The organism is Rhodopseudomonas boonkerdii (genome assembly GCF_021184025.1).
Classification (GTDB): Bacteria; Pseudomonadota; Alphaproteobacteria; order Rhizobiales; family Xanthobacteraceae; genus Tardiphaga; species Tardiphaga boonkerdii.
Map to the genome: position 1 here is coordinate 5092643 of NZ_CP036537.1, position 56399 is coordinate 5149041.

At 62.4% G+C, this 56399-nt stretch carries 55 protein-coding genes and 2 pseudogenes (1 of these 57 cut by a window edge); 34 read left to right on the forward strand and 23 right to left on the reverse strand.

All coding sequences use genetic code 11. The features are described 5' to 3' along the window. Window positions 1-257 precede the first annotated feature (257 nt). From mepA to modC, 6 genes are all read left to right on the forward strand, one after another. Window positions 258-1187 carry a penicillin-insensitive murein endopeptidase gene (gene mepA / locus E0H22_RS23375; RefSeq protein WP_233023335.1) on the forward strand — a complete coding sequence of 310 codons (930 nt, stop codon included), beginning with the start codon at window positions 258-260 and terminating at the stop codon, window positions 1185-1187. A 19-nt stretch (window positions 1188-1206) separates the two neighbouring features. Further along, window positions 1207-1416, forward strand: a complete 210-nt coding sequence (locus tag E0H22_RS23380) for a TOBE domain-containing protein (protein ID WP_233023336.1) — start codon at window positions 1207-1209, stop codon at window positions 1414-1416. Between the two features lie 2 nt (window positions 1417-1418). Next, on the forward strand, window positions 1419-1916 hold the full coding sequence (locus E0H22_RS23385) for a hypothetical protein (RefSeq protein WP_233023337.1): 498 nt from the start codon (window positions 1419-1421) through the stop codon (window positions 1914-1916). A 173-nt stretch (window positions 1917-2089) separates the two neighbouring features. Then, a complete protein-coding gene (gene modA / locus E0H22_RS23390) occupies window positions 2090-2875 on the forward strand; it encodes a molybdate ABC transporter substrate-binding protein (protein WP_233023338.1) in 786 nt (261 codons plus the stop codon). A 104-nt stretch (window positions 2876-2979) separates the two neighbouring features. Next, window positions 2980-3675, forward strand: a complete 696-nt coding sequence (modB, locus tag E0H22_RS23395) for a molybdate ABC transporter permease subunit (protein WP_233026512.1) — start codon at window positions 2980-2982, stop codon at window positions 3673-3675. A gap of 1 nt (window position 3676) precedes the next feature. Beyond that, window positions 3677-4357 carry a molybdenum ABC transporter ATP-binding protein gene (gene modC / locus E0H22_RS23400; RefSeq protein WP_233023339.1) on the forward strand — a complete coding sequence of 227 codons (681 nt, stop codon included), beginning with the start codon at window positions 3677-3679 and terminating at the stop codon, window positions 4355-4357. Window positions 4358-4497: 140 nt separating this feature from the next. Here modC and E0H22_RS23405 read toward each other — a convergent pair whose 3' ends face one another. Continuing rightward, window positions 4498-6294 (reverse strand): potassium/proton antiporter, encoded by a 1797-nt coding sequence (locus tag E0H22_RS23405; protein ID WP_233023340.1) that lies wholly within the window; start codon window positions 6292-6294, stop codon window positions 4498-4500. Window positions 6295-6512: 218 nt separating this feature from the next. Between E0H22_RS23405 and E0H22_RS23410 the strand changes: the two genes are divergently transcribed. From E0H22_RS23410 to E0H22_RS23425, 4 genes and pseudogenes are all read left to right on the forward strand, one after another. Then, window positions 6513-7835, forward strand: a complete 1323-nt coding sequence (locus E0H22_RS23410; protein WP_233023341.1) for a mechanosensitive ion channel family protein — start codon at window positions 6513-6515, stop codon at window positions 7833-7835. Between the two features lie 4 nt (window positions 7836-7839). Beyond that, window positions 7840-8553, forward strand: coding sequence for a DNA/RNA nuclease SfsA (sfsA, locus tag E0H22_RS23415; protein WP_233023342.1), 714 nt, complete (start codon window positions 7840-7842; stop codon window positions 8551-8553). Window positions 8554-8672: 119 nt separating this feature from the next. Then, window positions 8673-9497 (forward strand): type I methionyl aminopeptidase, encoded by an 825-nt coding sequence (map, locus tag E0H22_RS23420; RefSeq protein ID WP_233023343.1) that lies wholly within the window; start codon window positions 8673-8675, stop codon window positions 9495-9497. Between the two features lie 295 nt (window positions 9498-9792). Then, window positions 9793-10029: pseudogene (locus E0H22_RS23425) on the forward strand (RadC family protein); the annotation flags it as partial. A gap of 14 nt (window positions 10030-10043) precedes the next feature. On the opposite strand, the gene E0H22_RS23430 reads toward E0H22_RS23425, so the two are convergent. Further along, the gene (locus tag E0H22_RS23430; RefSeq protein WP_233023344.1) at window positions 10044-10865 is read right to left on the reverse strand and encodes a DUF1365 domain-containing protein; all 822 of its coding nucleotides are present in this window, start codon (window positions 10863-10865) and stop codon (window positions 10044-10046) included. After that, the gene (locus E0H22_RS23435) at window positions 10865-12214 is read right to left on the reverse strand and encodes an NAD(P)/FAD-dependent oxidoreductase (protein WP_233026514.1); all 1350 of its coding nucleotides are present in this window, start codon (window positions 12212-12214) and stop codon (window positions 10865-10867) included. The genes E0H22_RS23430 and E0H22_RS23435 overlap by 1 nt, the downstream gene beginning before the upstream one ends. Before the next feature lie 159 nt (window positions 12215-12373). Here E0H22_RS23435 and E0H22_RS23440 point away from each other — a divergent pair, with 159 nt between their 5' ends. The 4 genes from E0H22_RS23440 (at window position 12374) to E0H22_RS23455 (ending at window position 15598) form a co-directional block, all read left to right on the forward strand. Then, the gene (locus tag E0H22_RS23440; protein WP_347340812.1) at window positions 12374-13027 is read left to right on the forward strand and encodes a sigma-70 family RNA polymerase sigma factor; all 654 of its coding nucleotides are present in this window, start codon (window positions 12374-12376) and stop codon (window positions 13025-13027) included. Next, window positions 13024-13680 carry a ChrR family anti-sigma-E factor gene (locus E0H22_RS23445; RefSeq protein WP_233023345.1) on the forward strand — a complete coding sequence of 219 codons (657 nt, stop codon included), beginning with the start codon at window positions 13024-13026 and terminating at the stop codon, window positions 13678-13680. The genes E0H22_RS23440 and E0H22_RS23445 overlap by 4 nt, the downstream gene beginning before the upstream one ends. Window positions 13681-13748: 68 nt before the next feature. Then, the gene (locus E0H22_RS23450; RefSeq protein ID WP_233023346.1) at window positions 13749-14576 is read left to right on the forward strand and encodes a DUF1295 domain-containing protein; all 828 of its coding nucleotides are present in this window, start codon (window positions 13749-13751) and stop codon (window positions 14574-14576) included. Further along, window positions 14573-15598, forward strand: a complete 1026-nt coding sequence (locus tag E0H22_RS23455; RefSeq protein ID WP_233023347.1) for an SAM-dependent methyltransferase — start codon at window positions 14573-14575, stop codon at window positions 15596-15598. Before E0H22_RS23450 ends, E0H22_RS23455 begins: the two co-directional genes overlap by 4 nt. A 558-nt stretch (window positions 15599-16156) precedes the next feature. Here E0H22_RS23455 and E0H22_RS23460 read toward each other — a convergent pair. After that, the gene (locus E0H22_RS23460) at window positions 16157-16567 is read right to left on the reverse strand and encodes a DUF2177 family protein (protein WP_233026518.1); all 411 of its coding nucleotides are present in this window, start codon (window positions 16565-16567) and stop codon (window positions 16157-16159) included. Window positions 16568-17081: 514 nt separating this feature from the next. Between E0H22_RS23460 and radC the strand changes: the two genes are divergently transcribed. The 7 genes and pseudogenes from radC to E0H22_RS23495 all read left to right on the forward strand — a co-directional run. Next, window positions 17082-17795, forward strand: a complete 714-nt coding sequence (gene radC / locus E0H22_RS23465) for a RadC family protein (protein WP_233023348.1) — start codon at window positions 17082-17084, stop codon at window positions 17793-17795. Window positions 17796-18417: 622 nt separating this feature from the next. After that, window positions 18418-19626: an alcohol dehydrogenase catalytic domain-containing protein gene (locus E0H22_RS23470; RefSeq protein WP_233026519.1), complete on the forward strand. Its 1209-nt coding sequence runs from the start codon at window positions 18418-18420 to the stop codon at window positions 19624-19626. A gap of 130 nt (window positions 19627-19756) precedes the next feature. After that, on the forward strand, window positions 19757-20317 hold the full coding sequence (locus E0H22_RS23475; RefSeq protein WP_347340813.1) for a type 1 glutamine amidotransferase domain-containing protein: 561 nt from the start codon (window positions 19757-19759) through the stop codon (window positions 20315-20317). 19 nt (window positions 20318-20336) lie between these two features. After that, on the forward strand, window positions 20337-21188 hold the full coding sequence (locus tag E0H22_RS23480; RefSeq protein WP_233023350.1) for an aldo/keto reductase: 852 nt from the start codon (window positions 20337-20339) through the stop codon (window positions 21186-21188). A gap of 58 nt (window positions 21189-21246) precedes the next feature. Beyond that, window positions 21247-21564, forward strand: a complete 318-nt coding sequence (locus tag E0H22_RS23485) for a putative quinol monooxygenase (protein WP_233023351.1) — start codon at window positions 21247-21249, stop codon at window positions 21562-21564. 634 nt (window positions 21565-22198) lie between these two features. After that, window positions 22199-22915, forward strand: coding sequence for a helix-turn-helix domain-containing protein (locus tag E0H22_RS23490; RefSeq protein WP_233023352.1), 717 nt, complete (start codon window positions 22199-22201; stop codon window positions 22913-22915). Between the two features lie 226 nt (window positions 22916-23141). Beyond that, a pseudogene (locus E0H22_RS23495) lies at window positions 23142-23306 on the forward strand (JAB domain-containing protein); the annotation flags it as partial. Window positions 23307-23316: 10 nt separating this feature from the next. Here E0H22_RS23495 and E0H22_RS23500 read toward each other — a convergent pair. Genes E0H22_RS23500 through E0H22_RS23520 form a run of 5 tightly spaced genes read right to left on the reverse strand, consistent with a single transcriptional unit; the run spans window position 23317 to window position 27632 of the window. After that, window positions 23317-23997: a protease inhibitor Inh/omp19 family protein gene (locus E0H22_RS23500; RefSeq protein WP_430715295.1), complete on the reverse strand. Its 681-nt coding sequence runs from the start codon at window positions 23995-23997 to the stop codon at window positions 23317-23319. A gap of 22 nt (window positions 23998-24019) precedes the next feature. Next, window positions 24020-25003 (reverse strand): 2-hydroxyacid dehydrogenase, encoded by a 984-nt coding sequence (locus E0H22_RS23505; protein ID WP_233023353.1) that lies wholly within the window; start codon window positions 25001-25003, stop codon window positions 24020-24022. After that, window positions 25003-25827, reverse strand: coding sequence for an ABC transporter permease (locus E0H22_RS23510; RefSeq protein WP_233023354.1), 825 nt, complete (start codon window positions 25825-25827; stop codon window positions 25003-25005). Before E0H22_RS23510 ends, E0H22_RS23505 begins: the two co-directional genes overlap by 1 nt. After that, entirely contained in the window at window positions 25824-26609 is a 786-nt protein-coding gene (locus E0H22_RS23515; protein WP_233023355.1) for an ABC transporter ATP-binding protein, read from the reverse strand. The genes E0H22_RS23510 and E0H22_RS23515 overlap by 4 nt, the downstream gene beginning before the upstream one ends. A 3-nt stretch (window positions 26610-26612) precedes the next feature. Continuing rightward, entirely contained in the window at window positions 26613-27632 is a 1020-nt protein-coding gene (locus E0H22_RS23520; protein ID WP_233023356.1) for an ABC transporter substrate-binding protein, read from the reverse strand. 102 nt (window positions 27633-27734) lie between these two features. Between E0H22_RS23520 and E0H22_RS23525 the strand changes: the two genes are divergently transcribed. From E0H22_RS23525 to E0H22_RS23535, 3 genes are all read left to right on the forward strand, one after another. After that, window positions 27735-28556, forward strand: a complete 822-nt coding sequence (locus E0H22_RS23525) for a creatininase family protein (RefSeq protein ID WP_233023357.1) — start codon at window positions 27735-27737, stop codon at window positions 28554-28556. A gap of 238 nt (window positions 28557-28794) precedes the next feature. Beyond that, window positions 28795-29064 carry a hypothetical protein gene (locus E0H22_RS23530; RefSeq protein ID WP_233023358.1) on the forward strand — a complete coding sequence of 90 codons (270 nt, stop codon included), beginning with the start codon at window positions 28795-28797 and terminating at the stop codon, window positions 29062-29064. 294 nt (window positions 29065-29358) lie between these two features. Beyond that, window positions 29359-31350 carry a carbohydrate porin gene (locus E0H22_RS23535; RefSeq protein WP_430715182.1) on the forward strand — a complete coding sequence of 664 codons (1992 nt, stop codon included), beginning with the start codon at window positions 29359-29361 and terminating at the stop codon, window positions 31348-31350. 138 nt (window positions 31351-31488) lie between these two features. Here the strand turns inward: E0H22_RS23535 and E0H22_RS23540 are convergent, their stop codons facing one another. Continuing rightward, a complete protein-coding gene (locus E0H22_RS23540; RefSeq protein ID WP_233023359.1) occupies window positions 31489-33117 on the reverse strand; it encodes an FMN-binding glutamate synthase family protein in 1629 nt (542 codons plus the stop codon). Between the two features lie 293 nt (window positions 33118-33410). Further along, window positions 33411-34184, reverse strand: coding sequence for a ferredoxin--NADP reductase (locus tag E0H22_RS23545; protein WP_233023360.1), 774 nt, complete (start codon window positions 34182-34184; stop codon window positions 33411-33413). A 364-nt stretch (window positions 34185-34548) separates the two neighbouring features. Here E0H22_RS23545 and E0H22_RS23550 point away from each other — a divergent pair, with 364 nt between their 5' ends. Together E0H22_RS23550 and E0H22_RS23555 are read left to right on the forward strand one after the other, a co-directional pair. Further along, window positions 34549-35556 (forward strand): ATP-grasp domain-containing protein, encoded by a 1008-nt coding sequence (locus E0H22_RS23550; protein WP_233023361.1) that lies wholly within the window; start codon window positions 34549-34551, stop codon window positions 35554-35556. Beyond that, window positions 35549-36871, forward strand: a complete 1323-nt coding sequence (locus E0H22_RS23555) for a bifunctional folylpolyglutamate synthase/dihydrofolate synthase (protein WP_233023362.1) — start codon at window positions 35549-35551, stop codon at window positions 36869-36871. The genes E0H22_RS23550 and E0H22_RS23555 overlap by 8 nt, the downstream gene beginning before the upstream one ends. A 5-nt stretch (window positions 36872-36876) precedes the next feature. On the opposite strand, the gene E0H22_RS23560 is transcribed toward E0H22_RS23555, so the two are convergent. Both E0H22_RS23560 and E0H22_RS23565 read right to left on the reverse strand, forming a co-directional pair. Next, a complete protein-coding gene (locus tag E0H22_RS23560; protein ID WP_233023363.1) occupies window positions 36877-37797 on the reverse strand; it encodes an amino acid ABC transporter substrate-binding protein in 921 nt (306 codons plus the stop codon). Between the two features lie 8 nt (window positions 37798-37805). Continuing rightward, on the reverse strand, window positions 37806-39089 hold the full coding sequence (locus E0H22_RS23565) for a dicarboxylate/amino acid:cation symporter (RefSeq protein WP_233023364.1): 1284 nt from the start codon (window positions 39087-39089) through the stop codon (window positions 37806-37808). A gap of 221 nt (window positions 39090-39310) precedes the next feature. On the opposite strand from E0H22_RS23565, the gene E0H22_RS23570 reads away from it, so the two are divergent. Beyond that, window positions 39311-40312: an NADP-dependent oxidoreductase gene (locus E0H22_RS23570; RefSeq protein ID WP_233023365.1), complete on the forward strand. Its 1002-nt coding sequence runs from the start codon at window positions 39311-39313 to the stop codon at window positions 40310-40312. A gap of 69 nt (window positions 40313-40381) precedes the next feature. Here E0H22_RS23570 and E0H22_RS23575 read toward each other — a convergent pair whose 3' ends face one another. From E0H22_RS23575 to argH, 4 genes are all read right to left on the reverse strand, one after another. Beyond that, on the reverse strand, window positions 40382-42904 hold the full coding sequence (locus E0H22_RS23575) for a TIGR02302 family protein (protein WP_233026522.1): 2523 nt from the start codon (window positions 42902-42904) through the stop codon (window positions 40382-40384). A gap of 269 nt (window positions 42905-43173) precedes the next feature. Beyond that, entirely contained in the window at window positions 43174-44439 is a 1266-nt protein-coding gene (lysA, locus tag E0H22_RS23580) for a diaminopimelate decarboxylase (protein WP_233023366.1), read from the reverse strand. Between the two features lie 6 nt (window positions 44440-44445). Then, window positions 44446-44724 (reverse strand): LPS translocon maturation chaperone LptM, encoded by a 279-nt coding sequence (gene lptM / locus E0H22_RS23585; protein ID WP_233023367.1) that lies wholly within the window; start codon window positions 44722-44724, stop codon window positions 44446-44448. Window positions 44725-44823: 99 nt separating this feature from the next. Then, window positions 44824-46263, reverse strand: a complete 1440-nt coding sequence (gene argH / locus E0H22_RS23590) for an argininosuccinate lyase (protein ID WP_233023368.1) — start codon at window positions 46261-46263, stop codon at window positions 44824-44826. A 116-nt stretch (window positions 46264-46379) separates the two neighbouring features. On the opposite strand from argH, the gene tlpA reads away from it, so the two are divergent. Beyond that, a complete protein-coding gene (tlpA, locus tag E0H22_RS23595) occupies window positions 46380-47087 on the forward strand; it encodes a thiol:disulfide interchange protein TlpA (RefSeq protein ID WP_233023369.1) in 708 nt (235 codons plus the stop codon). 221 nt (window positions 47088-47308) lie between these two features. Then, a complete protein-coding gene (locus E0H22_RS23600; protein WP_233023370.1) occupies window positions 47309-47668 on the forward strand; it encodes a DUF1428 domain-containing protein in 360 nt (119 codons plus the stop codon). Window positions 47669-47724: 56 nt separating this feature from the next. On the opposite strand, the gene E0H22_RS23605 is transcribed toward E0H22_RS23600, so the two are convergent. Further along, window positions 47725-48936 carry an MFS transporter gene (locus E0H22_RS23605; protein WP_233023371.1) on the reverse strand — a complete coding sequence of 404 codons (1212 nt, stop codon included), beginning with the start codon at window positions 48934-48936 and terminating at the stop codon, window positions 47725-47727. 68 nt (window positions 48937-49004) lie between these two features. Between E0H22_RS23605 and E0H22_RS23610 the strand changes: the two genes are divergently transcribed. After that, window positions 49005-49991, forward strand: a complete 987-nt coding sequence (locus E0H22_RS23610) for an AraC family transcriptional regulator (protein ID WP_233023372.1) — start codon at window positions 49005-49007, stop codon at window positions 49989-49991. Here E0H22_RS23610 and E0H22_RS23615 read toward each other — a convergent pair. Then, on the reverse strand, window positions 49988-50179 hold the full coding sequence (locus E0H22_RS23615; RefSeq protein ID WP_233023373.1) for a putative motility protein: 192 nt from the start codon (window positions 50177-50179) through the stop codon (window positions 49988-49990). The genes E0H22_RS23610 and E0H22_RS23615 overlap by 4 nt on opposite strands. 58 nt (window positions 50180-50237) lie before the next feature. Further along, the gene (locus E0H22_RS23620; RefSeq protein WP_233023374.1) at window positions 50238-51089 is read right to left on the reverse strand and encodes a LysR family transcriptional regulator; all 852 of its coding nucleotides are present in this window, start codon (window positions 51087-51089) and stop codon (window positions 50238-50240) included. Between the two features lie 109 nt (window positions 51090-51198). Here E0H22_RS23620 and E0H22_RS23625 point away from each other — a divergent pair, with 109 nt between their 5' ends. From E0H22_RS23625 to E0H22_RS25980, 3 genes are read left to right on the forward strand one after another with little or no spacing between them, the layout of a single operon-like run. Beyond that, a complete protein-coding gene (locus E0H22_RS23625) occupies window positions 51199-51582 on the forward strand; it encodes a tautomerase family protein (protein ID WP_233023375.1) in 384 nt (127 codons plus the stop codon). Between the two features lie 5 nt (window positions 51583-51587). Then, a complete protein-coding gene (locus E0H22_RS23630; RefSeq protein ID WP_233023376.1) occupies window positions 51588-52784 on the forward strand; it encodes an aminotransferase class I/II-fold pyridoxal phosphate-dependent enzyme in 1197 nt (398 codons plus the stop codon). Beyond that, window positions 52781-52912 carry a hypothetical protein gene (locus E0H22_RS25980; protein WP_283818758.1) on the forward strand — a complete coding sequence of 44 codons (132 nt, stop codon included), beginning with the start codon at window positions 52781-52783 and terminating at the stop codon, window positions 52910-52912. The genes E0H22_RS23630 and E0H22_RS25980 overlap by 4 nt, the downstream gene beginning before the upstream one ends. Before the next feature lie 12 nt (window positions 52913-52924). Here E0H22_RS25980 and ftrA read toward each other — a convergent pair whose 3' ends face one another. Continuing rightward, window positions 52925-53896 carry a transcriptional regulator FtrA gene (gene ftrA / locus E0H22_RS23635; RefSeq protein ID WP_233023377.1) on the reverse strand — a complete coding sequence of 324 codons (972 nt, stop codon included), beginning with the start codon at window positions 53894-53896 and terminating at the stop codon, window positions 52925-52927. An 81-nt stretch (window positions 53897-53977) separates the two neighbouring features. Here ftrA and E0H22_RS23640 point away from each other — a divergent pair, with 81 nt between their 5' ends. Then, window positions 53978-54370 (forward strand): rhodanese-like domain-containing protein, encoded by a 393-nt coding sequence (locus E0H22_RS23640; protein WP_233023378.1) that lies wholly within the window; start codon window positions 53978-53980, stop codon window positions 54368-54370. A 110-nt stretch (window positions 54371-54480) separates the two neighbouring features. Here E0H22_RS23640 and E0H22_RS23645 read toward each other — a convergent pair whose 3' ends face one another. After that, window positions 54481-55362 (reverse strand): 3-hydroxybutyryl-CoA dehydrogenase, encoded by an 882-nt coding sequence (locus E0H22_RS23645; RefSeq protein ID WP_233023379.1) that lies wholly within the window; start codon window positions 55360-55362, stop codon window positions 54481-54483. Window positions 55363-55486: 124 nt separating this feature from the next. Beyond that, window positions 55487-56399, reverse strand: the 3' portion of a protein-coding gene (locus tag E0H22_RS23650; RefSeq protein ID WP_233023380.1) for an electron transfer flavoprotein subunit alpha/FixB family protein. The gene runs 23 nt beyond the window's last position; 913 of the gene's 936 nt are visible here — the last part of the coding sequence; its start codon lies off the right edge, out of view; it ends in the stop codon at window positions 55487-55489.

The window sequence follows — 56399 nt, forward strand, 5'->3', positions numbered from 1 at the left end:
CACACACAACGGGCATGCACGGACGCAGAGCACTAATAAGGCGTTAAATCCCATGTCGAATGCGTTTCAATCTGAAGCATCGGCGGGAAAATGATCGGTATCGCGGCTTTAGCCACCTTCTGACATGCAAATGAAGCCCGACGCAAAAATTTCCGCCACACGCGCGGAAGGTGAACGCGCCGTAAACAGTAGGCGAGCTTGCGGGTGCGCCTTCGCCCAGGCGCTGACTTGTCGCTTGCCTGGGCTATAGTCCCGCCATGAGCCTGCGCCTGATTCTCAGCCTTGTTCTGCCACTCGCCCTGGTCTCCGCCCCCGCGCTGGCGCAGACCAAGGGCTCGGTCGATCCCAAGCCGCTGCCGCCGCTCGCCAATCCCCTTGATCCCGCCACCCCGGCCAAGGAACTGTTCGGCCGCAAGATGCTGCCGACCCGCTCGGCACCGCAGGTGATCGGCTTCTACGCCAAGGGTTGCATCGCCGGTGCCGAGGCGCTGCCGCTGAACGGCCCGACCTGGCAGGTGATGCGGCTGTCGCGCAATCGCAACTGGGCGCATCCGCAGTTGATCGAGCTCATCGAGCGCCTCTCGGCCAAGGCCAACAGGATCGCAGGCTGGCCGGGCATCCTGGTCGGCGACATGTCGCAACCGCGCGGCGGCCCGATGCTCACCGGCCATGCCAGCCATCAGATCGGCCTCGACGCCGACATCTGGCTGACGCCGATGCCGAACCGGCAGCTCTCGCGCAACGAGCGCGAGGAAATGTCAGCGGTGATGATGGTGCGCAAGGATCGCCTCGACATCGATCCAGGCACATGGACCCCGAGCCATCTGCCCGTGATCCGCGCGGCGGCGCAGGAACCCGCGGTGGAGCGCATCTTCGTCAATGCCGCCATCAAGAAGGCGCTGTGCCGCGAAGCCAAGGGCGACCGTAGCTGGCTGTCGAAAGTCCGGCCGATGTACGGTCACGATTATCACTTCCACATCCGCATCAAATGCCCTGCAGGCGCCACCGATTGCGAATCCCAGCCCCCGCCGCATGAAGGCGAGGGCTGCGCGGTCAGCGATCTCGCTTACTGGTTCAGCGATGCCGTGCTGCATCCCAAGCCGCCACCGGTCCCGCCGAAACCCAAGCCGCCGATGACGTTGGCGCAAATGCCGGATGCTTGCCGGCAGGTCTTGAACGCACCATAGTCCCCACAGGAAGCCGACCATGCGCATCAGTGCACGCAACCAGATCAAGGGTACCGTCCTCGACGTGACCAAGGGCGCCACCACCTCCCATGTGCGGGTCGATATCGGCGGCGGCCAGATCATGACCTCCTCGATCACGAACGAAGCTGTGGACGATCTAGCCCTCAAGGTCGGCGGCAAGGTCGTCGTGGTCGTGAAGGCCTCCGACGTCATGATCGCGGTAGATTGATCATGTATGCGCGTCTGATTGTCGCGCTTGTGCTGCTAAGCCCGGCGCCAACATGGGCCGCCGAGCCGAGCGGCTGCGACAAGTTCAAGTGGCCGGTCGACAAGGAGCGTGCCGCACTGACGTCACAAGACCGCCTCAAGGTTGCCTCAGGAAACGAACTCGCAATCCCCGCAAAAGCGGTGCTGGAGCTCAGGATTCCGACTGAGGCGAAGCTGCCTCGCACCCCCGAGCGCAAGCCGAAAGACGGCACATTTGCCGGCTTCGTGAAGTTCAAGGGCCCGCCCAAAGCCGGCGCTTATACAATCAGCCTGTCCTCCGGCGCCTGGGTCGACGTGATCCAGGACGGCGAACAACTCAAGCCGATGGAATTCAGCGGCGCTACCGATTGCGAGGGTATCCGCAAGACGGTGAAGTTCGATCTCTCCGGCGGTCCCTTCGCCGTGCAGATCTCCGGCGCAGCCGAGAACAGCATCAGCCTGGCCGTGCTGCCCGCCGAATAGCGCACGGGCACTTTACCGCTCAGATTACCGTGAGTATTGTTACCTTGCGATATTCCGGATGGACCGTAAGTCCCCCGGGATTGCCGGAACGGCGCTTCCGCCTGTCGCATCTCTCACCCTATCACGCCTGAGCCGCGCGCCATTTGCGCTGCGCTCACGCATGGAGCGCCACCATGAATCGCTTTGCCGGACTTTTCGCCGCTTTCTCAATCCTGCTCGGATCAAGTTTCACGCCTGCGCAAGCACAGGACAAGGCCCTGACCGTGTTTGCCGCCGCATCCATGAAGAACGCGCTGGACGAAGTGAACGCCGCCTACACCGCCAGGACCGGTGTCAAGGTCGCTTCCAGCTATGCCGCGAGTTCGGTTCTCGCCAAGCAGATCGAACAGGGGGCGCCGGCCGACATCTTCATCTCTGCCGACATGGAATGGATGGACTATGCGGTGGGCAAGAAGACCATCAATGAATCCACCCGCGCGAGCCTGCTCGGCAACAGCATCGTGCTGATCGCCGCCAAGGACTCCAAGCTCGGCGACGTCAAGATCGGCCAGGGCTTCGATCTCGCCAAGCTTGCCGGCGACGGCAAGATCGCCACCGGCGACGTGAAGTCCGTGCCGGTCGGCAAATATGCCAAGGCCGCGCTGGAGAAGCTCGGCAGCTGGACCGCAGCCGAGCCGAAATTTGCCATGGCAGAGAGCGTGCGCGCGGCGCTGACGCTGGTGTCGCGCGGCGAAGCGCCGATCGGCATCGTCTACTCCACGGACGCCAAGGTCGATCCCGGCGTGAAGGTGATCGGCACTTTCCCGGCTGAATCGCATCCGGCGGTCATCTATCCTGTTGCGGCCACAACCACCGCCAAGACCGAAGCCGCCGACTATCTCGCCTTCCTGAAGGGCTCGGCGTCGAAAGCCATCATGGAAAAATACGGCTTCACCTTCCTGGTCAGCCCGACGACCTGAGTTCAGCCGTTATTGCGAGGAGCGAAACGACGAAGCAATCCAGAATTCATGAGAGAAGAGCTGGATTGCTTCGCAACGCTCGCGATGACGGAGCAATGATGCAGATGTTCGACATTACGCCGGAAGAATGGACGGCCATCCTGCTTTCGATCAGGGTCGCCGTGATTGCGACCTTGATCTCGACCCCGCTCGGCATCGCCGTGGCGTGGTTGCTCGCGCGGCGTGATTTCTGGGGTAAGGCCTTCGTCGACGCCATGATCTATCTGCCGCTGGTGCTGCCACCTGTCGTCACAGGTTATCTATTGCTCGTGATGCTCGGTAAGCGCGGCGTGCTCGGCTCGTTTCTCGCTGAACATTTCGGAGTCGTCTTCGCCTTTCGCTGGACCGGGGCCGCCCTGGCTTGCGGCGTGATGTCATTTCCGCTGCTGGTACGCCCGATCCGGCTGTCCATCGAAGCGGTCGACCGCCGCCTGGAGCAGGCCGCCAGCACGCTCGGTGCCTCGCCGCTGAAAGTCTTCGTCACCGTGACGCTGCCGCTGGCATTACCGGGCGTTCTCGCCGGCATGGTGCTCGGTTTCGCCAAGGCGATCGGCGAATTCGGCGCGACCATCACGTTCGTCTCCAACATCCCAGGCGAAACCCAGACGATTTCCTCGGCGATCTACTCGCTGTTGCAGACGCCGGACGGCGATGCCGCCGCATCGAGGCTGGTTCTGATTTCGATCGGCATTGCCATCGTCGCGTTGTTCCTGTCCGAATGGTTCGCACGGCGGGCGACCAAACGACTGCACGGAAACTGACATGCTGCGCGTCGAAGTCTTCAAACAGCTGGGCAATTTCTCCCTCGACGTCGCCTTTACCAGCGAAGGCCGCGTCACCGGCCTGTTCGGCGCCTCCGGCGCAGGCAAGACCTCGCTGGTCAGCATGATCGCCGGTCTGGTGACGCCGGATCGAGGTCTCATCGCCGTCGACAAAGCGGTGCTCTACGACCGCAGCAGGTGCATCGACCTGCCCGTCTTTCGCCGCCGGATCGGTTATGTGTTTCAGGATGCGCGCTTGTTTCCGCATCTCAACGTCGCGCAGAATCTCGATTACGGCCGTCGCATGAATTTCCTCAACCGCGACGACGTCGACGAAAAGCGCATCACCGACATGCTCGACATCAGCCATCTGATGATGCGCCGCCCCGGCGGTCTCTCCGGCGGCGAACGCCAGCGCGTGGCGCTCGGCCGCGCTCTGCTGGCAAAGCCGCGACTGCTGCTGCTCGATGAACCGATGGGCGCGCTGGACGAAGCGCGCAAAGCGGAAATCATGCCCTATCTGATCCGCCTGCGTGACGAAGGCGATGTGCCGATGGTGCTGGTCAGCCACGATGCCGACGAGATGCGGCAACTGGCAAAGAATGTCGTGCTGCTCAAAGAGGGACGGGTCGCCGCCCATGGCGGCACGGATGTGCTGTCGCGCTGGGTGCCGGCGGCGTAGGCGAATGCGCTCCATCTGTCGTTACCCGCGAAAGCGGGTAACCCAGTAGACACAAGCATAAGTGCGTTTCTCATTCGACGTCGTTTACTGGATCGCCCGATCAAGTCGGACGATGACAGCGAGAAAGAGAGCGTCTTGCTTCACGCCCTCGACAATCCCGACAGGGTCCGCTTCAGCCTGCCACGAAACATCGCTGCCCGGCTCAAACGCGGCAACGGCTCAGGCTCATCCTCCGGCAGACGCAGGCCGACCACATTGACGCGGCCACCGCTGAGGCTGCGTGCCACGAGATCGATACTATCGATTGGCAAGGCCGAGCCGACTTTCGGCGCGTGATCGAGATGGATATCGAAATAATCAGCCAAGGTGAGCTGTGCCTGTGCCGGGTCGATGGCGATACCGTACACCGCCGCGAGATCGCCGAGCGTGGTTTCGCCAGGGACCATGAAATCGCCGAGCAGATGCGGATCGGGTGCAGCCACCGGCGGCATATCGACGAAGAAGCGATCCAGCGCCTCGGCCTTTTCCGGCGGTGCGAGAAGATAGAGATAGTCTCCGGCAGTCACCGGAGCTGCCTCCTCCGGCGTCAGGATGTGCTCGTCACGGATCACCAGTGTGGGCTTCGACCAGGACGGGATGAGTCCGCGCTTCAGGTAAAGACTCTTGGGCCGCACCGAATATCCGACGAGTTGCTGCTCGAGCTGACCGGGCAAATCCAGCTCCACGCGGCGTGGGCCGCGATCGGTGCGCGGCAGGGCGACATGTAGCAGACGCGCGGCGTAACCAAGCGTCCAGCCTTGCAACAGCAGCGAGATGATGACGACGACGAAGGCGACATCGAAATAAAGATGAGCCTTGGGCAGGCCGACCAGCATCGGGATCGAGGCCAGAAAGATCGCCACCGCGCCGCGCAGACCGACCCAGGAGACGAAGGCCTTCTCACGCCAATTGAAGCGAAACGGTTGCAGGCAGAGAAAGACGGCGAGCGGCCGCGCCACCACCATCAACACGACAGCAACGGCGATCGCCGGAAGGATGCTGCCCAGAAGCCGGTCCGGCGACACCAGCAGCCCCAGCATCACGAACATCACGATCTGCGCCAGCCAGGTGGCGGCGTCGAGAAAGGCGACCACCGAATTGTGCGCGCGGGTCGGCCGGTTACCGATCACCATGCCGGCGAGATAGACGGCAAGAAAGCCCGATGCGTGGGCGATCTGAGCCAGGCCGAAGATCACCAGCGCTGCCGTGCAGACAAACGGCGCATGCAGCCCCTGTGGCAACGCCACGCGGTTCATCGCCGTTACCACCAACACGCCACCGATCATGCCAATGACAGTGCCGAGTACGGATTCCTGCAGGAATTCCACCGCAACATGGCCGGCGGAGGCATCGCCGAGCGACAGCAGCTTCACCAGTGTCAGGGTGAGAAATACCGCGAACGGATCATTGGTACCGGATTCCACTTCCAGCGCGGCACCAACGCGCGGACGCAGGCGCAGACCCTGCGCATGCACCAGCAGGAAGACGGCCGCCGCATCGGTCGAGGCGATCACGGCGCCCGTCAGCAGACCTTCGATCCAGCCCATGCCGAGCGCATATTTGGCCACCGGTGCAGTGATTAGCGCCGTCAGCAATACGCCCACCGTTGCCAGCATCATGGACGGCGCCAGCACCGTCTGGATCGCCTTGAAATGCGTCTTCAACCCGCCATCGAACAGGATCAGCGCGAGCGATACCGAACCAACCACATAGGCCGTCTTCACGTCGTTGAACTGCAGGCCACCCGGCCCGGCCTCACCGGCCGCAATGCCGATGAAGAGGAAGAACAACAGCAGTGGCGCGCCGAAACGCAGCGCAAGCAAGCTCGACAGGATGCCGGCCATCACCAGAACGGCGCCGAGCAGGATCGCGATACTGACTGAATCGAGTGAGTCCATGTGGCTCCAGAGGCGGAAACGCTTGCAATTCCATGCTTATCGTCGCGCTTCCGTGACGCCAAACGATTTCTGCCCAAGGTTGAGCCGCAGGCATAATTGCTGCGATTTTGGTGGCATCACGGCAACGCCGGCAATGGCGCGGCCATAACGGCTGTGTGAATCTAGCCGGTGCTCGAATCAAATATCCACCGACACCGCCCCTCCGAGATGAGACCACGATGTTCGACCTGACCGACGCTCATACGGCCGTCCTCGAAACGGCGAAATCGCTGGGCACGGAGTTCGCCTCGCCATGGTTCTATCTGCAATGCGCCGTGTTGCTGGCTGCGGCCGGCATCGCCGCCGGCATCGGCGCGCTGGCGCGGTCGCGCATAGATCTGACATCGCTGGTGATGGGATGGCCGGCGCCGCTGCGCATGTTCATCCGCGTTCTGGTCGAAAGCATATCGACGGCGGCGTTTGCCGTCCTGACCATCGTGGCCCGCGAGGGCATGCTGGCCGCAACCCTGCCAGGCCGCAGCTACCTGCTCGCCGTCGCCGCCAAAATGGCTCTGGCCTGGCTGGTGATCCGGCTGGTGACGAGCATCATCCACAATCCACTCATCGTGCGTCTCGTGTCGATCTCCGCCTGGTTGGTGGCGGCACTCAGCATTCTCGGCCTGCTACAGCCCACCCTCACTTTCCTCGATGGTCCCGGAATCGAACTGGGCGGCCTCAGGCTAACCCCTTTGCTGGTCATCAAGCTGGCCGTGCTGCTCGCGGTGGCGCTGTGGGTGGCAAATATTATCAGTAATTTCCTCGAAGGACGGATCCGCCAATCGCACGATCTCACGCCATCGGTGCAGGTGCTGCTCACCAAGCTAGTCCGCCTGCTGATGATGGTATTCGCCGTCGCGCTGGTGATGGGTGCGGTCGGGATCAATCTCGCCGCACTCGCAGTGTTCTCCGGCGCGGTCGGCGTCGGCATCGGCTTCGGCCTGCAGAAAATCGTCTCCAATTTCATCAGCGGCGTGATCCTGCTCGCCGACAAATCGGTAAAGCCCGGCGATCTCGTCACCATCGGCGACAGCTCCGGACGCATCAGCGCGATGAATACGCGCTATATCTCGGTCGCCGCCGGTGACGGCCGCGAATTCCTGATTCCCAATGAGGACCTCATCACCAAGAAAGTGGTGAACTGGACCTATACGAACAAGGACACGCTGGTGAAGGTGAATTTCGGCACCAACTACGACGCCGATCCCCGCCTCGTCTGCAAGCTGGCCATCGCTTGTGCAGCCGCATCGCCCCGCGCCTCGACGGTGAAGCCGCCGAACTGCCTGCTCGGCGACTTCGCCGAAACGGGGATGCGGTTCTCGCTGACCTTCTGGATCGATTCGCCGGACGGCATGGACGCCGTCAAGAGCGAGGTGATGCAGGCGCTGTGGGACGCCTTCAAGCGTGAGGGCATTCGCGTTCCCTATCCGGTGCGCGAGATCAAGATCCGCGGCGGCGCGCTACCGGTGGAAACGATCACCGAGGCCGCACCCGAGCCGGAATGAGCCGATGAAGCTTCCCCAGGGCCTGGTGCCGGCGACGCTGATCCGCCGCTATAAGCGCTTCCTCGCCGATGTCGAACTGACGGATGGCAGCGCGATCACCGCGCATGTGGCCAATCCCGGAGCCATGACCGGCCTGCAGGCGCCGGGCGCAAAAGTCTGGCTATCGCTATCGCCGAGCAAGACGCGAAAACTGCCTCATTCGTGGGAGCTGGTGGAGGCTGATTTCGGCAATGGGCCGGAACTGGTCGGCGTAAACACCATCCACCCCAATGCCATTGTCGCCGAGGCACTGGCGGATGGCGCAATCCCGGAACTGGCGGGCTACGCCACGATCCGCCGCGAAGTGAAATACGGTGCGGCATCCCGTGTCGATTTCCTGCTGGAACATCCCGACCGGCCCCCCTGCTACCTCGAGGTCAAGAATGTCCATTTGATGCGAACAAGGGGTTTGGCCGAATTCCCGGATTCCGTCACCGCCCGCGGCGCGCGGCATCTGGAGGAACTCGCGGCCATGGTGGCGCTCGGCGCCCGCGCCGTGCTGCTGTTCGTCGTGCAGATCGGCTCGAGCCAGCGGGTCGCCGTCGCCCGCGACATCGATCCGACCTACGGCCGTGCCTTCGACAAGGCCCGCGCCGCCGGCGTCGAAGTACTGGCCTATAGGTGCAGGATCGATCACAGCAGCATCGTGCTTGCCGGAAAAGTGCCGATAGACCCGTAACTTGTCGGTATCGTGCCGACCAGCCATGAGACGCCTGAAGGGCAGCTTTGGCTTGCACTGAGCGTCCCGATCATTAGATTGGGGCCTATCATCCCATTGTCACAGAACCAGATTTCCCGATGAGCTATATCGACGCCACCGACACCGCCCTGCGCAAGACCGGGCAGATAAAGCTGCACGGCGCTTCCGCCTTTGCCGGCATGCGCAAGGCCGGGACGCTGGTCTCGGAATGTCTGGATGCGCTGACGGATCTGGTGAAGCCTGGCCTGATGACCTCGGCAATCGACGCTTTCGTGCGCGAATTCGCCTTCAGCCACGGCGCCTTTCCGGCGACCCTGATGTATCGCGGCTATCGCTTTTCGACATGCACCTCGATCAACCATGTGGTCTGCCACGGCATGCCGGAAGCGCGCGCGCTGAAGGAAGGCGACATCGTCAATATCGACGTTACCTTCATCGTCGATGGCTGGTACGGCGACTCAAGCCGCATGTACGGCGTCGGCCAGCTGCCGCGCAAGGCCGAGCGCCTGGTCGAAGTAACCTACGAGTCCATGATGCGCGGCATCGCGGCGGTGAAGCCCGGCGCCACCACCGGCGATATTGGCCATGCGATCCAGAGTTTTGTCGAACCGCAGGGCATGAGCGTGGTGCGTGACTTCTGTGGTCACGGTCTTGGCCGCCTGTTCCACGACGAGCCGAACATTATCCATGTCGGCCGCCCCGGCGAAGGCGTGAAGCTGAAGCCCGGCATGTTCTTCACCATCGAGCCGATGATCAATCTCGGCAAGCCGCATGTGAAGGTGCTGTCTGACGGCTGGACCGCGGTGACCCGTGACCGCTCGCTGTCAGCGCAATTCGAACATACGGTCGGCGTGACCGAAACCGGCGTCGAAGTGTTCACGCTGTCGAAGCGGCATAACGAAAAGGCGCCGGCAGCGACCTGATGACTCCGCCTCCATCCTGAGAGTCTGGCTCATAAAGTGGTCTGGGGCGCTTTTTGACTGCTTTTGCTCGGGACATCCCGCGTTCAACTCAGGATCTCGCTTCTCCGTCCCTCATCCCGAGGAGCAGCTGCCGGGCGCGTCTCGAAGGATGGCGGAAAGTACCGTGTGTCACGATCTCATGGTTCGAGACACGCGCAAGAGCGCGCTCCGCACCCTGAGGGGCGGAGAGAAATCACTTTTAAGTTGCAATTGCCCACTCCCACGGCATGCTGCGAATACGCATCAGAGAGTTCGCATGCCACCGTCTCCGAACGATCGCCTGCACGGCCTCTCCGAAACGCCGCATTATCACGGCCATCGCGAGCGCCTGCGTGACCGCTTCCGCGCCGTCGGCGCCGAGGCGCTGAGCGACTACGAACTGATGGAGCTGGTGCTGTTTCGCGCGCTGCCGCGACGGGACGTGAAACCGCTGGCGAATTCGCTCATCCAGGCCTTCGGTTCGTTCGCGGAAACCATCCACGCCCCCGACGCGCACGGACTTGGCTATTAGCAGACACTCGTCGTGTCCTTCACGGAGTGGCCACCGCCGGGTGCGATGTTGCGGCCGAGCGTGACCGTTCGGTCGGGCGGAGACGGGCGATCATGCAGGCGAATTCCCTTGAGCCGGATCAGCAACGCCTCCCAGTAAATGCCGGCGATCACCTTCAGAGTTAGCAGCGGATAGGCGCAAAAAGCGCGCGTAAGCGCCGCGTCGGTCAGATCCCGGCGGGTTGCGGCGAGTTTGGCGACGATCAGCGGTCCCTGTGCATCGCGGCCGATGACCGAAACCGCCAAATCCTTCTCCGGTGGCGTGACGGAAAAGGAATAGACCATGTCGATGCTCAGGAAAGGGGAGACATAAAATGATTTGCGGCTCTCCTGTCGGATCGGGAGGCGCGCGTCGGGGGCCACCGGAATGAGATAGTTGTGACGCTGACCGAAAGTGTTGTTGACCTCATAGAAGATCGCCGAAAGCGAGCTGTCCCGCTTGTAACAGAAATAGATGCTGAGCGGATTGAATGCGTATCCCAAAATGCGCGGCATGGTGAGCAATCGGATCGCGCCGCCGGCTTCGATGCCGGCTTCCCGCAAATGCCGTTCGATCCTGTCACGCGGCGACGCGGCCGCACCTATGCCGTGATCTCGATCATGGAAGCTGAACAGGTTGAAGCGATTGTGCGAGAACAGGCGCAGCCTGCCTGCCAGCTCATCGACTTCATCGAGATCGATAAGCAGGTAAAAGACGCTGTAGCGAAGCCGGTGCTGTTTCGGCCGCATACGATGATGCATGACCGAGCCGGCGTAGAGGGCCGAATGAAGGCCCGGCATCAGGCCGCCTCCATCTCATGCATGGCCGAAGCAGGCGCATGGATACGGATACGGGCGGACTCGCCGGCGACCGTCCATGGCCGCCTTGCGCGGCCGATGGCTTCCGCCACAGCCAGTCCCGCCTGCAATCCATCCTCGTGAAAGCCAGCGCCGAAATAGGCCCCGCAGAACCACGTGTCGCGCCTGCCTTGGAGCGACCAAAGCTCGTTCTGCGCTTCCATCGCCTCGGCATCAAACCGGGGATGCCTGTAGCGCAAGCGCCTAAGGGTCACATCGGGCGCGATCTCCCGATGGGGATTGAGCGTCACGAACAGTGGCCGTTCGCTCTCGATGTTCTGGAGGCGGTTCATCCAATAGGTCACGGCGAGCCTGCGGCGGTCATCGTCGTTTACGGTCATGTAGTTCCAACTGGACCAGACCCGGCGGCGACGCGGCATCAGCCGGGAATCCGAATGCAGGACGGCATCGTTGTCGATATAGCCAAAGGCACCGAGCAGGCGCCGTTCCTCGTCATCGGGCTCGGCAAGGATTTCGAGCGCCTGATCCGCGTGGGTTGCGATTACAACCCGATCAAAAACGCGGCGATGACCGTCAGGCCCGATGATCTCGACGCCATTCCCGGTGCGAACGATCGTCTTGACGGGGTGATTGGTAATCACTTCGGGTATGGCATCGGCTAGCACCCGCACATAGGATCGACTCCCACCGGTCACGGTTCGCCAGATTGGGCGTCCGGAGAGTTTCAGGAGGCCGTGTGTCTCGCAGAATCGGATGAATGAAGCCGCCGGATAGGCCCCGATCTGAGCGGCAGGCGTGGACCAGATGGCGGCCGCCATCGGATAAAGGTGATCGTTTCGGAATCCTTCGCCATAGCCGGCCGCGTCCAGATATTCATCGAGCGTCATCAAGCCCAAAGCCGCAGCGTTGCGCGGCGCCTCGCGATAGAAGCGCACAAGATCGCGCAGCATCCTCCAGAAGCGCGGGCTGATCGCGTTTCGGCCTTGCGCGAAGAGACCGAGCAGGCCAGTCCCTGAATATTCGAGCCTGCCGTCGTCGAGCGAAACGGCAAACGACATGTCGGACCGTTCGGTGGCAACGCCGATATGATCAAAAAGCGCGGTCAGGTTTGGGTAGGTGGCTTCATTGAAGACGATGAAACCGGTATCGACCGCGAGCCCCGCTGCATCGACGGTATGGCTGTGACCGCCGAGTCGGCCTTCGGCCTCATAAAGGACGACGCGATGTCTTTTTGATAGAAGCCAGGCAGCTGACAGGCCGGAGATGCCGCTTCCGACAACGGCGATGTCGAGCCTTGCGCCAGCGTCCGTCTCGCCATCAGGGCCGCTCATTCCACGCGTGACCGGTATCTTTTCCGTCAAAGGATTTCCCTCCGCGCGCCAAAAGGAATTCCTTTCGTGCGCCAAACTGCTGATATTTACGCAATCCAGCGCCCAATAGATCACTCGATGCAGTGATCCGCTTGCGGCGGCCAAGCGTATGAAGGGCAAATGAATGCTGAATATCGACATCTTGAAAGCGGACGCAGGCAGCAATCCCACCGGCCAGCTAGGCTCTTTCTTTTGAAAAAGGACTGGCAAAAGGAGGCGCTGCCTTGTCCCGAGGACCTGATTCGCCTGGTGGATGCCGTTGCGCGGACCCAGGACCGGAGTGCGTTCGCCCGGCTCTTCGCCCATTTCGCGCCGCGTGTGAAAAGTTTTCTTGTTCGGTCCGGCCTTGCCGATGGTGTCGCCGAGGAGGTGACTCAAGAGGTGATGGTCGCGGTGTGGCGCAAGGCGTCCGGTTTCGATCCCGGCCGCGCTGGCGTTGCGACATGGGTGTTTACTATTGCCCGTAACCGGCGGATAGACCGTCTACGCCGCACGCGCGCCCGCGAGGCGGATCACGTCGTGGACCCAAGCGACGAACCCGACATGCCGCCGTCAGGCGAGGCCATCGCGCTTACGGCGGAACGTGAGGAAGAGGTTCGGAAGGCGTTGAAAGTCCTTCCGGACGAACAGGCGACCGTCGTGAGGCTTTCATTCTTTGCCGAGAAGCCGCATCCTGAGATCGCTCGCGAACTCGGTATTCCACTTGGCACCGTGAAATCTCGTCTACGGCTTGCACTGAGCCGGCTGCGCACCTTGCTGGATGGCGATAGATGACGATCAGCCATCACCCTAGCGACGAAACGCTTCTGCGCCTTGCCGCCGGCACGTTGGGCGCGGGACCCGCGCTGGTCGTATCCGTCCATCTCGAAGGATGTTCCGTTTGTCGTGATCGTCTCGCTCGATTCGAGGCCGTCGGGGGCGCGATCCTGAACGGGATGGCGCCGGCACCGCTTGCGCCTGACCTGTTCGCACGCACCCTGAAACGGCTTGAGGCTGACCGCCCCTCCCGTTCGAATCGAAGGGAAGCGCTCAGGAGAAGGCCGCCGGTGCTGGGGATCGAACTTCCCCGGGCGATACAAGGCTGTGAAATCGGTCCGTGGAGATGGCTCGGGCCGGGCTTCAGGTGGAGCAAGGTCAAGATTCCCGGCAGCCCGGGCGCCAAGGTCATGCTGCTCAAGGGCAAGGCAGGACTTCGCCTACCCGCCCATGGGCATAGCGGTACGGAGTTCACCCAGATCCTGACCGGATCGCTGTCGGATGCGCGGGGGCGATATGTTCCGGGCGATCTCGACGAGGCCGGCGATGACGTCGACCACAGGCCCGTCGTGGGACAGGAAGCGGAATGCGTGTGTCTCGCGGCGCTAGAAGGCGATACGCGCCTCCATGGCATCCTAGGACGTCTCCTGCGTCCGGTCGTAGGATTTTGAGCCTGATCGTGAAGAAGTAGGCGTAGCCGACAATGGTCGGCGCAACGTATGAAGATGAGTGCGTAGTGATGATCGGCGCAATCGTTATTCTCGCGGCATGCCTTTCGGCGACGATGGCCGTTGCCTGGAGGGTTGCTATTCGGACCGGCCGATCGGGCTGGATCGACGCGATTTGGTCTTTCGCGACCGGCGTGTTCGGCGCGGCCGGGGCCCTCCTTGTCCTCGACTGGCGCGAGATCTCAGCGCGGCAGGCGCTCGTGGCGCTGCTGGCACTGTCATGGTCGCTGCGCCTCGGCATCCACATCTCAGCGCGCACCGCGCGCGGCGGCGAGGATCCTCGCTATCAGCAATTGCGCCGACAGTGGGGAAGCGCCTTCGAATCCCGCTTGTTCTGGTTCCTGCAAATCCAGGCCTTGGCCGCCGCGGTACTCGTCCTCTCAATCATGATAGCCGCCCACAATCCCGCGCCCGGCCTCGGGGCGTTCGACTGGCTCGGAATTACCATCCTGATCGTGGCGGTCGCCGGAGAAACGATCGCCGATCGGCAGCTGTCTGCCTTTCGCACCGATCGCGGTAACGGCGGCAAGGTTTGCGACATCGGGCTTTGGAGTGTGTCCCGCCACCCGAACTATTTCTTCGAATGGCTCGGCTGGCTCGCTTATGCCGTTATCGCCATCGATCCGGCGGGTTCATATCGGTGGGGCGCGCTGGCCTTCGCCGGGCCGTTGCTGATGTACTGGCTGCTGGCCCATGTCTCCGGTATTCCGCCGCTTGAGGCGCATATGCTGCGCTCGCGCGGCGCGGCGTTCCGGGACTATCAGCGGCGGGTCAGCGCATTCTGGCCGCGTCCGTGGGCCGCCGCCGTCGCATCCACCGATGTTGAGGAGTCCCGATGAGCCTGATGTCCTCGGCAATCCGCGCTGTGGAACGCATTCCGCTCCCCGACCCAGTGACTCGGGCGGGCATTGGGTTGCTGGTCCAGCGCACGAGAAGAACACTTGCCGGTGCCTCCGAAAACGAGGAAGGCGATTTCGCGCAGGCGATGGCCGCGCGTCCGATCGCCGAACATGCCGATGCCGCCAATGCGCAGCATTATGAACTGCCTCTCGAGTTCTTCGCCCTGACGCTTGGTCCGCGGCGCAAATATTCCTGCTGCCTCTATCCAACCGGAGGGGAGACCATCGAAGAGGCCGAGCGTCTGGCGTTGGAGGAGACGATTGCGCATGCCGGCCTTGCCGATGGCCAATCCATCCTGGAGCTAGGCTGCGGCTGGGGCTCCTTGACATTGTTCATGGCGGAGCGATTTCCCAGCGCCACCATCACCGCCGTCTCGAATTCAAAGCCGCAGCGGCTTTATATCGAGGCAGAGGCGGCCGTCCGCGGCCTCGGCAATGTTCGTGTCGTCACCGCCGACATGAACACCTTCAATCCCGACGGCACATACGACAGGATTGTCTCGGTCGAGATGTTCGAGCACATGTCGAACTGGCGCACTCTGCTGGAACGGATCAGGACATGGCTCACACCGCGAGGGCGGCTGTTCGTACATGTCTTCAGCCACCGGCGCAGCCCCTATCGGTTCGACCACGGAAACGACGCGGACTGGATTGCGCGGCATTTCTTCACCGGCGGCATTATGCCGAGCCATGGCCTGATTCGGCGTTTTCCTGACTACTTCGTCGTTGAACACGACTGGCGGTGGAACGGTCTTCACTATCAGAAGACGGCCATAGATTGGCTCGCGCGTTTCGACCAGAATCGCGAGCGGATCGATCGCATATTCGACGACGTTTACGGGGCCGATGCGGCGCTCTGGCGGCGGCGATGGCGTCTCTTTTACCAGGCGACCGCGGGACTATTCGGGTATTACGGCGGCGAGGAATGGGGTGTGAGCCACTATCTCCTCCGCCCGACATGAACGCGCGATCTCCGTGACCCGGTTCAAAAAATCCAGGAACGAGTCGCGGCTTATGCTGCTCATGATGATCCGATGGCGGCCCGCAACCTGATCGCGCTTGTCGTTGCTTCCAAGCAGCCGTTCTATCCGCTCTATGTCTATTGAGCTGTCAGCGAACACATCTGGCCGACTTTTCTTACCTTTCTATCGACGCAGTTTTCCTGGCGGTGCCCGCGCTATCGACGCGCTCGACGTGGGTCGGCCGTGTGCTCCTCCTCTTGCCGGGATCACCAATACAGTCCTGAGTGGAAAGGCATCGGGCGTCGACGTTTTTCTCATCGCCTGCGCGCTGATCGCCTCGACCTTCTTTCGGCCGCCGGAAAAACTCATTGCCTTACCCCCTGATTGGACTGGCGACATCGACCTACCTCGCACCGCACGGCCCATGCGGTGCTACGTTGCAGTCCTGCTCATCTTCCGAACACAGCGCCTTCTTCAGATTGAACGCCCTCAGCGCCGAAACGCTCACCGTGTTCATCGGGCTCGTGGTCTCGGAAATGTTAAGCCGACGCGCCTAGGTCAACTTGAGGACGTGACAGCGCGAGTAATCAGAAAACCAACGGTCGCCGCGCACGCCGTGATGAATGTGCCCCAGCACAGGTCGGCAACCGTGACGGCGACCGGCCAGTTCCGCAACGTCGCCTGATTGGTGAGGTCGTAGGTCGCATACGCGAAAAGACCGAGAAACGCCCCATGAGTGGCGGCGGTGGTCCAGCGCCCGCTGGCCATCGCAGGGGCGACGGCGAAGACAACGATGCCCGCGATGTAGATCAGATAGAAGAGAGCTGCCGGCAAGAGCCGGAAGTTGTCCAGCAACATCTCACCCATCAAGGGCCGGTAAAGCCGTTGCGCCGCCAATGTCAGCCAGATCGCGTCAATGGCGAGAAACACCAGGCCGGTCGCGACATAAGCGATGCTATAGGTTTTCAAAAGGGCTTCCTCCCCGGGTCGATACACCAAGATATTACGCGCCAGCGCGAAGGCCGGATCACTCCATCAAAGATGCGGCAACTCCGGCATCCGGAGCGAAACACATAGTGCATGATCGAGCGCGACCTACTGCTGTGGCGCAGCCGCACTATGCCGCGATCGATCCAGCGCAACCATCACGCTGTCGAAGCGGCATAACGAAAAGGCGCCGGCAGCGACCTGATGGCTCCGCCTCCATCCTGAGAGTCTGGCTCAAAGTGGTCTGGGGCGCTTTTCGACTGCTTTTGCTCGGGACATCCCGCGTTCAACTCAGGATCTCGCTTCTCCGTCCCTCATCCCGAGGAGCAGCTGCCGGGCGCATCTCGAAGGATGGCGGAAAGTACCGTGTGTCACGATCTCATGGTTCGAGACACGCGCAAGAGCGCGCTCCGCACCCTGAGGGGCGGAGCAAAATCACTTTTAAGTTGCAATTACCCACCCCCGCGGCATGCTGCAATACGATCAGCGAGTTCGCATGCCACCGTCTCCGAACGATCGCCTGCACGGCCCCTCCGAAACGCCGCATTATCACGGCCATCGCGAGCGCCTGCGTGACCGCTTCCGCGCCGTCGGCGCCGAGGCGCTGAGCGACTACGAACTGATGGAGCTGGTGCTGTTTCGCGCGCTGCCGCGACGGGACGTGAAACCGCTGGCGAAGTCGCTCATCCAAGCCTTCGGTTCGTTCGCGGAAACCGTCCACGCCCCCGACGCGCGGCTGCGTGAAATCGGCGGGCTCGGCGAAGCGGCCATCACCGAGATCAAGCTGATCGCCGCCGCTGCCCATCGCGTGGCCAAGGGGCAGCTCAGGCAGCGCACCGTGCTGTCGTCATGGGGCACCGTAATCGACTATTGCCGCACGGCCATGGCCTTTGCCGACAAGGAGCAGTTCCGCATCCTCTTTCTCGACAAGCGCAACCAGTTGATCGCCGACGAAGTCCAGCAGGTCGGCACTGTCGATCACACGCCCGTCTATCCGCGCGAGGTTGTTAAAAGGGCGCTGGAATTGTCCGCCACGGCCATCATCATGGTCCACAACCACCCCTCCGGCGATCCAACGCCCTCGCAGGCGGATATCCAGATGACCAGGGCCGTGATCGACGTGAGCAGGCCGCTCGGCATCGCCGTGCATGACCACATCATTGTCGGCCGCAACGGGCATGCCAGCCTCAAGGCACTGAAGCTGATGTGAAATCTTGGTACGAGTTTCTTCCGCTCATGAACCCGGACTGGACATTGCCTTGTTGGGATTCGCCAAGAGATCATGAAATATCCGCACCGCCGCATTCCGCCTACACTGCTCGCGAGCAGCGCTCGTATGGCTGGTAATGCATCCATCGCATTGCCGTGTAATGGCAACGCACGACGCGATCGTCCCACGTGCCACAGATGAAGTTAGATGCTGCCTCCAGCTAAGTGGACGGTGCTGTTTTAATGCGCGTCCAACCTTCCATCTGCTCGGCGCTTGAATCCCAGGCGACGGCAGATCCGGAGACCGATAAATCTAATGCCCCGATCTTATCGCGCGTTGACGCTCGACTGCTTTACGGCGTGCCCAAACTGCCTGTGAACAAAGATCTCCATCGCGCTGTGTGCTGGCGGCAAGCCGAAACAGTTCCTTCAAATTCATTTCCGCAATAGTTGACGACCGTCAAGGCGCGCAAAAAAAACTTCCGTATGCTGTTTCGAACCAATGCTTCCCGAAGCTCGGAGATTCACACGGGAACAACCCGCAAAGAATGATTACTCGCCTAGAGCAAGCAAAAGCGGCAGTCATGCTGCAAAGCTACCGTTCAACGGAAAGGACTCAAACCATGGCCGGCAATCGCGTTCTGACATTTCAGGGGCCCATGAAGCTCGAGGTCAAAACCATCGACTATCCCAAGCTTGAAGATCCACACGGCAGAAAGATCGAACACGGCGTGATCGTCAAGCTGGTGTCGACCAATATCTGCGGAAGCGACCAGCACATCTATCACGGTCGCTTTGAGGCCCCGAAAGGCATGGTCATGGGCCATGAGAATACCGGTGAAGTCGTCGAGGTCGGCCGCGACGTGGAAATCATCAAGAAAGGAGACCTGGTGTCGGTTCCCTTCAACGTTTCCTGCGGCCGCTGCCGCAATTGCAAGGAGCGCCATACTGATGTTTGTGAAAATGCCTACGTCAACGACATCGTCGATTGCGGCGCCTATGGGTTCAATCTCGGCGGCTGGCAAGGCGGTCAGGCCGATTACATGCTGGTGCCCTATGCCGACTGGAATTTGCTGAGATTTCCCGACAGAGACCAAGCGATGGCGAAGATCCTGGATCTCACTTTGCTCTCCGACATCTTGCCGACCGGATATCATGGCTGCATTGAGGCCGGCGTTAGGACCGGCTCGACGGTCTACATCGCGGGTGCCGGGCCGGTCGGTCGCTGTGCCGCTGCAAGTGCCCGTCTTCTCGGAGCGTCGTGCATCATCGTAGCGGACAGGCACCGGCAACGGCTCGATCTCGTCAAGAAATGTGGCTACGAGACCGTCGACACCACCAGCGCCACGCCGGTTCCCGATCAGATCGAGGCGATCCTCGGGAAGCGTGAAGTTGATGCGGGCGTCGATTGCGTCGGCCTGGAAGCTCACGGTTACGGCGAGGAAGACCGGGACGAGCACTCGGAAGCGATCATCAATGTCTTGTTCGACATCGTCCGCGCCGGCGGCGCGATGGGTATCCCGGGCATCTATACCAATTTGGATCCCGGCGCGCCGAAGACCGCTATGGCGAAGAAAGGTGAACTTCCGCTCGCCTTCAGCAAGGCCTGGATCAAGTCACCGAAACTGACCGGCGGGCAAGCGCCGGTGATGCACTACAATCGCGATCTCATGATGGCGATCCTGTGGGACCGCATGCCCTATCTGCGCGAAGTGGCAAACACCGAGATTATTTCGCTGGAAGACGCTCCGGCAGCCTACAAGACCTTTAGCGACGGTTCGCCCAAGAAGTTCGTCATCGATCCGCACAACATGTTGAAAAAGGCTGCCTGAACGCGCGACGCGAAGCAACATCGACAAGTGCCCGGGATATTGGGCACCGCTTCAAAAGGTCGGCGAGCGTCGCGATAGCATACGCCCAGCGCTACGCCTCTTCGCAATAGGAGTTTGGATCATGGCAAGTATGACACTCGATGGCCTGAAGGTTGCGATCCTGATCGAGGATGGCTTCGAGCAGGTCGAAATGGTAGAGCCGCGTAAGGCGCTCGACCAAGCCGGCGCCAAAACCAGCATCGTGTCCCCGAAAGACCGGCGCGTCCGTGCTTGGAGGTTCACGGAGTGGGGCGACGAATTCCCAGTGGATGTCTCCCTTAATCAAGCCCAGCCAGAGGACTTCGACGCGCTGTTGCTGCCGGGTGGCGTCATCAATCCCGACGCGCTTCGCATCGAGCCCAAGGCGGTTGCCTTCGCGAAAGCCTTCTTCGATGCCGGCAAGCCGGTTGCCTCAATCTGCCACGGGCCATGGACCATCATCGAGACCGGCGCAGCACAGGGACGCCGCATGACATCGTGGCCTTCACTCAGGACCGACCTGGAAAATGCCGGGGCGGATTGGGTGGATCAGGAAGCGGTTGTGGACCGAGACCTAGTTACGAGCCGCAAGCCCGATGATATCCCGACGGCATTCAACAGAGAGATGATCAAGCTCTTTGCCGAAGCGAGAGGACGCCGTCATGCTGCGTGACACTACACGGAGCGAGCTGATGGGCCTTGCGCGCCGGCGTTTTGGGTCCGTCCGACGCGAGGTCGCGGTGATCGGCCAGGGAACCTGGTATATCGACGAGAGTGACCGGAATTCTTCGGTTACGGCCCTGCGCTGTGGCCTTGACCTCGGAATGAACCACATCGACACGGCGGAGATGTACGGCCAAGGTACATCCGAGGAAGTTGTCGGCGAGGCTATCGCGGGCCGCCGTGACGAAGTGTTCCTGGCCTCCAAGGTGCTTCCGCAGAATGCATCACGGTCGGGGACTCAGGCGGCCTGCGAACGATCGCTCACTCGCCTCAAAACCGACCGGCTCGATTGCTATCTGCTGCACTGGCGTGGCGTCCACCCGCTGGAGGAAACGATTGCAGCTTTCGAAACACTTCGCCGCGAGGGCAAGATCCTTTCCTATGGCGTAAGCAATTTCGCTGTGCCGGATCTCGAAGAGGCTTGGAAGATAGCGGGGCCCGGCCGCCTGGCCTGCGATCAAGTCCTCTATCATTTGCAGGAGCGCGCCGTCGAGAATGCCGTGTTGCCGTGGTGTGAACAGCACGGTATCGCTGTCACGGCGTACAGCCCGTTCGGCCATGGTGACTTTCCGGATCTGCATTCGGCCGGAGGTCGCGTACTTGCGGACGTCGCGCGTGCGCATGATGCGACGCCGCGCCAGATCGCGCTCGCATTTCTCGCCTTGCATCCGTCGATTTTCGCGATTCCCAAGGCGTCCACCTCCGACCATGTTGAAGAGAATGCCGAAGCAGCCGGTGTGCATCTGTCGGACGTCGAGATTGATCGGATCGATGCTGCGTTTCCCCGAGACCCGCGTCAGCGTGGGTTGCCGATGCTCTAGTCGATTACCCACCGCGGATACTCTGCCGAAAACCGCACTGCACTGAAAGGGAGAAGCCATGGTTACCGCAGCACTGTTTGTCCGTGTCGAGGCAAAGCCCGGCAGTGAAGCCGCCGTCGAGAAGTTCCTGAAGAGCGGGTTGCCGATTGTGGAAAGCGAGCCGGCAACGATCGCCTGGTTCGGGCTACGGCTCGGACCATCAACCTTCGGCATCTTCGATGCCTTTCCGAACGACGCCGGACGCAATGCCCACCTTTCGGGGAAAGTGGCAGCGGCGCTGATGTCGGATGAGACTGCCGCGCTGCTGACAGGGCCACCGACACTCGAAAAGATCGACGTACTCGCCGCCAAGCTTCCCGGGAACGGAGGTGGTTGATACTGGACCGGCGGACACCGAACACTCATCCGCTACGTTCTTCGGTCATCACGGGAGTTCGATCCACGGCGAAATCATCCATCATGGGCCTAGGGGGTCAGGCTTCGCATCAAAGGCCCCGAGCATCTGCTGCAGATCGAACCACGGTGCGTTGCGAGAATCCGCGTGGACTATGGAACCGTGCGTGTCCGTCGGATAGCCGGAGCCTTTGATTGCGGCGAGCTCTACAACCCTAAACTCGCCGAAAGTCAGTAGAGAATGCAATCGGCCAAACTGCATGGGACACCAATTGTGCTGTGTCCCGATAGAAGCCCCTCGTATAACCCCTTGAAACGCATTGGTCGTTGTCGAGAACATCAAGCAATGATGGCTCTTGCTTAGCGCCGCCGCGCAGATGCGCAATCGCCACCCGCTGGTCTTCAGACCCCGAAGGGATCGCAAATTCGCCGAACAGCGAGGGATCGGTTGGCAGGTCAGCCACAAGATTGCCCTTGATTAGACTTTTTCACAGCAGGAATGGAACCATGCGCTGCTCCTTGTCTTGAGAGTCGAAGTCGCGGTCAACACGATCAAGACGAGTTCCTATAAGAGGCCGGCCTCAATTTAGGAGTTAGTCATGTAGAGGAGCGAAGCCATGAAGGCGATAGCAAATTCGACCCAGACCAATGGCGCCGCCCGCTACCTCTCGACCCGCCCCCATCCTCTAGCGAAACTCGATTCCATCGCGACGATCATGTCTTGCCGGTGCGATCAGGAAATCTGCCGACAGTCTTTCCCTGCCGAGCAATTGTATTTCGTCGTTATCGGCGTTGCGCGATGCAGTGTGCTTCGCACCGACGACCGTCGCCAGATCGTCGATCTAATGCTTCCAGGCGACTTCTTCGGATTCACTGCTGGCGACGACTATGACTATACGGCAGAAGCAGTCGCGAAGGATACGATCCTCGCCTGCTATCCACGCCGACGCGCTGAGGCGCTCGCGGATTGCGATCCGCTACTCGCCCGCGAACTGCGTCGGATCACGCTCGATGCGATTTCCCGGTTACAGGCACAGTTGTTGATTCTAGGTCGCACCACCGCCTTGGAAAAGGTCGCCTCTTTTATCTTGGAAATGGAGACACGGTTGTCTCAGCGGCGCCCGGACGGCATCGCCCTCCCGGTTTCACGCTACGATATCGCCGATTACCTTGCGATATCCGTGGAGACCGTAAGCCGCGCGCTCACCACCCTCGCCCATAGCGGCATCATAAACCTGTCGGGTACGCGGATGGTCAAGATCGTTGACCACGATATGCTGGAAGACGGCGGACGTGAGTCGTCGGCACAACGCCCGCGTCCATGGAGCGGCTGAGCAGGATCGCGCCCATTTCCGGCCCGTCCGTCCGGGGCTAACGGCGAGAGCCGCTCAGCGCGGCGGTTGCCTCGGCAAAATATCCGGAGACGTCAAACGCACCATCACCGCAAGGCGAATCGCTTCCGCGAGTTGCCGGACGCCGAGCCGCTCTATCATTCTGCGTCATCTGAAGCACATTTGGATCAGCGACACTCACGATCAACATGATAGATCGCAGAGTGGGGTGATGAACACCCATCCCTCCGGGGACCCGACGCCGTCGCAAGCCAATATCCAGATGACCAGAGCCGTGATCGAAGTGAGCAGGCCCCTCGGCATCGCCGTGCATGACAACATCATTGTGGGGAAGCACGGACATGCGAGTTTGAGGGGAATGAAAGTGATTTGAGGGGCGCGCTCTACTGCCGCAGCAGGATCAGCGGGTCCGCCATGTCCGGCATCCGCCGCCATTGCGCATTGTCGTCGGCCTCGAAGTGCCAGGCCTCGCCGCTTGCGGAGAACATGAGGAGTTCACCGCGTTCCAGCCGCCATTCCTTCGGCTTGAAGTTCGCCACCAGCGGATCGCAGCGCGGCTTGAGAAAAAGCTGAAAATTATCCGGACCGGCCTCGTTGTTGGTCAGCGTTAGGCTGCAGATCGCGCGGCCGTTGCCGCGCACGACCGACCAGTCGCCGATCATCTGATCCATCGATTTTGCCAGCGAGCGCGCGGCCGCCAGATTTTGCAGGATATAAACCCCCTCTCCCGAGCGGATGCCCTCGAAGATACCGCTCTCGACCTCGGTGAAATCGATCACTGAGTCGCCACGAGCGGTCTGCAGCCGAACAATATCGAGGCCCTTGATGTTCCAGGCAGCGATATCCTTGGTGAAGGGCAACGACTTGGCACAGTCGGGCTCGAGTTCGAGCTTGAGCCCTTGCGGCGTCGCGTCGGATCTGAGCGTCACCACGCATGTCTTGCTTCGTTCCGTGGTGGAGAGTTCCCACTGCCCGACCATGCTCTTTTTCAGTTGCGCAGCATCCTGCCCAAGCGCCGGTGCATTCGCGAGTATCGCGCCGGCAAAAGCCCACACGAACTGCATCATGCGGACCGGCGCGATCATGTCAGCGGCCTTTCACCGGCGTCTCTGGAATCGGCGTCAACACGGGCTTGCCACCAAACCAGAGCTTGAGGTTGTCGACCACCATCTGATCCATGGCATTGCGCGTCACCACCGAAGCGGAACCGACATGGGGCAACAGCACGACATTCTGCATCGCCTTCAGTTCATCCGGTACCTTTGGCTCCTGCGCAAACACATCGAGGCCGGCAGCCAGGATGGTGCCCGACTTCAGCGCCTGAATCAGAGCGGGCTCGTCGATGACCGAGCCGCGGGCGACATTGACGATGATGCCACGCGGACCAAGCGCCTGCATCACTTCGGTATTCACGATATTGGCCGTCGATGGCCCACCCGGCGTGATGACGATCAGCGTATCCACCGCCTTCGCCATCTCGACGAGATTCGGATAGTGCTCGTAGTTCACGCCTGCGGCGGGATTGCGCGAGTGATAGACCACCGGAACCAGCGAAGCATCAAGACGGCGCGCGATCGCCTGGCCGATGCGCCCCATGCCGACCATGCCGACTTTTCGATCGCGCAGAGAGCCGACGGTGAGCGGATAGCCCTGGGTCTGCCACAGGCCGGAACGGACATATTTGTCGGCCTTGATGAATTCGCGCGCAGTAGCGATGAACAGGCCGAGGGCGACGTCGGCGACCTCCTCGGTCAGCACGTCCGGCGTATTGGTGACGACAATATCATGCGCGGCCGCGTATTTCGCATCGATGTGATCGTAACCGACGCCGAACGAGGAGACGATCTGGACATTCGGATATTTCGACAACATGGCGCTGTTGACGGGGACCTGGCCGGTGACGGCGATGCCGCGGATCTTCTCAGCGACGCCGGCCGGCACACGCTCGAGATCGGCCAGTGTTTCATATTTGTGCAAGATGAACTGATCCGAGAAACCATTCTCGATCAACGCCTTCGACGGCCCATAGATCAACAGGTCGATCTTTTCCGAAGAGATTCCCGTCCCCATCATTTTTCCTTTCGCAGTGCACTTTCATGCCAGCGCCGGAGCAGCAAATGCGACGCCAGCGCGAGCAGCATATAGATCACAATCCCGGCGACGGACAGTAACAATAGCGCCGCGAACATGCGGGGAATATTGAGGCGATAGCTGGACTCCGTGATGCGATAGGCCAGCCCGGAACCGGAGCCCGCGGCACCGGCCGCGATCTCCGCGGCCACGGCGCCGATCAGGGAGAGGCCGCCGGCGATGCGGAGGCCGCCGAGAATATGAGGCAACGCCGAGGGCAATTGCAGATAGCGCAGGGTCTGCCAACGCGAGGCGCCGTTGAGCTGGAACAGACCAGCGAGATTACGGTCCACCGAATTCAGCCCGAGCGTCGTATTTGCCAACACGGGGAAGAAGGCGACGATCCAGGCGCAGGCAACCACCGCTGCCTCCTGTGGCAGATAGATCAGCATCAGCGGCGCAACCGCGATGACCGGGGTCACCTGCAGCACGATGGCGTAGGGCAAAAGGGAATATTCGAGCCATCTGGACTGGTTGAACAGCAGCGCCAGCGCGACGCCGCCGATAGCTGCGGCGATAAAACCTTCCAGCGCCGTGAGCAATGTCACGCCGAGCGACGCCGACAGGATTGGCCAGTCGGTCATCAACGTCTGCCAAACGAGCAGCGGTCCCGGAAGGATGTAGGGCGGGATGTCGCCAAGGCGAACGACGAGATCCCATGCGATAAGGCCGGCCACACATACGGCGACAGGCCAGACGACGCGCGGCCAGCCGCCGTCGCCGGACACGCGCTCCACCACCGGCAGCGGCTCCAGCCCCTTCATGCCGGGACCTCAGCTTCGGTTGCCTGCATCAAGGCCTGCGAGACATCGCGGCAATGGCGGGCGTAAGCCATCGATGTGCGGAACGCTTCGTCGCGCGGCTCGGGCGCATCGATCCGACATTCGCCATGAACACGACCGGGGCGCGAGGTCATGACGACCACACGCTGCGACAGATAAACGGACTCGTAGACCGAGTGAGTGACAAAGACGATGGTCTTGCCGAGCTTACGCCACAGCGCGAGCAGGTCATTATTGAGCCTGAGGCGCGTGATTTCGTCGAGGGCGGCAAAGGGTTCGTCCAGCAGCAGCACGTCCGGCGACGTCACCAGTGCGCGCGCCAGCGACACCCGCATCTTCATGCCGCCGGAGAGTTCGCGGGGATAGGCATCGGCGAAATCCGCGAGCCCGACTTGCGCCAGCGCTTCGGCAACACGCCGCGTCGACTCCGCATCCGCTAGACGTGCAAGTTTGAGCGGCAGCCGCACATTTTCTCCCACCGTCGTCCAGGGCATCAACGTCGGCTCCTGGAACACGAAGCCGATGCCTTGACGCGAGGCGCGGGCCGGCACCTTGATGGCTCCGGCCGTCGGCGCGGCCAATCCTGCAATCAGCCGCAACGCCGTGGACTTGCCGCAGCCCGAGGCACCGAGTAGCGAGACAAACTCACCTTGACGAATATCGAGATCGATTGGTCCGAGCGCGCGTGTCCCACTCTCATAAATCTTCGTAACGCCACGTAGACGTATCGCAAACTCATCATGTGACGGCACGAGCAAAGCCATCGTCTACTTCTTCGGCCGCAGGTCCAGCCCGACGCCCTTGTTGACGAATTGCAGCGTATAGGCACGGCGATAGTCGATATCGCGTTTCACCACACCGGCACGGGACATCTTGTCGAAGAAGCTCGCGGCGCGTTCGTCGGTCATGGCGCCGATGCCGTTTTTCAGTGTATCGCCGGAATCGACGATACCCCGATCTCGCATCGTAGCTATGGAATAGGCCAGCAGATCGTCCGTCATCTCCGGATTGATTTTCTTGATTATCTCGTTGGCGGCTTTGTTGTCGCCATAGAGATAGTTGTACCAGCCAATGATCGACGCATCGACGAAACGCTGGACCAAATCCGGCGACTTCTCCACCGTCTCGCGGCGAGCCTCGATCAGAGTCGAATAGCCGTTAAGGCCATAGTCCGCGAGCAGCATCACATTGGGCTTGAAGCCGGCCTGCTTCTCAATCAGGAACGGTTCCGACGTGACATACCCCTGCATGGCGCTGTTCTTGTCCACGATGAAGGGCTGGGCATTGTAATTGTAAGGTTTCACCTTTGACTCGCTGAAGCCGTATTCCAGCTTCATCCACTGGAAGTAACCGACGATTCCTTCCCGCGAAATGAACAGCGTTTTCGATTTGAGATCTTCCAGCCGGGTCACCTTCGGATCGGGATGCGACACGAAGACCTGAGGGTCTTTCTGGAAAATCGCCGCGATGGCGACGACCGGTACATTGTTGGCCACCGCGTCGAAGGACTGCAGGGTATTGGCGCTCATGAAGAAGTCGAGCTTGCCGGCGATCAGGAGGATACGGTTGTTCACATTGGGCCCGCCCGGCACGATGGTAACGTCGAGGCCGTAGCTTTTGTATGTGCCATCGACCACTGCCTGGAAGAAGCCGCCATGCTCCGCCTCGGCGACCCAGTTGGTGCCGAACGACACCTTGTCGAGCTTGCCTTGGGCCAGCACAGGTGACAGCGACGCCAGCATCGCCGCTCCCATGGTTAACGCACGCGCAAGGGAAAACCGACCCATATTGGACTCCAGTGACATTCCTGGCTCATGATAGAAAGCAATCGCGGGACTGACTACCCCGCCCCCTCATGCAACGATCTGCATTCTTAGAAGCACTCGCCGATGACACCGCACATGCCGCCCCGAGACTGGACTGCCATCCATTGGCCCGACATCGCCAAGGGCGACCCGTCATCGTGGATCGCGGTGCTCCCGCTGGCAGCCACCGAACAGCACGGGCCGCATCTGCCGCTCGCGACGGATGTGATGATCGCCGAGGCCTATCTCGCCGAGGTGCAGCGTTTGTTGCCGGTGGACATTCCGGTGACCTTCCTGCCGGTGCAGCCGATCGGCATTTCCACCGAGCACCTCGCCTTCCCCGGCACGCTGACGCTGCCGACCGAGATCGCCCTGCAGACCTGGACGGCGATCGGCGAAAGCATCGCACGGGCCGGCGTGCAGAAGCTCGTGATGGTGACCAGCCACGGCGGCAACAGCGCGGCGATGACTCTGGCCGCGCAAGATTTACGCGCCGAATACGGCATGCTGGTTGCGACCACAAGCTGGTCGCGCTTCGGCGTACCGGATGGTTTGTTCACGGATGAGGAAATCCGCCACGGCATCCATGGCGGCGCCGTCGAGACCTCGATCATGCTGGCGCGCTATCCGGAGCATGTCCGCAAGGACAAGATCGCCAATTTCACGCCATCGACCATCGCGATGGAGCAACGATATCGCTGGCTCTCCGCGAGCCGTCCCGCGCCATTCGCATGGCAGGCGGAAGACCTCCACGCATCCGGCGCAATCGGCGATGCCGCGCAGGCGACCGCCGAGAAGGGCGAGCAATTGCTTACCCACGGCGCGAAAGCGTTCTGCGAGTTGCTAAATGACATGCACCGGTTCGATGTGACTGTGTTCGATTGCGAGCCGGATGCAGGGGCATAAGCTTCTCCGCCGTCACGACCAGGACAGCGACGCGCGAACACCTCTACCCTCCAGTGAAGCTTCGCGTCGCGCAGGGGGAGAGGTAAGAAGAGCCCGCAGATCGCGAAATTTGTGTTTCACCGACGACACAGTCCCGAAACCAAATAGTTCGAACGGGTCTCGAACCCGATCCTTTCAGGCTCCGACTGATGGGCATGCAGGCCAATACGGACTGCACCTCAACAGGATGGAGTTTCTCATGTCGATCAAGTCCAGGATTGCTGCCATTGCTCTCGTTGCCATGACCGCCGCCGGCGCCATGGCGTCCTCGACCCAGCAGGCTCAGGCCAAAGGCCCGGGTATCGGCTTCGGTATCGCCGCCGGTCTCGCGGGCGCCGCCATCGTCGGATCGGCTGTCGCCGCCAGCAATGGCTACTACGGTTATGACTACGGCTACCGCTGTGGTTGGGTCCGCCAGTATGACGTCTACGGCAATTACATGGGCCGTGTCCGCACTTGTAACTACTGATCGAGCTTGATCGGCTGATGTGGAGTTGCGTCCGGCACGGGCGCCTCATCCACCCCGTGTCGGACCACTCGACCCGCCCGGTTACCCCCGGGCGGGTCTTCTCTTTGTGTAATGGAGACGTCATAAAGCGATGTCAGATAGCGGGTGTGCCGGGATGGAGATCCGCCTCCCGTTTTAAACATGACATGACGACTGTGGCCGCCTCACCCGGACGAATCGGCTGCTTTCGTGGAATATCGAGTGGCCGTTATCGGCGACAGTTAAGGGTGGCGCTGCGTGACGAGCCTCTGTTTCTTGCGAGATTCCGCTGCAAGGCGCGTACCGATCGGTGCTGCGATTGGCGTGCTCACTTTTGGCGGTATCGCTGTAGCCGCCGACCTGCCCGTGAAGACCCGGCCGCAGCCTGCATACAACTGGAGCGGCTTCTATATCGGCACCCATATGGGCTATGGCGGCGCAGAGCTCGGCGCGAATACTAATCCACAGGCGTTGCAGGGCGTCTTTTTCCCATCTACATCGACCGGCCTGATCGGCGGCTTTCAGGGCGGCTATAACAGGCAATTCGACAACAATATCGTGCTCGGCGCCGAAATCGATGCGAGCTTCATCAGCCCCGCGGATACCGCGCGCCTCGGCACTGATCCGTACCATACCACCTTCGACTATTTCGCCACCGCGCGCGGGCGCGTCGGCTACGCTGTCGGAACGTGGCTGCCTTATGCGACAGCCGGTTTTGCCTGGGGCAAGACCAAGATCAATCTTCTCGATGCCGACGGCAATATCTTCGCAACCGAGCAGAAGGACCATATCGGCTGGACCGTCGGCGCCGGCGTCGAGGCCGCGGTCGGCGGCAATTGGACCGCCAAGCTCGAATACAACTACATCGACCTTGCGCGGCAAACCTATGGGCTCGCCAGCTTTGGCCTGCCTGCGGTCGATGTCGAACCGAAGATCCATGCGGTGAAGCTCGGCCTGAACTACCGCTTCAACGACATGCCGTCCTGGTTGCCGACGACGCCGATCAAGGGCCGATCCACGCTGCCCGAGCCGACCGACTGGAACATCCATTACCAGACGACCTTCATCGGCTCTGGCTATCCCAGCTTCCGTTCGCCCTACGAGGGCACCAACAGCCTGTCCGGCAGCCGCCAGTTCAAAGAGACTTTCACCACCACCGCCTTCCTCGGCTGGCGCCTGTGGGACGGCGGCGAGTTCTATTTCAATCCCGAGATCGCGCAGGGTTTCGGCTTCAACGGAACCCTCGGCGTTGCCGGCTTCCCCAATGGCGAAGCGCAGAAGGCTGGCGGCGCCTATCCGAAAATCCGCCCGCAGCGCTACATGTTCCGCCAGACCTTCGGCCTTGGCGGCGAGCAGGAAGATGTAGCTGACGGCCCCAACCAACTCGCCGGCAAGCGCGACATCGACCGCATCACGCTGACCATTGGCCGATTCGCGATTGGTGATTTCTTCGACGGCAACGCCTATGCGAAGGACCCCCGCGCCGATTTCATGAACTGGGCCATGTGGGCCTCCGCCGCCTATGACTTCCCGGCGGACCTGCCCGGTTACACCCGCGGCGGCGTGATCGAGCTGAATCGCAGGGACTGGGCGGTACGCGCCGGCCTGTTCCAGGTGCCGTCGCAACCGAACAGCGACACCCTCAACTTCAAGTCCGGCGGCGCCGTGGTGGAATTCGAGGAGCGGCATCAGATTTTCGATCGCCCCGGCAAGGTGCGCGTCGGCGCCTTCCTTAATCGCGGCAGCACCGGCAGCTATCGCGGCGCGCTCGCGATCGCGGCCACCGACCCGCTGCTCGACATCAACGACGTGATGGCCTCCATCCGCAAACCGCGCGACAAATACGGCTTCTATCTCAATGGCGAGCAGGAAATTGCCGACGAGATCGGCCTGTTCGGCCGCGCCAGTTGGAATGACGGCCAGAACGAAATCCTGTCATTTACGGACATCGACCGCAGCATCTCCGGCGGTCTGTCGATCAAGGGAGGACGCTGGGGCCGCGCCGCGGACACCATCGGCATCGGCGGCGCCATCAACGGCCTGTCCGCCGCGCATCGGGATTTTCTGGCGGCCGGCGGCAACGGATTGCTGATCGGCGACGGACGGCTGAATTACAGCAACGAGCGCATCTTCGAAACGTTTTACGCCTATGCGATCGACAAGAACCTGACCTTCACGGCGGACTATCAGTTGATCGTCAACCCCGCCTACAACGCGGATCGCGGCCCGGTGTCGATCTTCTCCGGGCGTTTGCACGGGGATTTCTGACGCGCCCCCCTCATCCTGAGGAGCATGCCGACGGCATGCGTCTCGAAGGATGGCCACAAGCTTTGAGCCAGGCCATCTCATGGTTCGAGACAGCGCTTCGCGCCTCCTCACCATGAGGCGGGGGGATTACCCCGCCCCTCATACATCCAATGGCTGGAATGAAGCCGCCTGCGCCATCGCCCAGGCATCGCGGAAGCGTCGATCATCGGTGCCGTGAATCAGCTCGTTCGGTCTCAGCTCCGGATAAAGCTGCGTGAACGACATCACATCATTGTCCGATGAACGATGCGAGAAATGCATCGCCCGGATCTGCTGCGGATGTTCGAGACCTGCCGCCGCGATCAGCTCGGCCAGTGCATGCAGCGTCGCCTCATGAAAATTCAGCACACGATCCGTCTTCTGCGGGATCGCGAGCGCGCGCGCACGCGTGGGGTCCTGCGTGGCGACGCCGGTCGGGCAGCGATCGGTGTGGCAGCTCAGCGACTGAATGCAGCCGAGCGCGAACATGAAGCCTCGTGCCGAATTGCACCAGTCGGCGCCGAGCGCCATCGCGCGGGCGATGTCGAAAGCAGTCGCGATCTTGCCGGATGCGCCGATCTTGATGCGATCGCGCGCACCGATGCCGATCAGCGCATTGTGCACGAAGTTCACGCCCTCGCGCATCGGCATGCCGAGATGATCCATGAATTCCAGCGGCGCCGCACCGGTGCCGCCTTCCTTGCCGTCGACGACGATGAAGTCCGGATAGATGCCGGTCTGCAGCATCGCCTTGCAGATGGCGAGGAATTCCCAGGGATGGCCGATGCACAGTTTGAAGCCGGCAGGCTTGCCGCCGGACAGACGACGCATCGTGTCGATGAACTGCATCATCTCGACCGGCGTCGAGAACGCCTTGTGATAGGGCGGCGAGATGCAGTCCTCTCCCATCGCCACGCCGCGGATGCGCGAGATTTCCTCCGACACTTTCGCCGCCGGCAACACCCCGCCATGGCCGGGCTTGGCGCCCTGACTGACCTTGAGCTCGACCATCTTGATCTGGTCGAGTGCGGCTCGCGCGGCAAATTTGTCCGGATCGAAGTTTCCGTCCCCGGTGCGACAACCGAAATAGCCGGAGCCGATTTCCCAGATCAGGTCGCCGCCTTCCTGTTCGTGATAGGGGCTGACGCCGCCCTCACCGGTATCGTGGGCGAAGTTGCCTTTCTTCGCCCCGGCATTCAGCGCACGTATGGCGTTCGGGCTGAGCGCACCGAAACTCATGGCGGAAATGTTAAGCACCGAAGCCGAATAGGGTCGCAGGCAATCCGGCCCGCCGATGGTGATGCGAAACTGCTCGGCGGCATGCGGCTTCGGGGCGACCGAGTGGTTCATCCACTCATAACCCTCTTCATAGACGTTTTTCTGTGTACCGAACGGACGCTTGTCGAGCACCATCTTGGCGCGCTGATAGACGACCGCCCGCGTATCGCGGCTGAACGGCATGCCGTCTTTCTCGCTCTCGAAGAAATACTGCCGCATCTCGGGGCGGATTTCCTCGAGCAGGAAGCGGATATGCGCCGAGATCGGATAGTTGCGCAGGACCGCGTGGTCTTTCTGCAGCAGATCGTGAAATCCGAGCGCGGCGAGACAGCCGAACACGGTGGCGGGAATGACAATGAGATGGATCAGCCGGTGATCCCAGATGCCCATGCCGACCAGGAAAAGCGTGGCCACGCTGCAGATCGTCAAGACGATAAAGCGCGGCGTGAACGGTAGCATCACGGTTTGCATGGACCTGCTCGCAAGTGGTGGGCCTTCAGCCTTACGAAGTTCGGATGACGGACAAATCACAGACTGGGCGCCAGCCTAGCGCATCAAGCTCATCCAAGTCTTGTGATGCCATGAAACGACAAAACCCACGCCGGAGCGCGGGTTTTGCAATGCGGTAGGTATCCGCTCCGCCCTCATGGTGAGGAGCGCGCCCTTGCGCGCGTCTCGAACCGTGAATGGCCCGGCTTGGAGCTTGCGGCCATCCTTCGAGACGCCACTGGGCGGCTCCTCAGGATGAGGGGACTGAGCGCGCGTCAGCGCTCCACGAAAGCCTTCTCGATCACGAAATGGCCGGGCTTGTTGCCGCTGCCTTCGGTAAAATTGCGCTTCTCGAACATGGCCTTCAGGTCTTCGAGCATTGCCGGGCTGCCGCACAGCATGACGCGGTCGGTCGCGATGTCGAGCGGACCCTGGCCCATGTCCTTGAAGATCTGGCCGGACTCGATCAGGTCGGTGATGCGGCCGCGATTGCGGAACGGCTCGCGGGTGACCGTCGGGTAGTAGGTGAACTTGTCCTTCATCAAGTCGCCGAACAGTTCGTCCTTCTGCAGCCGTTCGACCAGGCGCTCGCCATAGGCCAGCTCGGAGACCTGACGGCAGCCATGCACCAGCACGACCTGCTCGTACTGCTCATAGACTTCGGGATCCTTGATCAGGCTGGCAAAGGGCGCGAGGCCGGTGCCCGTGGACAGCATCAGCAGGCGCTTGCCCGGCAGCAGACTGTCGGTGACCAGCGTGCCCACCGCCTTGCGCGCGACCAGGATGGTGTCGCCTTCCTTGATCTTCTGCAGGCGCGAGGTCAGCGGGCCATCCGGTACCTTGATGCTGAAGAATTCGAGTTCTTCCTCGTGATTGGCGCTGGCCATCGAATAGGCCCGCAGCAGCGGCTTGCCATCGACTTCGAGGCCGATCATGGCGAACTGGCCGTTCTGGAAACGGAACGAGGTGTCGCGGGTGGCGCGGAAGGAGAACAGCGTGTCGGTCCAGTGCTGGACGGAGGTTACGGTTTCGCGGTGAAAGGCGCTCATGGGATATGATTTTCCGGTGCGGACTTAGCTTAGAACGATTACATTCCGAGCCGCGTCAGATGCTGAGAAGCCCTTGCGGCACTTGGCTAATTCGGTTTCTCGCAGATGCGAGTGACATGTATTCAAAGACACCTGGAAGTGCAATTGCGGATTGAGTGAGGCGGGTCACAAATTTGCAAACCAGGTTACCGGCCGGCAAGAGCCAAATTTGATCCGGGACATTTAATTTCTCCAGGCTTCCGTTTCCGGATCGATCCTTATCAGCAGCCCCCTGCTGGATTGGTTGCACCGGTTCCGGTAATTTCCGCTCCTTCGGGAGTCGCGCCGAGCCGCTCCCGCGTTCAATCCTCGGCGCAAGGCCTTGATGACCCAGTTTCGCGCCATTCGCGCCGGCAAGCCGGCCCATTACCCCGACCAGACGATCTATGCGGAATATGCCGCGGACGCGCTGGGGCTGACCTTTGCCGAACGCGATGGCGGCAACGGACTGATCTTCGAAGTGTCCGGCGCCGGCCAACGCGCCGTCTTCGGCGCCGGGCGCGGTTCGTTCTTCCCGCAGAATACGGCGACCGCAGCGACGCTGGCCAATGACAAGCACATGGCCAATGTGCTGATGGCCCGCGCCGGCCTCGCGACGCTGGGCGGCGATTATTTCTTCCTGCACGACCGGCACCGGAAACATCGCCCACCAGGTCATGAACGCCTCGATGCCTATGGCTATTTCAACGATCTCGGCAATCGCGCCTTCATCAAACCGCTCAATGGCTCTCGCGGCGACTTTGCTCAGATCGTCGATGGCCTCGATGCGCTGACGACGTATCTGGACAGCGTCGAACGACACTATGACGCGGTGCTCATTCAGCCGGTCTGCACCGGGCGTGAATTCCGCGCGCTCCTGCTGGACGATGAGATCGTCTATTCGGTGGTGAAAGCCGAGCCCTCGGTGATCGGTGACGGCGAGACGTCTCTTCGCGATCTCGTCGCCGCCGAGCAGCCGATGCTGGAATGGCAGGGCATCTCCGCAGCGCCGCTCGACCCGCGCCCGGGCAAACCCGATTTCGTGCCTGCAAAAGGCGAATATGTCTGGCTGGACGGCCGACACAATCTCAGCGCCGGCGGCGGCATGGCATTCGACGAACCCGACAATGCGGAAGCTGCATTCGCCGCTGCACGAACGGCGTTGAAGGCGCTTGGGCTCCGTGCCGGCGCTGTCGATTTCTTCACGAACATTGAAGGCGATTCCGAGCCGTTGCGCGTCATCGAGGTCAACGCCAATCCCTCGATCCGCTTCCTCGAAGACGCCGGCCGCGCGGACCTGATCCTGCGCATCTGGCGCCACACCTTCGCATCGCTGGGCCTGACCGATGTTTAACCTGCCCAAATACGGCACCGGTGGTATCGGCCTCGCACGCCTTGCGCTGCTGCTCGATGCGCTATCCATCGATCGTGCGCGTCTGCAACGGCATTCGCTCGTCATCACCGGCTCCAACGGCAAGGGCTCGACTGCCGCCTTCTGCGCCTCCATCGGCCGCGCCTTCGGCCTGCGCACCGGGCTGTTCACGTCACCGCATCTCTATCGCTTCAACGAGCGCTTCCGGATCGACGGCGAGCCTGTGGACGACGAATTGCTCGACGCACTCGTGCTGCGCGTCGCCACGGCGATCGCCGATCTCGAACATCACGGCGTCCACGAGACCTTCGGTGCTTTCGAGGCGCAGTTCGCGCTGGCCTGCCTGTATTTCCAGGAAACCGGCTGCGACCTCGCCGTGTTCGAAGCCGGCATTGGCGGACGCTACGACCCCGTGCGGCTGATCGGCGCCGCGCTCACTTGCGTCACCTCCGTCGATCTCGAACACACCGCGCTGCTCGGCAATTCGCTGGCGTTGATCGCCTCCGACAAGAGCGACGCCTGCGCCAGCCATGGCACCGTGATCTATGGCGAGAACTGCCTGCCGCTCCGCTTGCATCTGGCGGAGTATAATCGGAGCCGCCATGTCAGCGGCCTGCATGTGGGCGAAGACATCGTCATCAATAACGTGGTGACCTCGGCCAAGGCGCAAAATTTCAACTGCCGCGTTGGCGCAACCATTTTGCGCGGCCTCGAGATAGGCCTACACGGCGAATTCCAGCTCAACAATGCCTCCATTGCCGCGGCGCTGTTCCTGCTGTGGATGCAGCGCATGCATCCGGATGCCGACGCCACGCAGATCGATCATGCGATCCGCACCGGCCTGCGCGAGACCGCATGGCCAGGTCGCCTTGAAGTGATCCAGCGCGAACCGCTCACGGTGATCGATGTCGGCCACACACCGGACGGCGTGATGCAGGCGCTGCGCGGGCTGCACGCCGTGCATGGCAAGGACGACTGGCTGCTGGTGCTTGGCGTGTCCGCCGACAAGAATGTGGACGAGATCGCGCGGCATCTGGCACCGCATTTCGGCGCCATCGTCTGTACCCGTGCCTATCACAAGGGCGCCGATGCGCGTGTGGTCGGTGCCGCCGCGCGCAAGGCGCACGGGACGGCGCGCATCCATGTAGCCAATGCGATGGAGGATGCGGTGAGGCTCAGCCAGCAACTGGCGCGCACCGTGCCACGGAAAATCTATGTCGCCGGCGGGCTTTTCGTGGCGATCGAATATGCGACCGTGCTGCGCGGGGGCAAGGCCGACGAGCTGCAGTTTTTCTGAAACACCTAGTTCGTCCCGCCGGCACTGTCATCCAGCGCCTTGAAACTCTCCTCCAGTTGCGGCGAGATCGAGATGCCCATGCGCTCGCCGGTCGGCAGGCGGGCGACGAACCATTTGTTGTAGAGCGGGATCAGATCGCGATTCGAGCCGAGGCGGCGAAACGCGCGCTCGACCACGGCCGCGAGTTGCGGATCGCCCTTGCGGAACATGATGCCATAGGGATCGTAGGACAGATAATCGCCGACCACGCGAAAGCGATCCTGCGACTTGTGGCGTGCGATCAGGCCGGACAGCAGCACGTCATCAGTGGCAAAGGCATCGGCCTTGCCGCCGGCGAGGATCTGATAGCTCGCCTCGTGATCCGGCGAGACTACAAAATTCAGGCCGAGGCCGAATTTCGCATCAACCGCATGCATCGCCTGTTCATTGGTGGTGCCTTTGGTAACGACGACCGTCTTGCCCTTGAAATCCGCGGGCGCCGTGCCTGTGGTGGTCTTGGGCACCATCAGCTTGGTGCCGGCGACAAAGATCATCGGCGAGAACGCGACCCGCTTGCGGCGTTCGAGATTGGCCGTGGTCGATCCACATTCGAGATCGACCTTGCCGTCGACGACGGCCTGGATGCGGTCGTCGGCGGTCACTTTCACGTAGTCGATGCGCAGCGCGGGATCATCGACCTCGACGGCGATATCCTCGACGACCGCCTTGCACAGTTCGAGACTGTAGCCGATCGGCCGGCCGGTCTGATCGAGGAATGAGAATGGCGGCGAACTCTCGCGATAGCCGATCTTCACCACTTTGGCCTGCTTGATGCCGGCAAGCGCGGGGCTTAGCCCCTCGTTTGCCGTCTGGGCGACGGCGGTGTGGGTGAGGAGCCAGACGACTCCCCATCCAATGCCGGTCAGGAGGAATGTGACGCGCAGCATGGCGCGCCTCATCCATGTCCGAGAGCGGGGATATTCCCCGGCACCAGTTCCTCGTCAGGCCCCGTAGCATCCATCTGCGCGAGTTCGCCCTCCCACTTTGCGACCACCGCCGTGGCCAGCGAATTGCCGATCACATTGGTCGCGCTGCGGCCCATGTCGAGGAAGGTGTCGATACCCATGATCATCAGCAGTCCGGCTTCGGGAATGTTAAACTGGCTGAGCGTCGAGGCGATCACCACCAGCGAAGCGCGCGGCACACCGGCGACGCCCTTCGAGGTGATCATCAGCGTTGCCAGCATCGCCAACTGAGTGCCGAGCGACATTTCAATGTGGTAGCTTTGCGCGATGAAGATGGCCGCGAAGGTGCAATACATCATCGTGCCATCGAGATTGAAAGAATAGCCGAGCGGCAGCACGAAGCTCGATGTACGCGAGGACGCTCCGAAGCGATTGAGCCCTTCCAGCGTTTTCGGATAGGCCGCCTCCGACGAGGCGGTGGAAAAGGCGATCATCAGCGGCTCGCGGATCAGTCGCAGCAGGTGGCTGTAACGCGGCCCGATGACGATGAAGCCGACCGCGACGAGAATGCCCCACAGGATCGCCAGCGACAGATAGAACCCGCCCATGAAGACGATCAGCTTCCAGAGCACGCCGAGGCCGTTCTTCGCCACCGTGGCCATGATCGCCGCCCACACCGCGAGTGGTGCAAACAGCATCACATAGCCGGTCACTTTCAGCATGATGTGGCCGAGATCATCGATCAGCGCCAGCATCGGCTTGGAGCGCTCGGGCATCGCGCCCATCGCCACCGCAAAGAAGATTGCGAAGATCACGATCTGCAGGATCTCGTTCTGTGCCATCGCATCCGCGATCGAGGTCGGGATCAGATGGGTCAGGAATTTCTCGATCGAGAAGGCCGAGGTCTGCAGGCCCGTCGATTGTCCGGCCGCCGGGAGCGTGCCGGGGAAGTTCGCGCCAGGCTGCAGCAGGTTGACCATGATCAGGCCGAGCAGCAGCGAGACGAAAGACGCGGTAACGAACCAGCCCATGGTCTTGGCGAAGATGCGACCGAGTTTGGAGCCGGAGCCCATATGGGCGATTCCGCCGACCAGCGTGGCGAAGACGAGCGGCGCGATGATCATCTTGATCAGGCGCAGGAACAGCATGGCGATCAGGTTGACGTCGGCAGCGATCTCGCCGCGACTGTCGGGCAGGTAATTGAAAACCAGTGACCCCATCACGATGCCCAAGGCCATCGCGATCAGAATGTATTGCGTAAACCTGTTCGACATTCCGAACCCCCCGTTACACACATCCCGGCTGCGACAGTCTGTCATATTGATCGCGATGCGCAACAGCTTGTTGCCGCGGAACCGATTTGGCATCAGCGAAAGGTATTGGCCATTGTGCGATGCCGCGTCACCGCTTAGCGTCGAACTACAAAATCTGTGCAGGTTGATTGCGCGTTGCGCAACAACTGCAACAAACAAAGATAATCGCGGGAGAGACGATCATGACCGACAGCACGAACAAGCAGGTTCTTCTGGTGGAGAAGCCCACCGGCAAGCTCGGCCTTGAGCATTTCAAGCTCACCGATGGCCGCATGCCTGAACCGAAAGACGGTGAGGCGTTGCTGCGCGTGCGCTATATCTCGCTCGATGCCGCCAATCGCGCCTGGATGCATGGTGCGACCTATCGTGCGGCGGTGGAGACCAATACGGTGATGGCCGGCGGCGGCATCGCTGAAGTGGTGTCGTCGAAATCCGACGCGCTAAAGCCCGGCGACATCGTGTTCGGCGACACCGGCTGGCAGAATTATGCCGCCGTACCAGCGAAACATCTGACCAAGCTGCCGCGCATGGAGCCGCTCACGCATCTGCTGTCGATCTACGGCATCGCCGGCCTCACTGCCTATTTCGGTCTGCTGCATGTGGGCAAGCCGAAGGCAGGCGAAACAGTCGTCGTTTCCGCGGCGGCGGGCTCGGTCGGCTCCATCGTCGGCCAGATCGCGAAGCTCAAAGGCTGCCGCGTGATCGGCATCGCCGGCGGCGCGGACAAATGCCGGTGGCTGACATCTGAACTCGGCTTCGATGCCGCCGTCGACTACAAGGACGGCGCGGTGTTCAAGGCGCTGAAGGCGGTGGCCCCTGACGGCATCGACGTCTATTTCGACAATGTCGGCGGCGACATTCTCGAGGCCTGCCTGCCGCAGATGAATCTCAACGGCCGCATCGCCTGCTGCGGCGCCATCTCGCAATATGACGGTGCGCCGTCCGCCACTGGCCCGCGCGGCGTGCCGGGCCTGATCGTGGTGAAACGTCTCACCATGCAGGGCTTCATCGTGATGGACTACATGAAGCAGCGCGACCAGGCGCTGGCCGATCTGCAGGATTGGGTATCGTCCGGCAAGATCAAGGTGCTGGAGGACGTGATCGGCGGGCTGGAAAACACGCCGCAGGCGCTGATCGGACTCTTGGCGGGAGAGAATAGAGGCAAGCGGATGGTGAGGGTGTAACTACACTCGTCATTCCGGGGCGGATCGACGCCGAAGGCGGCAGGACCGGCCCCGGAATAACGTACTGGTTCAATAATCCTTCAGCAGCCGCTCGATATAATCCAGCTCGAGCTGCGGGCGCGTGGTATCGCCGAGGCGGCGACGCAGTTCTTCGAGAATCCGGCGCACGCGCTGCACGTCGATCTCGCCGGGAATTTTCACTGACAGATCGTCACCGAGATCGCGGCCACGCAGCGGGCGGCCAAGCGGATCGCTGTTGCGCGCCGCGCCCTGCTGGCGGCCGGGATTGTTGCCCGGGCCGTCCTGCCCACCTTCGCCCTCGCCCTGCTGCATCTGCTGGGCGAGACTCTGCGCGCCCTTGCGGAGCGCTTCGAGCGCGCGACCCTGCGAGCCGACGGCGCCATCAGCATCGCCTTCGCCGAGCTGGCCCCCGGCATCGCCCATGGCTCCATCGGCATCACCGAGCCCGTCACCGTCGTCGCCATCCTGATCGCCGGACTGGCCCTGCTGTCCCTGACCTTGCTGGCCCTGTTGCCCCTGCTGGCCCTTCTGTCCCTTTTGCCCTTGGCCCATGCCCTGGCGTGCGAGCTGCTCCTGCAGCTTCTTGAGTCGATCGCGCAGGCTCTGCTGATCCTGCTGCAGATCGCCCATGCTCTTGTCGCCGCGCTGCCCGCGGCGGCGCTCGCCGCGCTGGTCCTGGCCTTCCTTGAAGGTCTTGTCGCGAAGCTGCTGCTGCTTGCGGATCATGTCGTTGAGTTCGTTCATCGACTGCTGCATCTCGTCGTCGCCGCCCTGGCCGGGCTGCGCCATCTGCAGGTTTTCCAGCATCTGCTGCATCTGTTCGAGCAACTGCCGGGCAGCATCCTTGTCGCCGGAGCGCGACAGCCGCTCCATGCGCTCGATCATGTTGTTCAGATCCTGCTGCCGCATCACCCGCGTGTTCTTGTCGAGCGGGCGCGCGAGCTGCTGCGGATTCTGCTTCATCTGCTCGGCGAGCTGCTTGAGGAACTTGTCCAGCGCCGCCCTCAGATTCTCGGTGAGCTTCTTGATCTCCTCGTCGCTGGCGCCGCGCTCAAGCGCCTGCTTGAGGGCGTCCTGCGCCGCACGCAGCGCCTTGTCGACATCGGTAATGTCGCCGTCCTCGATGGTGACGGCGAGCGACCACAGGCTGGCGACAAGCTCCTTCAGAGCGGCATCGGTGCGGGCGCGCTGGGCCTGGACGAGAACGCTGCGCAGGCCGAGATAGTGACCGGCCTCCGGCGTGAAGGCTTCCGGCGCGATCAGCAGCGCTTCCAGCGCGAAGACGATCTGATCCTTGTAATTGGCATCGAGCGCAAGATTGCGCCGCTGCTCGATCAGCGCGCGCGGCACCGGCTTGGTGAACAGACGCTCCGGCAGGCGCGTTGCGACAGCCTCGCTCCGGCCTTCATTGCCGGACTCGTCCTTGGCCGTAAGCGTCAGCATCACCTCGGCGCCGGCATAGGGATCTTCGGACAGATCCTTCACCGTCTGGCCGATGCCGTTGCGGGTGCGCGCATTGGGCAGCACCAGCGAGAAGGACGGCGGATCGAACAGCGGACGCGGCTTGGCGCCCTTGCCGTCGCCCGGCTTCGCAGCGAATTGCGCGTGGGCTTCGGTGACGCCGTAATCGTCCTCGAGCTTGTAGGCGAGCAGCAGCGAGCCGCGCGCCTGACGCTCGGGGTCCTTTGCAAGGGAGATGGTCGGCGGACGGTCGGCGGTAGCGGTGAATTTCCACACCGGCTGCCCCGCAGGCGCGCGGACCTGCGCGGTGCCGTCGCCAGTAATGGTGTAGTGCTTCTCGCTGGTGCCGGCCGGCGCATCGGCGGCGGGCGCGGCTTCTGCAACTCCCCCGGTGAGCACGACATCCGGTGCGCCGCCGCTGGAACGCACGATCAGCGTCGAGCCCGATGGCACCGCCATCGCCGCCGCATCCGTATGCGCCGCGTCCTTGTTCGCGGCCGAAAGGATGATCGGCGGCTTCGCCGTATAAGGCGGCGGATTGACCCAGGCATCGACGCGGACATTGGATGGCGCGATGACGCCGTTCCAGTCGAACGCGGCCATGATGCGCGCGCCGCGTTCCCCCGACGCGGCGAACCAGGTAGCTACCAGCAACACGAGCACCAGCGCCCGCAGCGCCCACGGATCATGCAGCGGCAATCGCGGCGACGGCATCCCGGCACGGATGCGCTTCAGCGAGGCCAGCGTGCGTTCGCGCTGCACCTGCCAGAGCGCGCGCGCGAGCGGATCCTGCGAGGCCAGCGTGTCGGTGAGCGCGGTGGCCGGGCGATGGCGGATGCCCGAGCCGCGGTCGAGCCTGGCGAGGCCTTCCTCGCGGGTCGGCCACCGGAAACGGATGAGCGGATACGAGGCGGCGATCAACGCGACGACGAACAGCACAAGCACAACAGTGCGCGAAATCGGCGACAGCGCCAGCCAGAGGCCAGCCCAGGAAACCACGAGAAACAGGCCGACAACGGAGAGCAAGCGCGCCAGCGACGGCCATGCCCGCTCCCAGCCGATCGACCACCGCGCCCGCTGCAACGCCTGGGCAAGCTGAAGCTGCGCCATGCTCTGCGCGTCGAGTGGGGTCTCTGGGCGGACGGGTGGCGTGGCGCTCAACGACGATCTCCGCGGTTACCGAAGCTCACCCTAGCACGACGGCGGTAATGAGGCATGTGCGACAGGGCAGGAAATCACATGCAAGGGTGGGGCCGGCGAAGCGGGGAACCATGGGCGGGTCACGATGGCGTGAGACGCACCGCGTCGGGTGGTTTCCCTCCCCCAAGCAGCGCAGCTGCGCAGCGGGGAGGGAAAAGCGGAGCGCCTCCGCTAGACGCTCACAGCCAGGGCGCGGGCTTGTCCATCGCGATCAGGTCCTCGACCTCAATCCGCGGCCGCACCACCGCATATCGATCGTCCTTCACCAGCACTTCCGGCACCAGCGCGCGGGTGTTGTAGGTGCAGGCCTGCACGGCACCATAAGCGCCGGCGGTCATGATGGCGATGAGATCGCCGGATTTCAGCTCCGGCAGCTTGCGATCCAGCGCGAGATAATCGCCGGTTTCGCAGACCGGACCGACCACATCAACGGCCGTCAGCTTCGCACCGGGCACCGCTTCCGCCACCGGCAAAATCTCGTGATAGGCCTCGTATAGCGTCGGCCGGATCAGATCGTTCATCGCGGCATCGATGATCACAAACGTCTTGCCGTCGCCATGCTTCACATGAATGACGCGCGCGACCAGAATGCCGGCATTGCCAACGATCATGCGACCCGGCTCAAACATCAGCGTGCAGCCGAGATTGTGCGTGACGCGCTTGACCATCGCCGCATAGGCCAACGGCTCCGGCGGCGCGGCACGGTCTTCATAATAGGGAATGCCGAGACCACCGCCGAAATCGACGTGGTCGATCGTGTGGCCGTCATTGCGCAGCACGGTGACGAAATCGGCGAGAATGCGGAATGCCTGCTCCATCGGCGCGAGATCGATGATCTGGCTGCCGATATGCATGTCGACGCCGGTGACCTTGATGCCCGGCAGTTTTGCGGCGCGCGCATAGACTTCGCGGGCCTTGCTGATCGGAATGCCGAACTTGTTCTCCGACTTGCCCGTGGAAATCTTGGCATGGGTGCCTGAATCGACGTCCGGATTCACCCGGATCGAGATGCGCGCGGTGCGCCCCATCGCCGCGGCAAGCTTCGACAGCAATTCGAGCTCGGGCTCGGATTCGATGTTGAGGCAGAGAATATCTTCGCCCAGCGCAAGACGCAGCTCAGCCTCGGTCTTGCCGACGCCGGAAAACACGATCTTGCTGGCGGGAATGCCGGCCGCGCGGGCACGCTTCAATTCACCGCCGGAGACGACATCGGCACCGGCGCCGAGCTTGGCGAGTGTACGCAGCACCGACTGGTTGGAATTCGCCTTCATGGCATAGCAGACCAGCGCCTTGGTATCGGCAAAGGCGTCGGCGAAAACGCGATAGTGCCGCTCCAGCGTGGCAGTGGAGTAGCAATAGAACGGGGTGCCGACGGTATCTGCCATCTCGGCAATATCGACGCCTTCGGCGTGCAGCACGCCGTTCTGATAGTCAAAATGGCGCATGGCGTTCTAGTCCAGCAGCGGATCGAGGAAGAACGACCGTTTGCGGCCGCGCGCAGCCTGCACGTCGTCCGGCTGGTTGGACGAGGTGAGCGCGTTGCCCTTGTTCGCGGCCGAGTTATCGGCATTGACCGCAGGAGTGCCCATCGGCGTCGCCGCCGCCTGCGGCGGCAGATCGAGACCGCCCTTGCGGCCACAGGCGCCGAGCGCGAGAGCGGAAACGGTCAGAACGATAAGGGCCCAAGGAGTGCGCGAAGGTGCGCGTGCCGGGCGGGTCGAACGAGTCACAGCGAAATCCCCAAATGCTGACACACCATACAAAGTATGCCGGGCCGTGGCGAGAGGTTGACTTTTCACCTCTCCCCACCGGGGAGAGGTGCAGAAGCATCAGCGCGATTTCTTGTCTTTTTCCAGACGCTTGAGCCAGGCCTTGGCCTGCGCGGCGACATTTTTCGGCGCCGTGCCGCCATAGCTGACGCGGCTCTTCACCGAGGACTCCACCGACAGGACCTTCATCACCTCCGCGGTGATTTTCGGCTCCACGGCCTGCATTTCGGCGAGATCGAGCTCATGCAGCGCCACGCCCTTCTTCGTCGCAATGCCGACGATACGGCCGGTGACATGATGCGCCTCGCGGAACGGCATCTTCAGCGTCCGCACCAGCCAGTCGGCCAGATCGGTGGCGGTGGCATAGCCCTCGCCGGCCGCTGCCTTCATGGCGGCCTCGTTCGGCACGAGATCGCGGACCATGCCGGCAATGGCGCGGATCGACAGCGACAGCGCCGTATAGGCTTCCATGGCACCGGCTTTGTCCTCCTGCATGTCCTTCTGATAGGCCAGCGGCAGACCCTTCATGACGATCAGCAGGCCATTGAGCGAACCGATCACGCGGCCGGTCTTGGCACGCACCAGTTCGGCGGCATCCGGATTGCGCTTCTGCGGCATGATCGAGGAGCCGGTGGTGAACTTGTCCGAGAGACGGACGAGGCCGACCAGCGGCGAGGTCCAGATCACGATTTCCTCGGCGAAGCGCGACAGATGCACGGCGGCGATGGACGCAGCCGACAGCGTTTCCAGCACGAAATCGCGGTCAGAGACCGCATCCAGCGAATTGTTCATCGGGCGGTCGAAGCCGAGCGCCTTGGCGGTGGCGTGGCGATCGATCGGGAACGAAGTGCCGGCCAGCGCAGCCGAGCCGAGCGGGCTTTCGTTCAGACGCTTGCGTGCGTCGGCAAAACGGCTGCGGTCGCGGGCGACCATTTCAACATAGGCCAGCAGATGGTGACCGAAGGTGACCGGCTGCGCGGTCTGCAGATGCGTGAAGCCGGGCATCACCGTGTCGGCATGTTCCAGCGCGCGGTCGACCAGCGCCCGCTGCAGCGACGCGAAGGCCTCGTCCAGTTCGTCGACGGTGTCGCGGACAAACAGGCGGAAATCAGTGGCAACCTGGTCGTTGCGCGAACGCGCGGTGTGCAGACGGCCGGAGGCGGGGCCGATCAGTTCGCCCAGGCGGCTCTCGACATTCATGTGAATGTCCTCGAGGGCGCGTTTGAAGGTGAATTTGCCGCTCTCGATCTCTGACAGGATCGTGTCTAGACCGCTTGCGATATCTTTCGCATCTTTCGCGGTGATGATGCCCTGTTTGGCCAGCATCGCCGCATGGGCCTTGGAAGCGGTAATATCCTGGGCATACAAGGCGCGATCGACGTCGATGGAGACGTTGATTTCCTCCATGATCGCGTCGGGGCTGTCGGAGAACAGGCCGCCCCACATCTTGTTGCTGTTGGACGTTTTGCTGCCGGACTTGCCGCCCTTGCCTGAAGCCATGAATTGTCACTCATCTTTAAGCGGAGCCGACGGATCATCCATCGATATCCGTTGTATCCGTCGCTGTGACGGATACATCCATCGTTTGTCCGTTGCATAGCCATAACCGAGACCGAATGACAGACCCCAAGGCCCCCCAGGCGCCCGATCAGACGCCTGCCTCTCCCGCCCCTCGCCCCAGCAAACGCCGCGTGATCGTGCTCGGCTCGGTGCTGGTCGGCGTGCTGATCGGCTATGTCGTGGTGGCACGGATCGATGACCTCTGGCGCGGCAAGCCGGGCGATCCGACTTGCTTCCCGGCGGTGGAGACCGCCAAGCGGCTGGAGCCGCTGGCACGCGGCGAGGTGGCCGGGCTGACCATGGCGAAAACGCCGCTGAAGCTACCGGACCTGGAGTTCAAGGATGCCGAGGGCCAGCCGACCAAGCTTTCCAACTGGCGCGGCCGCACGGTGCTGCTGAACCTGTGGGCCACCTGGTGTGTGCCGTGCCGGAAGGAGATGCCGGCACTCAATGAGCTCGAGCAGAAGCTTGGCGGCTCGGACTTCCAGGTGGTGGCGATCAATATCGACACCCGCGACGCCGAGAAGCCGAAGACCTTCTTGAAGGACGGCAACCTCACCCGGCTCGATTACTTCACCGATGCCAGCGCCAAGGTGTTCCAGGAGCTGAAAGGCGTCGGCCGGGCATTGGGCATGCCGACCTCGGTGCTGATCGATGGCAAGGGCTGCGAGATCGCCACCATCGCCGGCCCCGCTGAATGGGCCAGCGAGGACGCGGTAAAACTGATCAAGGCCGCGGTGAAGCCGAAGGCAGCGGGATATTGAAGCGTAGGGCGGATTAGCGGAGCGTAATCCGCCGTTCTTCGTCACACTCGGTCGGCGGCGGATTACGCCTTCGGCTAATCCGCCCTACGGCCCTGCGACACACCGCCGCCGTATCCGACCGCAAATTCTCCCCGCATCGTGTCGGACCAAGGCCAACGCATTCGTCTTGCAAGAGCCGGCGCATCAGCCGGCCGACAATGCTTGTCAGGAGAGGAGAGCCGATGCCCTATATCGACGGATTTATCATTGCGGTGCCGAGGAAGAATGTCGACGCCTATCGCAAGCTCGCGCGCAAGTGCGGCAAGATTTGGCGCGAATTCGGGGCGCTCGACTATCGCGAGGCGGTTGCCGACGATGTCCAGGTTGGCAAGTTGACGTCGTTTCCCCGCGCCGTGAAGATGAAGCCCGACGAGACGGTGATCTTCTCTTATATTCTCTACAAGTCGCGCAAAGACCGCGACCGCATCAACAAGAAGGTGATGGCAGATCCGCGGATGGCGAAAATGATGGATCCGAAATCGCCGCCGTTCGACAGCAAGCGCATGATCTTCGGCGGCTTCAAGACGATCGTGGACCTGTGATCGCACCGATCCGGCTTTCCCCGGATCGGCAGCGCCATGTCACGCATGGAAGGTCATCACGCCTTGACCGCGCCATCACGCGACAGCGACACCAGCAATGCACCTGCCAGTGTCGCTGCGGCGAGATAGCCCACGGCGCCGAACGGTCCAAAACCGTCCACCAGAATGCCGCCGATCACCGCGCCAAGCGTGATCGCGATCTGGAATGCCGAGACCAGGAGGCCGCCGGCAGATTCGGCTTCGTCAGACGCCACCCGCACCATCCATGTCTGGAAGCCCACGGGCAGCGCACCGAAGGCAAAGCCCCACAGACCGACGGCGATACCCGCAACAACGCCCGAACTGCCGGCCACGAACAACACCAGCGCCAGCACGGCGATGGCGGCAGACGCCATGACGATCGCGCCTTTCACACTGCGTGCGACCAGCGCCCCACCGACGAAATTGCCGATGAAGCCGCCGACGCCAAAGGCCAGCAGGACCAGCGAGATCGCGGTGACGGGCAGCAAAGGCACCTGCTCGAGAAAATGCCGGATATAAGTGAAGCCGGCAAAATGGCCGGAAATGCTGAGCCCGACGGCAATCATCACGAGCCGCACGCTCGGCCGGCGCAGCAACACGAACAACGTGCGCACATCCGGCGATGTGAGTGGCGGCAGGCGCGGCAAGGTCAGCATCTGGAACACGAGCACGACGCCACTGACGACAGCCGCCAGCATGAACACGTTGCGCCAGCCCCAGAGATCGCCGAGATAGGCGCCGATCGGCGCCGCGCTAACGGTGGCAATGGACACGCCGCTGAAGATCAGCGAGATCGCACGCGGCAGCGCTTCCGCCGGCACCAGCCGCATGGCGGTGGCGGTGGCCATCGCCCAGAAACCGCTGAGACTGATGCCGAGCAGCACGCGGGCAAACAGCAGGACTGGCAGGCTGCCCGCCGTGGCCGACAACACGTTGGATACGATCAGCAGCGCCGTCAGCATCCACAACACGAGGCGGCGATCCATGGCGCGGGTCACGATGGTCATGGCCACCCCCGCCACGATGCCGACCAGCGACGTCGCCGTGACCACCTGGCCGGCGGCGCCGACCGACACGCCGAGATCGGTGGCAATGGGCGTGAGCAGGCTGGCCGGCAGGAATTCCGCGGTGACCTGACTGAAAGCGCCGAGCATCAGGGAAAAGACGGGCGCCCAGGCCGGAACCGCCCGCTCGGTCGTTACGGGGGAAATATCGGCATCGAGTGCGGTGGTTGCAGAATCGGTCATGGCGGTCTCCGGATTGGAACTCGGAGATGGCGGTGACCCCGTGGAGTTTCCATGTTAGAAACACCGCGATGCTTGATCATTCGTCCAGATATGCTGCAACGCACCCCCTGACAGAAATGCTGCGGGGCCTGAAGCTCGAGGGCGTCGAGTACAAGCGCTGCCGGATGACAGCTCCATGGGGCCTGTCCTTTCCCGCGCGGCCAAAGGCGCAATTCCACTTCATTGCAGGGCGCGGCTGCTGGCTTCGGACGGCGGATAAGCCCTGGGTCCGCCTTGAGGAAGGCGACGCGGTGCTGCTGCCCCGCGGCGCCGAACACGCGCTGGCGAGTTCGCCCGACGCCTTTCCCGCGCCGGTCGGAAATTGCCAGTTCGAGCCGGTCTGCTGCGGCATTCTCGATACCTGTGTCGGCGGCAACCGCGACGGCGAGGAGACCGTGCTGTTCGGTGCCGGCATGAGCTTCAATCTCGACAGCCAGCATCCGCTGCTTCTGATGATGCCCGAACTGATGCAGATGCACGAACTCGCCACCGACGAGCCCGCCATCCCGCATTTGCTCGAAGCCATGACGGCCGAACTCGCACTGGATCGCGTCGGCGCCGGCGGCATGCTGACCCGGCTCGCCGATGTGATCGCCGCGGCCCTGATCCGCAACTGGGTGGAGAAGGGCTGCGGCTCCGCAGGCTGGGTCGCCGCAGCGCGCGATCCCGGCATCGGGCGCGTTCTCGCCGCGATCCATCGCGAGCCCACCAGAGACTGGACTGTCGAGGCGCTGGCCGAGGTGATGCATGCGTCGCGCTCGGCCTTTGCGCTCCGCTTCGCGAATGTGGTGGGCCAGACACCTGCACGCTATGTCGCACAATTGCGGATGCAGGAAGCCAAGCAATGGCTGGTCCGCGACCGCCTGAAAATTGCGATCGTGGCGCGCCGGCTGGGCTATGAATCGGAAGCAGCGTTCAGCCGCGCTTTCAAGCGCATCATCGGTGCGCCGCCGAGCCATTTTCGCACGACGGGGGCTGCGGCTGGCGACGAAAGGCCGGATGGACCGACGCCTTAAGCGGCGATATCGACCTTGCCGCCGATGCCGGCGCCGAGATTGGCCTGCGACGGCTGTGCGCCTTCGAGCAAGGTCATCACCGTCGAACGCTCCATGTCGGCATTCGACTTGATGAGCGAGGTTGCGATCTGCTGCTGCGTTCCCGCTGCCTTCATAGCCATCGCACTGGCGACCAGAGCCATATCCATCGAAACACTCCGAAACACGTGGAGACGGTATAGCGATGCGGGGTTAACGAAATTTGAGCTAGCTGGCGCCCGCCCGGAACGCCGCCCCCAGCGTCCGCAGCGCATGGCGGGCACGGGGATCGGTCAGGCTCGAATGCAGCATGGTCTCGGCATCCTGCAATTTCGGCAGACCGAGCCGCGGACCGAGATCGATGCTGCCGGCGGGAGCGACACGGCGGACAAGGGCACCGACAGCGAGACCCGCGGAGATCGCCGCACCGATGGTCGCGACACCGCCGCCGACAAAGGCCTCGGTCCAGGGAATGCCGGCGCCATCGAGCGCCGCCACCGCCGCGGCGCGCACCGTGCAAGGCGCCGCCTGCGCCGCGAGGCGCAGCGGCTCCCCGGGCGTGTACCGGAAATCCGGCGCGCCCATCCAGCCGAACGGTTCTTCCATCAAGACCTCGCCATCGCCACGGCGCTTGTCGATGCGCAGCACGATGGCCGCATCGAGATCGCCGGCGTCATAGGCGGACAGGACGACCCGCGACGATTCGATCCGCAATTCGATCACCAGCGACGGATCGGTCTCGCCCATGCGCTTCAGCACATCGGCGAGATCGGCGCCCACCAGGTGATGGCTGATCCCGACCACCAGTCGTCGCCGTTCGGTGGCGAATGAGCCAATGGCCGACTGATGCGCGGCCACGAGGTTGCGCGCCGAACCGAGAAAAGCCGCCCCTTCGGTGGACAACCGCACCAGCCGCGGCGTGCGTTCCAGCAGCCGCTTGCCGAGGCCGCTCTCCAACCGCTTGATCTTCAGACTGACGGCCGACTGGGTGCTGCCCATCGCCTCGGCGGCGCGCGTGAAACTGGTGAGATCGGCCACCAGGACGAAGGCCTGCACAGCCTCGATATCGAGCGCTTTCATGGGCGGTCCATTTCAAATCCTCATCATTGAAATATTATTTCATATCATTTTCCAATGATCAATGCGGCGCTACGTTTGCTCGATCGGAATTGATCGACAGGAGACCACGATGCCGCTGATCCGCATTTCGCTGAAGAAGGGCACCTCGCAGACCCACCGCGCCGCCATTGCCGATGGCGTCTATCAGGCGCTGCGGGAGACTTTCAACGTCCCGGAGAACGACCGCTTCGTCACCATCCACGAGCATGGCGACGGCGATTTCATCTACGATCCCACCTATTTCGGCATCCAGCGCAGCGATGCCCTGGTGATCATCCAGGCCACCGTCAGCAACACGCGGTCGCGTGAGCAGAAGCAGGCGCTCTACAGGCGCATCGTCGAGAAACTGACCGACAGACCGGGCCTGCGGCCGGAGGACATCTTCATCAATCTCGTCGAGGTGCCGCCGGAGAACTGGTCGTTCGGTCACGGCGTCGCGCAATATGTGCAGTAAACGCCATGATCGCTTTATCACCGCGCCTTCGCGAGATTGCCGCCTCCCCCGCAGCACGGTTGCGACAGCGGGCCCGTGAACTGCGCGAAGCCGGTCGCGACATCATCGAATTGTCGTCGGGCAATGTGGACTTTCCGACCCCGGACCACGTAATTGCCGCGGCCCATGCGGCGGCCTTGCGCGGCGAGACGCGCTATACCGACGCAGACGGCACGCCGGCGCTCAAGGCGGCGATCAGCACGGCGCTGCGGCGCGATCACGGGCTGGACTATGACCATGACGAGATCGTCGCCACCAGCGGCTCGACCGTGGCCATCTTCCTCACCTTCTTCGCCACGCTGTCGCCCGGCGACGAGGTGATCGTGCCCTCGCCCTATTGGGCGCCCTATCTCGACCAGGTGCGGCTGGCCGGCGGCACGCCCGTCATCGTCCCGTGCCCGCAAAACAACGGCTACCGGCTGCGCCCCGCGGATCTGGCCGCCGCCATTTCCGAACGCACGCGCTGGCTGATCATCAACAATCCCGTCAATCCATCCGGCGCCGTCTATTCCCGCGACGATCTCGCTGCACTGGCCGATGTGCTGCTGCACTATCCGAATATCGGCATCATCGCTGATGGACTCTACGAACACTTCGCGTTCGAGGCGGCGGCGACATTGGCGCAGGTCCAGCCGCGGCTGAAGCCGCGCATCGTCACCGTCAGCGGCGTCGCCAAGACCTACGGCATGATGGGATGGCGGCTCGGCTATGCTGCAGGTCCAAAAGCGCTGATGAGCGAAATCCGCAAACTGCTCTCGCAAACGACATCCTGCCCGTCGTCGATCAGCCAGGCAGCGGCCATCGCTGCCTTGACTGGACCGCAGGACTTGCGTCGCGAACGGCTCGCCATTCTCGTCCAGCGACGCGACCGGTTTGTCGCGCGCCTCAACCGATGTGGGGGACTTTCCTGCACTGCGCCGGAAGGGACATTCTTTCTGGTGGTGTCCTGCAGCGGCCTGATCGGCAAACACACGCCTGCCGGCCAGCAGATCGTTACCGACCGCGATGTCGCCGCCTATCTGCTCGACGCCGCCGGCGTGTCGGTGGTGGCCGGAGAGGACTACGGTGCCTCGCCGAGTTTCCGCGTCAATTTTTCCAATCCCGACGACCTGCTCGACGGCGCAGCTGACCTTATCGAACAGGCATGCGAGGCCTTGCAATGATCGTTTCTCGAACGGAGAGCGCGCGATTGTCGGCGATCGCGCATGTCGGCGGTGTCATCATGGGCATGGCAACGATCGTGGCCATGGTGCCGGGCATGGTGCAGGTGATGCGAATGCTGAATCCGTAGGGCGACCAGGCTCTACGGCTGCGCCTCACTCATGAAGCGCGCACGGTAGTCGCCGGGACTGAGGCCGACCTTGCTGCGGAAGTGATGGCGCAGCGTATGCGCACTGCCGAAGCCCACCGCCATCGCGATGGTCTCCATGCTCGCCTGTCCCTGACACAGCAAGCGTTTCGCTTCAGTGACGCGCTCGGCGGCAAGCCAGTCGCCGGGCGTCTGCCCTGTTGCTTCGGAAAATCGGCGCAGGAAGGTGCGCGGGCTCATGCGCGCCAGCTTTGCCATACGCGCCACGCTCCAAGTGCTAGCGAGATCGGCGCGGACGCGGTCGAGCAACGGCGCGATTTCCAGCCCTTCACGAATGGCCACTGGACGTTCGAGAAACTGCGCCTGCCCGCCAGTGCGGTGCGCCGGCATCACGAGACGACGCGCCACCGAATTTGCAGCTGCCGGCCCAAAATCCTGACGGACGATCTCGATCAGGAGATCGATGCCGGCGGCGCTTCCCGCAGCAGTATAGACGCGGTCATACACGCGATAGAGCGAAGCGTCATCGACCGCGATATCGGGATGACGCTGGCGGAGCTTGTCGGCGTAGCGCCAATGCGTTGTCGCAGTCCCACCTGACAGCAGGCCGGTCGCTGCCAGAACGAAGGCGCCGGAACAGAGCGAGGCGAGCCGCGCTCCGCGGGCATGCGCGGCACGGAGATGCCCACAGAGGTCTTCGGGGACAGGATGATCGACACCGCGCCAGCCCGGCACCACGATGATGTCGGCCTGCTCGATCATTTTCGGCCCGCAATCCGGGGTAATGGAAAAGCCGCCATGGGCACGCAGCGGCCCGTCCTCGATGGCGCAACTGGCGAAGCGGTACCAGCCATCGCCCAGTTCAGGCCGTGACAGCCCAAAGATTTCGGCGACGATGCCGAATTCGAAGGTGCAGAGGCCGTCATAGAGCAGCGCGGCCACCAGAGGTCCGGTGCGATTTGGCATGATCTTTACGTACATTGTCATTCACGCCAATTGCAAGACGGACGCGGAATGGCTGACGTTTCATGGCGAAAGGAGACCGCCATGAACACTACCGTGACTGCCGTACCGCCTGCCCCGAGCGCCCTCGCTGCCGAGCATTTCGCCGCCGAATTCGCCTTCGAAACCGATTGCTGGGATGTCCATGACGCCCTCGCCAAGGGCGCCGATTTCGTGCTGCTCGACGTCCGCGGCCCCGCGCTATTTGCCCGTGGGCATGTGCCCGGCGCGATCAACCTGCCCCATGGCAAGATCGTGCGCTCGAAGATGAGCGAATGGCCGGAAGGGACGATCTTCGTGACCTACTGCGCCGGCCCGCATTGCAACGGCGCCGCCCGCGGCGCCTTGCGGCTCGCGGAGCTGAACCTGCCGGTGAAGATCATGGCCGGCGGAATCACCGGATGGATGGATGAGGGATTTGAGCTGGCGACGGGATGATCGCCGCGGCTGTAGGGCGGATTAGCGAAGCGCAATCCGCCGTGGCGTTTCCACAATGACATCGGCCGGCGGACTACGGCTTCGCCTAATCCGCCCTACGGCACAGCGCGTTACCGCGTCGGCACCGGCTTTTCGCCGCGATAGTCGTAGAAGCCGCGCTGGGTTTTGCGGCCGAGCCAACCGGCTTCGACATATTTCACCAGCAGCGGGCACGGACGATACTTGGAGTCCGCGAGCCCTTCATGCAGCACCTGCATGATCGACAGACAGGTATCGAGGCCGATGAAATCGGCGAGTTCGAGCGGGCCCATCGGATGATGCGCGCCGAGCTTCATCGCCATATCGATGGCTTCCACATTGCCGACGCCTTCATACAGCGTGTAGATCGCCTCGTTGATCATCGGCAGAAGAATACGATTGACGATGAAGGCCGGGAAATCCTCCGAAACGGCGATCTGCTTGCCGAGCTTGGTGACGAATTCCTTCGAGGCATCGAACGTAGCGTCGTCGGTCGCGATGCCGCGGATCAGCTCGACCAGCTCCATGACCGGCACCGGATTCATGAAATGAATGCCGATGAATTTTTCCGGACGGTCGGTGGAGGCCGCGAGGCGCGTGATCGAGATCGACGAGGTGTTGGAGGCGACGATCGTTTCCGGCTTCAGCACCGCGCAGAGGTCATGAAAAATCTTGCGCTTGGTCTCTTCCTTCTCGACCGCGGATTCGATCACCAGATCGCAGCTGGCGAGTTCGTCCAGCGTATCCACCAAGGCGATGCGATCGAGCGCGCCCTTCTTGGCGTCTTCGGTGATGACCTTCTTCGACACCTGACGGGTCAGGTTGCCGGTGATGGTGGCCATCGCGGATTTCAGGCGATCGGCGGAGACGTCGTTCAGCACCACGTCGAAACCGCCCAGCGCCGCCACATGCGCGATACCGTTGCCCATCTGGCCCGAGCCGATCACGCCGACTTTCTTGATCATAACCGCCATCTTGTCTGTGTCTGTGGAACCCAGGACCGCGCATATCACGGCCCGAAGCGCGCATCATGCCATAAAAAACCGGCCGGAGTCAGGTACTCCGGCCGGTGTCGTTAATTCCAGCGTTTGACGTGCCTTATTTGCCGATCGCGTCGGTCAGTTCCGGCACCGCCTGGTAGAGGTCGGCGACCAGGCCGTAATCGGCAACCTGGAAGATCGGGGCGTCCTCGTCCTTGTTGATGGCGACGATGACCTTGGAGTCCTTCATGCCGGCCAAGTGCTGGATGGCGCCGGAAATGCCGATGGCGACATACAGTTCCGGAGCGACCACCTTGCCAGTCTGCCCAACCTGCCAGTCGTTCGGCGCGTAGCCAGCGTCAACCGCGGCACGCGAAGCGCCAACGCCGGCACCGAGCTTATCGGCCAGCGGCTCGATATATTTGGTGAAGTTCTCGCGGCTCTGCATGGCACGACCACCGGAAACGATGATCTTCGCCGAGGTCAGTTCCGGACGATCGCTCTTCGCCATATCCTCGCCGACGAAGGTCGACAGGCCGGGATTCTCCGCCGCCGCCGTATCCTCGACCGACGCGCTGCCGCCGTCGCCGGCTGCTGCGAAGGTGGAGGTGCGGACGGTGATGACTTTCTTGGCGTCCTTCGACTTCACGGTCTGGATCGCGTTGCCGGCATAGATCGGGCGCTCGAACGTGTCGGGCGCGACCACCTTGGTGATCTCCGATACCTGCATCACGTCGAGCAAGGCAGCGACGCGCGGCATGGTGTTCTTCGAGCGCGTGGTGGCGGCGGCGATGATCACGTCATAGGCCGGGGCCAGCTTGACGATCAGCGCAGCCAGCGGCTCGGCGAGATCGTGGGCATAGGCTTCGTTGTCGGCCAAGAGCACCTTGGCGACGCCGTTCAGCTTGGCGGCTGCTTCGGCGGCAGGCTTGGCATTCTGGCCGGCCACCAGCACATGCACATCGCCGCCGATCTGGGTGGCGGCGGTGAGCACCTTGTTGGTCGAATCCTTCAGCGAGGCGTTGTCGTGA

Bases quoted from the DNA above. Each gene is read 5' to 3' on its own strand.
- mepA (WP_233023335.1), top strand. From the start codon at position 258: ATGAGCCTGCGCCTGATTCTCAGCCTTGTTCTGCCACTCGCCCTGGTC.
- E0H22_RS23380 (WP_233023336.1), top strand. From the start codon at position 1,207: ATGCGCATCAGTGCACGCAACCAGATCAAGGGTACCGTCCTCGACGTG.
- E0H22_RS23385 (WP_233023337.1), top strand. From the start codon at position 1,419: ATGTATGCGCGTCTGATTGTCGCGCTTGTGCTGCTAAGCCCGGCGCCA.
- modA (WP_233023338.1), top strand. From the start codon at position 2,090: ATGAATCGCTTTGCCGGACTTTTCGCCGCTTTCTCAATCCTGCTCGGA.
- modB (WP_233026512.1), top strand. From the start codon at position 2,980: ATGTTCGACATTACGCCGGAAGAATGGACGGCCATCCTGCTTTCGATC.
- modC (WP_233023339.1), top strand. From the start codon at position 3,677: ATGCTGCGCGTCGAAGTCTTCAAACAGCTGGGCAATTTCTCCCTCGAC.
- E0H22_RS23405 (WP_233023340.1), bottom strand. From the start codon at position 6,294: ATGGACTCACTCGATTCAGTCAGTATCGCGATCCTGCTCGGCGCCGTT.
- E0H22_RS23410 (WP_233023341.1), top strand. From the start codon at position 6,513: ATGTTCGACCTGACCGACGCTCATACGGCCGTCCTCGAAACGGCGAAA.
- sfsA (WP_233023342.1), top strand. From the start codon at position 7,840: ATGAAGCTTCCCCAGGGCCTGGTGCCGGCGACGCTGATCCGCCGCTAT.
- map (WP_233023343.1), top strand. From the start codon at position 8,673: ATGAGCTATATCGACGCCACCGACACCGCCCTGCGCAAGACCGGGCAG.
- E0H22_RS23430 (WP_233023344.1), bottom strand. From the start codon at position 10,865: ATGCCGGGCCTTCATTCGGCCCTCTACGCCGGCTCGGTCATGCATCAT.
- E0H22_RS23435 (WP_233026514.1), bottom strand. From the start codon at position 12,214: ATGAGCGGCCCTGATGGCGAGACGGACGCTGGCGCAAGGCTCGACATC.
- E0H22_RS23440 (WP_347340812.1), top strand. From the start codon at position 12,374: ATGAATGCTGAATATCGACATCTTGAAAGCGGACGCAGGCAGCAATCC.
- E0H22_RS23445 (WP_233023345.1), top strand. From the start codon at position 13,024: ATGACGATCAGCCATCACCCTAGCGACGAAACGCTTCTGCGCCTTGCC.
- E0H22_RS23450 (WP_233023346.1), top strand. From the start codon at position 13,749: ATGATCGGCGCAATCGTTATTCTCGCGGCATGCCTTTCGGCGACGATG.
- E0H22_RS23455 (WP_233023347.1), top strand. From the start codon at position 14,573: ATGAGCCTGATGTCCTCGGCAATCCGCGCTGTGGAACGCATTCCGCTC.
- radC (WP_233023348.1), top strand. From the start codon at position 17,082: ATGCCACCGTCTCCGAACGATCGCCTGCACGGCCCCTCCGAAACGCCG.
- E0H22_RS23470 (WP_233026519.1), top strand. From the start codon at position 18,418: ATGGCCGGCAATCGCGTTCTGACATTTCAGGGGCCCATGAAGCTCGAG.
- E0H22_RS23475 (WP_347340813.1), top strand. From the start codon at position 19,757: ATGACACTCGATGGCCTGAAGGTTGCGATCCTGATCGAGGATGGCTTC.
- E0H22_RS23480 (WP_233023350.1), top strand. From the start codon at position 20,337: ATGGGCCTTGCGCGCCGGCGTTTTGGGTCCGTCCGACGCGAGGTCGCG.
- E0H22_RS23485 (WP_233023351.1), top strand. From the start codon at position 21,247: ATGGTTACCGCAGCACTGTTTGTCCGTGTCGAGGCAAAGCCCGGCAGT.
- E0H22_RS23490 (WP_233023352.1), top strand. From the start codon at position 22,199: ATGAAGGCGATAGCAAATTCGACCCAGACCAATGGCGCCGCCCGCTAC.
- E0H22_RS23500 (WP_430715295.1), bottom strand. From the start codon at position 23,997: ATGCAGTTCGTGTGGGCTTTTGCCGGCGCGATACTCGCGAATGCACCG.
- E0H22_RS23505 (WP_233023353.1), bottom strand. From the start codon at position 25,003: ATGGGGACGGGAATCTCTTCGGAAAAGATCGACCTGTTGATCTATGGG.
- E0H22_RS23510 (WP_233023354.1), bottom strand. From the start codon at position 25,827: ATGAAGGGGCTGGAGCCGCTGCCGGTGGTGGAGCGCGTGTCCGGCGAC.
- E0H22_RS23515 (WP_233023355.1), bottom strand. From the start codon at position 26,609: ATGGCTTTGCTCGTGCCGTCACATGATGAGTTTGCGATACGTCTACGT.
- E0H22_RS23520 (WP_233023356.1), bottom strand. From the start codon at position 27,632: ATGGGTCGGTTTTCCCTTGCGCGTGCGTTAACCATGGGAGCGGCGATG.
- E0H22_RS23525 (WP_233023357.1), top strand. From the start codon at position 27,735: ATGACACCGCACATGCCGCCCCGAGACTGGACTGCCATCCATTGGCCC.
- E0H22_RS23530 (WP_233023358.1), top strand. From the start codon at position 28,795: ATGTCGATCAAGTCCAGGATTGCTGCCATTGCTCTCGTTGCCATGACC.
- E0H22_RS23540 (WP_233023359.1), bottom strand. From the start codon at position 33,117: ATGCAAACCGTGATGCTACCGTTCACGCCGCGCTTTATCGTCTTGACG.
- E0H22_RS23545 (WP_233023360.1), bottom strand. From the start codon at position 34,184: ATGAGCGCCTTTCACCGCGAAACCGTAACCTCCGTCCAGCACTGGACC.
- E0H22_RS23550 (WP_233023361.1), top strand. From the start codon at position 34,549: ATGACCCAGTTTCGCGCCATTCGCGCCGGCAAGCCGGCCCATTACCCC.
- E0H22_RS23555 (WP_233023362.1), top strand. From the start codon at position 35,549: ATGTTTAACCTGCCCAAATACGGCACCGGTGGTATCGGCCTCGCACGC.
- E0H22_RS23560 (WP_233023363.1), bottom strand. From the start codon at position 37,797: ATGCTGCGCGTCACATTCCTCCTGACCGGCATTGGATGGGGAGTCGTC.
- E0H22_RS23565 (WP_233023364.1), bottom strand. From the start codon at position 39,089: ATGTCGAACAGGTTTACGCAATACATTCTGATCGCGATGGCCTTGGGC.
- E0H22_RS23570 (WP_233023365.1), top strand. From the start codon at position 39,311: ATGACCGACAGCACGAACAAGCAGGTTCTTCTGGTGGAGAAGCCCACC.
- E0H22_RS23575 (WP_233026522.1), bottom strand. From the start codon at position 42,904: ATGGCGCAGCTTCAGCTTGCCCAGGCGTTGCAGCGGGCGCGGTGGTCG.
- lysA (WP_233023366.1), bottom strand. From the start codon at position 44,439: ATGCGCCATTTTGACTATCAGAACGGCGTGCTGCACGCCGAAGGCGTC.
- argH (WP_233023368.1), bottom strand. From the start codon at position 46,263: ATGGCTTCAGGCAAGGGCGGCAAGTCCGGCAGCAAAACGTCCAACAGC.
- tlpA (WP_233023369.1), top strand. From the start codon at position 46,380: ATGACAGACCCCAAGGCCCCCCAGGCGCCCGATCAGACGCCTGCCTCT.
- E0H22_RS23600 (WP_233023370.1), top strand. From the start codon at position 47,309: ATGCCCTATATCGACGGATTTATCATTGCGGTGCCGAGGAAGAATGTC.
- E0H22_RS23605 (WP_233023371.1), bottom strand. From the start codon at position 48,936: ATGACCGATTCTGCAACCACCGCACTCGATGCCGATATTTCCCCCGTA.
- E0H22_RS23610 (WP_233023372.1), top strand. From the start codon at position 49,005: ATGCTTGATCATTCGTCCAGATATGCTGCAACGCACCCCCTGACAGAA.
- E0H22_RS23615 (WP_233023373.1), bottom strand. From the start codon at position 50,179: ATGGATATGGCTCTGGTCGCCAGTGCGATGGCTATGAAGGCAGCGGGA.
- E0H22_RS23620 (WP_233023374.1), bottom strand. From the start codon at position 51,089: ATGAAAGCGCTCGATATCGAGGCTGTGCAGGCCTTCGTCCTGGTGGCC.
- E0H22_RS23625 (WP_233023375.1), top strand. From the start codon at position 51,199: ATGCCGCTGATCCGCATTTCGCTGAAGAAGGGCACCTCGCAGACCCAC.
- E0H22_RS23630 (WP_233023376.1), top strand. From the start codon at position 51,588: ATGATCGCTTTATCACCGCGCCTTCGCGAGATTGCCGCCTCCCCCGCA.
- E0H22_RS25980 (WP_283818758.1), top strand. From the start codon at position 52,781: ATGATCGTTTCTCGAACGGAGAGCGCGCGATTGTCGGCGATCGCGCAT.
- ftrA (WP_233023377.1), bottom strand. From the start codon at position 53,896: ATGCCAAATCGCACCGGACCTCTGGTGGCCGCGCTGCTCTATGACGGC.
- E0H22_RS23640 (WP_233023378.1), top strand. From the start codon at position 53,978: ATGAACACTACCGTGACTGCCGTACCGCCTGCCCCGAGCGCCCTCGCT.
- E0H22_RS23645 (WP_233023379.1), bottom strand. From the start codon at position 55,362: ATGGCGGTTATGATCAAGAAAGTCGGCGTGATCGGCTCGGGCCAGATG.